Genomic DNA, 57,671 nt, shown 5'->3' with positions numbered 1-57,671 from the left:
TGTTCGCGTTCAACGAGCGCCTCCTGCATGCCAGGGCCGCCGGCGGACGCGAGGTGTCCGCCATCGTCCCGGCCCTGTGGACGCGCGTCGACTTCCACCAACTGCCGGACTCCATACGGCACATACACCTCGACCGCACGACCTTCGGCGACCGTTACGCGACCAACGGCTTCTACGGGCTCATCAAACTCAGCAGGCTGCGCGACGAGTACGAGGAGACCGTCCTCACCCTCGCACAGCGGATCGTCCAGGTGGCCGAGGAGTGGCCGCTACCGCCCGGCCGGCTGCGTGACTACGAGACGACACCGAGCGCGTTCCGGCCGCGCGGCGAGGAACCGCGGCACATCCATCTGACGGTGGCCGCGCCCAGCCGAGACAGCGTCCCCGAGGACCGGGATCCGCGCCCCTACGGCGAGGACGCGCTGGACTGGAACCCGTACCACTCCGAGTCGACGCGCCCGCTGCCCGCCCTCGCGGAGGAGCTGATCCGCTCGCTGGACTACCGGCCCACGGTCTCCTCCTTCGACGACGAGGACACCGACGGCCCCCTCTCGCCCGGCACCGGCGAGGAGAGCGGCAAGACCGGCCGGCCGCGCATCCTGCTCGTCGACCGGTGGACGCTGACCGACGAGGAACGGCGGCGCAGACTGAAGGCGTTCGACGCGCAGGCCCAGCCGTGGGTGAGCGCGGTCGTCCCCTGGAACCGGGCCGACCTGCAGTGTCACGGCGACGAGGGACAGCGCCTGACCACGGAGTTCGAGCGCACGCTTCCGCTGCTGCTGGAGCGCGGCAGACGCACCGACTGCCGTACCGCGGTCAACGGCGTCCCCACCCTCAAGGCGTTCACCGACGTGCTGCCCGCCGTCGTGGCGCACACCACCCGGCAGTACCTCAAACACGCGGAGGCCCATCCGCCGCCGGGTCCGCACGTGCCCAGGCCCCGTCTGCTGGGCCCCATCCAGCCGCCGTACCCGGAAGGCGGACCCGACCACGGAGGAGAAGCATGACGGGCCCGCGCGACGGACGTGTCATCACTTTCTACTCGTACAAGGGCGGTACGGGCCGCACCATGGCCCTGGCCAACACCGCGTGGATCCTCGCGGCCAACGGCAAACGCGTGCTCGCCGTGGACTGGGACCTCGAGGCCCCCGGCCTGCACCGCTTCTTCCACCCGTTCCTGGACCCCAAGGCGCTGTCGGCCACCCCGGGGGTCATCAACATCATCCAGGACTACGCCTGGGCCGCGACCACGGGCACCCAGCGCCCCGACGACTGGCACCTGGCCTACGCCCAGGTCGAGCAGCACGCCGTGTCCATCCGACCCGAGCGCTTCGACCTGCACTTCCCCGAGGGCGGCTCCCTCGACTTCCTCTCCGCGGGCCGCCAGGACCGGGCCTACTCGGCGGCGGTCACCTCGTTCGAGTGGGACAACTTCTACGAACGCCTCGGCGGCGGCACCTTCCTCAGGGCGCTCAGGGCCAGCATGAAGGGGACGTACGACTACGTCCTGATCGACAGCCGCACCGGTCTTTCGGACAACGCCGACATCTGCACCATGGAGATGCCCGACGTCCTGGTGGACTGCTTCACCCTCAGTGACCAGGCGCTGGAGGGGGCGGCGGTCGTCGCCCGCAGTGTCGAGGAGGGCTACCGGCCGCGCCGGATACGGGTCCTGCCGGTGCCGATGCGCATCGACGAGGGCGAGAAGGAGAAGGTCGACGCCGGCCGCGCGCTGGCCCGGATGCGGTTCGAGGGGCTGCCCAAGGGGGCGGACGGCCGGCCGCTGACCCAGGAGGAGCTCAGCGCCTACTGGGGCAACGTCGAGATCCCCTACCGCCCGTACTACGCCTACGAGGAGACCCTGGCCACCGTCGGCGACGAGAGCGGCATCGCCAACTCGCTGCTGTCCGCCTTCGAGCGGCTCACAGCCGTCATCTCCGACCGCGAGGTCACCTCGCTGCCGCAGATCCCCGAACCGGTCCGGCTGCGCTGCCGGGACGCCTACCTCAGGCGCCGGCCGCTGACCAGCGTGGCCGATGTCGTGGTCGCGTACGCGGCGGAGAAGCGGATGTGGGCCGACTGGGTCGAGTACCTCCTCAAGCGGGCCGGCTGCGAGGTCACGCTGCACGAGATCTCCACCGGTCCGGTCGAGCCGGCGGAGACGACCGCCCACACCGTGGTGCTGCTGTCGAAGACCTTCCAGGAGTCCCGGTACGCCGACTCCGTCTGGCGTGCCCTCGGCGAGCGGACCGCCCCGGACGGCGCCCGCAACTCGGTGGTGCCGCTGCGTGTCGAGGAGGTCCCGCTCCCGGAGCCGTGCACCGACCTGCACCGGCTCGACGAGACGGAGTGCGTGGCCGCGCTCCAACGCGCGCTGGACCTCCCGTTGCAGCAGGCGGAGAACAGCCCGTCGGCCCCCCGTTTCCCCGGCATCACCCCCGGCATCTGGAACGCGCCCCAGCGCAACACCACCTTCACCGGCCGGGCCCCGATCATGGAGCGGATCCGCACCCAGCTGGGCGACCTGTCCGGCCCCCCGCAGCCGCAGGCGCTGTTCGGGCTGGGCGGCGTGGGCAAGACCCAGCTCGCCATCGAGTACGTGCACCGCTTCATGGCCGACTACGACCTGGTCTGGTGGATATCCGCCGAACACATCGACGACGTGGTCGCCTCGCTGGCCGAACTCGCCCCGCTGATCGGCGCGACGGGCCCCGAGGAGGACATGACGAAGGCCAGCCAGGAAGCCGTGCAGCGGCTGTCCCGGGGGCTGCCGACCAAGCGCTGGATCCTGGTCTTCGACAACGCCGGCGACCCCGCGGAGCTGGCCCGCTACTTCCCCACCGGGGACGGCGGGCACATCCTCGTCACCTCCCGCAACCAGGCCTGGTCGCAGCACGGGGCGTCCCAGCAGATCGACGTCTTCGAGCGCAAGGAGAGCATCGAGCACCTGACCCGGCGCCGCGAGGACGGCCTGACGGCCCAGGACGCCGACCGGGTGGCGGAGGCCCTCGGAGATCTGCCGCTGGCGGTCGAACAGGCGGCGGCCTGGCTGGCCGAGACCGCCACCCCGATAGAGGACTATCTGCGACAGCTGGCCCGGCAGACCACCGAGGTGCTGGACCTCAACCAGCCGCCCGACTACCCGCGGACGGTCGCCGCCACCTGGAACGTGTCGATCGAGCAGTTGGAGAAGCGATCACCCGCGGCCGTACGGCTGCTGCAGCTGTGCGCCTTCCTCGCACCCGAGCCGATCTCCCAGCAGCTGCTCTACAGCAAGGAGATGATCACGGCGCTCAAGCCGTACGACCCCTCGCTCCAGGAGAGCCTGCTGCTCGGCCGGGTCATCCGCGAGATCGGCCGGTTCGCGCTCGCCAAGGTCGACCAGAAGACCAACAGCCTCCAGGTGCACCGGCTGGTGCAGGCGGTGATCCGCGCCCAGATGCCCGAGGAGAAGCAGCAGGAGGCCCGGCACGTCGTGCACACCGTCCTGGCGGGCGCCCGGCCCGACGGCGACGAACCCATCGACGACCCGGCCACGTGGCCCCGCTTCGCCGTCATCTGGCCGCACCTGGCCGCCTCCGACGCCCGCAACTGCCGTGAGGCAAACACCCGCCGGCTGCTCATCGACCGGGTCCGCTACCAGTGGAAACGCGGTGACTTCCTGGCCGCGCGGCGCCTCGCGGAGGACCTGCTCCAGCACTGGAGGCCGGTGCTCGGGGAGGACGACGTCTACTACCTCTACCTGCGCTTCCATCTCGCCAACGTGCTGCGCTCCCAAGGGCGTTACGTGGAGGCCCGGGACATCGGCGAGGACCTGCTGGAGCGCCAGCGCCGGGAACTGGGCGAGCAGCACCCGCACACGTACGCCACCATGTCCGGGCTCTCCAGCGACCTGGCGGCGCTCGGCGAGTACACGAAGGCGGTCGAGCTGGCCAAGGAGGCGCACACCGGCTTCAGCGAGATCTTCCACGAGTCGCACCGGCGCACCCTCAGCGCGGCCAACAACCTCGCCCTCGCCCTGCAGATGGTGGGCAACTACGGCCAGGCACGCGACATCAACCAGGCCACGCTCGACCGGCGCACGGCCGTCCTCGGCCCCGATCATCCCTACACGCTGGCCTCGGCCGAGCGCCTCGGCCGAGACCTCCGGGAGGTCGGGCGGTACGCGGAGTCGGTGTCCATCCTGTCGCGGGCGTACGCGGCCCACAAACGGATCCTGGGCAGGGAGTTCCCCGGCACCCTGCGCTGCGCCAAGTCCCTGGCGGTGTCGCTGCGCCGCAACGGCCAGCTGGAGGACGCCCGTCGGCTGACCGAGGCAACCCGCAAGCAGTACAAGGAGCAGTACGCGGCCCCGACCCCCGACTCGCTCGCCTGCGACCTGAACCTGGCGGCGGACCTGTTCGCGGCCGACGAACGGGACCGCGCCCGCGAGGTGGCCAGGGAGGTGCTCGCCGAGTACATGAAGGTGCCGGGCGAGGCACACCCGTACACCCAGGCGGCGTTGAACAACCTGGGGATCTTCCACTGGGGCTGCGGAGACCTGGACGAGGCGGAGGCGGTGTTCCTGAAAGTGCTGCCCCGCATGGCAGAGGTGCTGGGCGAGCACCATCCGCACGCCGTGTTCAGCAGCGTGAACTACGCCAATGTCCTCTCCGACCTGGGCCGTTTCGAGGAGGCCCGGGAACGGGACGAGGCGGCGCTGCCGGCGCTGCGCGAGGCCCTCGGCGGGCATCACCCCGAGACCCTCGCCGTGGTCACCAACCTGGGGCTCACCCTGCGGGCCCTGGGCCGGGAGAGCGAGGCCCGTGCCCTGCGCGAGGAGGCGATGGCGGAGCTGCGCCTGCTGCTCGGCGAGGACAACGGCATCACCCTGCTGGCGAGCCGTGGGCGGCGCATCTACCGGGACCTGGAGCCCCTGTCCGTGTGATCCGGGGCGCGGCGACGCCGCCGACTGGAGCGGCGCCGTCCGTCACACGTCTGCCCCGTCCGTCCGCCCATGCGCTCCTCTGCGAGCCCGGCCGCGCGCCCACCAGTCTGCCGGCCCATCCGCCCGCGCCTCGGCCGGCCCGCCCTTTCGTCCGCGCGTCCGCCAGTCCGCGCGGCTGCGTGCGTCAGTTCTTCCGCGCTTCGGCGAGCAGCCAGTCCAGTACGGCGGGTAGGGCGCGCAGGGCGGCGAAGTGCGCTGCCGTGGGTTCCAGGACGGCCGTGGCACGCGGGATGCGGTCGGCGAGCCAGGAGGCGTGCGAGGCCGGGGAGAAGGCGTCGTCCTTGCCGTGCCACAGCAGCACCGGCACCTTGATCCGCGCCGGGTCGAAGCCCCAGGACGCGGTGAGGGCCAGAGCGTCATCGATCCAGCCGTACGGTGAAGTCCGCAGCGCCTCGCGGTAGTTGCGCAGCAGCATCGAGCGGATGGTGTTGTCCGAGACGATCAGCCGGTCGTCGGCGGTGAGGTCCTCGCGCAGCTCCTCCAGCAGGCGCGCCGGATCACTGCGGATGGCGGCGGAGCGCGGAATGATCCCGGCGGCGAAACGCTCGGGGTCGGTGGCGGCCGCGCTCAGGGCGGCGACGTTGGACGGCGCCATCCCCGCGTACCAGTCCAGGCCCTCCGCGTCGCGCGGGGCCCAGCCCACCATCGCCGCCGCCCTGGTCACCCGGTCGGGCAGCAGCGCGGCGCAGGCCAGGGCGTGCGGGGCTCCGGCAGAGCGGCCCGCCACTGCGAACCGATCCAGTTCCAGGGCGTCGGCCACATCGGCGACGTCCTGGGCCACGTCCGCCACCCGGCGGCGCGGCATACGGTCCGAACCGCCGTACCCCGGGCGGTCGTAGCTGATGAGGCGGGCGCCGCGCTGGTGGAGGAACATCGAGCGGGGTTTCGGCCCCACCCGGCTGCCGGGCATGCCGTGCAGGAGGAACACGGGGCGTCCATGCGGATCCCCCGAGACCTCCACCCGTAACCGTCGTCCGTCCGCCGTACGCACATGGTCGGGCACCGCCGCGCTCCCCCCACCCGAGGCCTTGACCGGGCCACGCTGCCCGAACCCTGCCCACGCGGGGGTACGGCGAAACGAATACGCAGGTCAAACGGGGCCGGGGCCGCGTGGACCGGCGCAGTTCGGCCATCAGGGCGAGGACTCGCCTCAACCGGCGCCCGTGGCTCGCGGGTCACGCCCTCTCAGAGGGCGAACCAGCAGCGGACCGTGGAGCCCCCCGGCCCGGTGTGCACCCGCACGAGGTCGGCGACGAGGTTGACCATGAGCAGGCCACGGCCGCCGTGCTGGTCCCGCGAGGGCGGCCGGCGGCCCGCCAGCAGGTCGGTGAGGTGTCCCCGGTCGCGGACCTCGCACACCACGCGCCCGTCCTCGGTCCACATCCGCAGCAGGCCCGAACCGCCGCCGTGCACCACGCTGTTGGTGGTCAGTTCGGCGACGGCCAGCGCCAGGTCGTCGAGCCGGGGCCGCGCGAGCCCGAACCGCGCGGCCGCGTCGGTGGCGAAGTGCCGGATCTCGCCGAGCACATCGGCGACGAAGGCGTGGGCCGGCACGTCCGGGGCCGGCGGCAGCGGTGCGTTGTAGCGGGCGTGCACGGCCTCGAAGTCGTACCGTCCGCTCTGCTCCTCCCGGCCGGAGCCGGCGTCGAGGACCACGGGGTGGGTGGCGTAGGCGTCGGCGACGGCCTGCGGGGCGAGGCGCCGGGTGTCGTACGGGCACAGGATGGTGACCTCGCGGCCCTGGAAGGCGGCGTTGATCAGCGCCTCGTGCTGGACGCAGGCGGGGTATTCGGTGGCCGAGCGGCCGGCCCAGATCGGTTCGCCGACGATCCGCACCCGGGTACCCGGCGGCTGGGCGTCGGCGAAGGCGCGCAGCACCCCCGGGATGATCCGGCCGGGGTTGCGCCCGGCCTCCCGCATGTCGAGGAACCGTACGGGCTCCCCGGGGCCGATCTCCGCCTTCAGCAGCCGCAGGTTCTCGGTGGGCACGGCCACGGCCACCGGTTCCCCGGCGGCGAGCGCCTTGCGTACGAACGGCACCACACCGGCGAGGTACTCCCGCTCGTCGCGGTAGAAGAGCGCGGGATGCGCGAACGGCCCCGCGGTCCCGGCCACGGCGTTCACGGCGTCGTCACCGCGCTCCCGCTCACCGGAAGGCGGCGCCGGGGCGTCTCGGGCCATATGTCCACACCTGCTTTCCACTCTCCCGACCGGGCTGTCTTCCCTTCGATACGTCTCCCCGCCAGAAACGTCTCTCCGCCACTACCTGGACGAGACCGCGTTTACCCCGGGGAAGCGCCTGTCACTCCCCGATGCGCCGGGTGTACTCCCCGACGCGCCGGGCAGGCGCATTCCAGCACCGCCGGGTCCCGCGCGGCCACACCCTCGGACCGGGCCGGGAGCCGGTGGCGATCGGTGACTCAACGTCGTGACGACTGTGGGGAGCAGCGAGGCGGACATGAGCTCAGCGGCACACACATCGCTCGCAGGGCGACTGGACAACCTGACCATCGACGTCGGCGTGGAGGGGGGCAGGGCCGTGCTCGTCCTCCGCGGCGACCTGATCCACGGCTCTGCAGACACCCTGGCCGGGGCCCTGGCGCGGCTGCCGGACGGCACCGAACGCGTCGACCTGGACATGACCGGCGTCGCCTTCATGGACACGACTGGACTGCAGCTCCTGGAGGTCCTCGACACCTACGGCCGCCGCCGTCGGATACAGGTGACGGCAACCGGCTGGAACGACCAGCCGCGCCGCATTCTGGAGATGGCCGGTCTGGATCCCGACGATCCGCTGCACGGCCCCGGGACCCATCGCGAGCCCGTCCCCGCCGCGGTGGTCATGGAGCGCGCGGAACAACTGGACCTGCTGCGCACGGAGGTCGAGCAGCTTCGGCACGCGATCGTCACCCGCCCGGTCATCGACCAGGCGCGAGGGGTTCTGATGGCCGCCTGTTCCTGCTCCCCGGACCAGGCGTGGGACGTCCTGCGGGAGGCCTCCCAGCTCTCCAACACCAAGCTGCGCGAGGTCGCGGCCGTGGTCACGGCAGAGGCCGGGGGCGGGGGCGGTGGCCCGCTGCCGTCGCCGGAGCTGCGGCAGGCGCTGCGGACGGCGATCGAGCGGTGTCTGAACTGAGCGCCGAGGAGCGGGCCGACGAGCCGGGAGCGTGGGCGCACCGCTGCCGGGCGTGGAGCTGCGGCCGGTGGAGAAGGACGGGGCGCCGATCACGTCGTACGGCGTGATCGGCGCGACGGTCGGCGGGATCCAGGTCGGGAGTCGGCCGGACCGGTGTCAGTACGGCAGCAGGCGTCCCGACGGTGTCCTGCGGTCGCCGGTCGGCGGGATCCAGGTCGGGAGTCGGCCGGACCGGTGCCAATACGGCAGCAGCCGTCCCGACGGTGTCCTGCGGTCGCCGGTCGGCGGGATCCAGGTCGGGAGTCGGCCGGACCGGTGTCAGTACGGCAGCAGGCGTCCCGACGGTGTCCTGCGGTCGATCTCGGGCTGCCGGGTGTCACGGGAGGACGAGGGCCGACGGCTGACGCGAACGCGGATCTGGCGGTTCATGGCGCCCTCCTCGGGCATTGTTTCCTGTTCCCCGACACGAACCAGCCTCGTCCCCGAGACCCGCCCGCACATCGTGCCCACGGAGGCACCTGCCCTGCCTCCCCGGGACGACCGCACCGCCTTCCGCTACTCCCGGGGGAGGACAACTACCCCTGAGAACACCCGATCAAGCCTTGCCCGACGGGACGCACGGAGACACCCGGCCGCGCACAGGCGCACACTGGAGGGGCGCGACGGTCGGGGCCCGGTTCTCCGCGGCCGCGAGACCCTGCCGACGGGGCCCGTTCCGCGGTGGCGCAGGCCTCATCGGCCGCGCTGGGAACGTCGCGTTCACGGGACCCGCAGCCTGGGTCCCACGGTCGAGCAGGCCCCACCGACCGAGCCCGCAACCTCGCGGTCACGGGACCTGCCGCCCACGGCATACACCGGCGCCGGGACCACCACGGCGTCGCCAATTCCGCGGCCCGGGGCTGCCGCGGGCGACGGGCGGGGCCCGGTCTCCGCGCCCGCGAGAACCTGGCGACGGGCCCGGGCGGCGGTGACACAGACCCCACCGGCCAGGCGCGGAAGGTCGCGGTCGCAGGGCCCCGCCGCCCGCGGCACACCGGCGTCGGGACCACCCGGTCGCGACGGGCCGCGGCCCCAGCCGGGGGAGCCGCCACAGACGCCACGGACGCCAGGAGGGGCCATGCGCACAGGCACAACTACGGATGCGCCCGCGCCACGGCGGCTCGGTGCCCCACGGTGGCGCGCGGTCATAGGGCGGCTCGGGGGCCGACGGCGGCTCGGGGTCATGCGACGGAGCGCGGGCCGACGGTGGCTCGCTGCCGTACGGCGGCTCGGCGCCCCGGGTTGGCTCGCTCCCGTGCAACTGCTCGCTGCGGTACGACCACTCCCGCGCACGCGCCGCCGCCCGGCCCCCGTCCGCCCCTCGCGGTCGGACCAGTTGCGGGCGCTCGTCGCGGTTCTGGACGAGGCCGTGGCCGCACAGACTCCGGCCGACGAGGCGGTGGCCGCGTGCGGCGAACCCGGTCCGGTGTCACGCGGCACGGCACGGGACTGCGGGCAGCAGAGCATCGCCCTGCACCGGCTGCGCACCCGGCTTCAGGATCTGGGGTCCACCGACCCGGACCTGGTGGCGGCGCAGGCGCACGCGGCCCGGCTGCTCGCCTACGACCTGTGGATGCTGCGCGCCTCGATGAACCTGGCCTTCACCGTCCGCCCCGTCGACCGCACCGAGGCGGCCCGGCTGCGCCTCAACGGACTGGGCCGCCCCGCGGACGACCTGCGCCGGCTGCGCGACTTTCTGCGCGCGGAGCTCCGCGACACCTGAAGCGCACTCTCTTCACAGCCGACGTATTCCTGTCGTTTTCGGCAATACCCGGTCAAGAGTTCCCAATGAACGCTTGTGAGCATGTGCGGCGGCGTCGATCATTGGCCGAATTCCGCCTGTACCGCTCATCGGCAGGAGCCCCTGGTGACCGCTGGCCCCATAACCTCAGAGCCCGCGGACGCGCCGCCGGCAGCCCACTCGGAACGCCAGAAGCTGCGCAAGCACTTCGGCCGCTTCGACATCCTCTTCTTCCTGCTGTGCACCATCGTGGGCGTGGACACCATCGGCACGGTGGCCTCCTCCGGCGCTGAGGCGTTCACCTGGCTCATCGTGCTGGCCGCCGTGTTCTTCGTCCCCTCGGCCCTGCTGACGGCCGAGCTCGGCGCCGCGTTCCCCGAGGAGGGCGGCCCCTACATCTGGACCAGCCGCGCCTTCGGCCGCCTGGCCGGCGCGGTCAACAACTTCCTCTACTGGATCACCAATCCGGTCTGGCTCGGCGGCACCCTCTCCGTCTCCGCGGTCACCGCGTACACGACCTTCTTCAACGACGGCAAGGACCTGGGCACCGCGGCCTTCTACGTCTTCACCCTGGCCTTCGTCTGGATCGGGGTCCTCGCCGCGATCCTCTCCTTCGACGTCGGCAAGTGGATCCCCACCGTAGGCGCGTGGAGCCGCTTCCTCCTGCTCGGCCTGTTCACCGCCACGGTCGTCGTCTACGGCGTCCGGCACGGTCTGCACGGATTCGGACTCGGTGACTTCTCCCCCACGTACGCGGGCTTCGTCGGCCTGGTGCCCGTCCTGATGTTCAACTACGTGGGCTTCGAACTGCCCAGCACCGCGGGCGACGAGATGACCGACGCCCAGAAGGACGTGCCGTACGCCGTCTTCCGCAGCGCCGCCCTCTCCGTGCTCCTCTACGCCCTGCCGATCCTCGGCATCCTGCTCGTGCTGCCCGTCAACGCCATCAGCGGTCTCGGCGGGTTCATCGACGCCATCCGCCAGGTCTTCACGGTCTACGGCGGCCATGTCGCCGGCGACGGCACCGCCACCCTCAGCGGCGCCGGGAGCGTGCTCGGGGACCTGGCCGCGGTCCTGTTCATCCTCACCGTGCTGTCCTCGGGCGTGACCTGGGTGATGGGCTCCGACCGCGCCCTCGCCGTCTCCGGCTACGACGGCGCGGCCCCGCGCTTCCTCGGCGTGATCTCCAGCCGCTTCGGCACCCCGGTCCGCGTCAACGTCCTCAGCGGGGTGGTCTCCACGGCCGTCCTGGTCCTGGCCCACGAACTCACCAACGGCAGCGCGGCGAAACTCTTCGGCGCGGTCCTGGGTCTGGCCGTCTCCACCACCCTGGTCAGCTACCTGGGCATCTTCCCGGCGCTCGCGGTACTGCGCCGGAAGGCGCCGGGGGTGCCGCGCCCCTACAGGGCGCCCGCCCCGCTCGCCATCAGCATCGTCCTGACCGCGCTCGTCCTGTTCGCCTGCATCCAGTTGGTCGCCCCGGGCGCCGGTGACGGGTGGTTCGGCCCGGACTACGCACCGGACGGCTGGAGCCACCACGAACGCGTCAAGTACCTCCTGACGGAGGGGCTCCCGCTGCTCGGATTCATCCTCCTCGGCGTCCTGTTCTGGGCGCTGGGCGCACCGACGCGCAGGGCGGAGGCCGAGGCGGCCGCGGCGCGGACGTGACGAACGCCGGCGGATGACGCATGCCATGGACGACCGTGATCCGCCAAGTCGTCATGAACATCCGGCCCGCCAAGCGGGGATCAGGGCAGGCCGGACGTGAAGGTGGGCGATGAGGTGCCGGGGCTGGTCGGCGCGCCCTCGCCCTCCCCCACCCGGATCTGGTTGAGCGGCTACGCTCTGACGCGCCGCTGAACACCCCCGACCCGGCGACCTTCTACGGCGGCGGAGTGGCCGGCTACACCGACTACCCCACCCACACCGTCCGAGGAACCGCATCATGCCCGCCCCCACACACCGCACCCCCTCCACGGCCGGCGAGGGGCCGATGAGCTACGCGATCTTCCAGCTCGCCCGCGCACATCGAGCCCGCGCCGCCGCCATGCTCCGCGAGATGGACCTGCATCCCGGACAGGAACTGCTGCTGATGCAACTCCTCGACCGGGACGGCCAGACCCAGTCCGAGCTGCTCGAAAGCGTCGGCCTGGACCACTCCACCGTCTCCAAGTCCCTGCGCCGCATGCAGGACGCCGGCCTGCTGGTGCGCGAGCCGGCCGCACACGACCGGCGTGTCATGGTCGTCCACCTCACCGACAAGGGCCGTGCCCTGCGCGAGCCCATCGCGGCCATGTGGCAGGCCCTGGAGGAGACCTCGGCACAGAACCTGTCTGCGCAGGAGGCGGAGTCCTTCGTCCGCACCGCCTACGCCATCACCGACGCGATCAACAGCCGCGAGCTACCGCAGGAAGAGTCCGAGTAACTCCCCCGGTGCTGCCGTCCCGGTCAGGTGGTGAGGCCGGCGTCGCGGGCCACCAGTGCTGCCTGGACGCGGTTGGTGACCGCCAGCGCGGTCAGGATGCGGCTCACGTGAGCCTTGACGGTGCTCTCGCGCATGGTGAGGCGGGTGGCGATGTCGGCGTTGGTGTCGCCCTGGGCGAGCAGGGCGAGTACGTCCCGTTCGCGGGGGGTGAGCCGCTCCAACCGGGCCTGGGCCGCTGTGACTTGGGGCTGGTTCGTGGCGTGGTAGCGGTCGATGAGGCGGCGGGCCGCGGTGGGGTGGAGCATGGCGGACCCGGCGGCCACCAGGTGGACGGCACGCAGCATTTCGGCGGGGTCGGTGTCCTTGAGGAGGAACCCGTCGGCTCCGGCGGCAAGGGCGTCGTAGACGTATTCGTCGAGGTCGAACGTGGTGAGGGTGATCACCTTCGGGGGATGCGGCAGGGCCCGCAGCCGGGCCGTGGCGGTGATGCCGTCCATGCGTGGCATGCGAACGTCGACGAGGGCGACGTCGATGCGGTGAGCGGTGGCCTGCTCGACGGCCTGCAGACCGTCGGCCGCCTGGGCTACGACCTTGATGCCGGGGTCGCCTTCAAGGAGGTCCGTCAGGCCGAGGCGGACCAGGGCGTCATCGTCGACGATCATGGCGCGGATCATGTGGGGGTGCCGTTCTGTTCGATGACGAGGGGGTGGGGGATGCGGGCGGCCACGCGCCACGCGCCCGCGCCGGCCGGTCCGGCGTTCAGGCGGCCGCCGAGGGTGGTGACGCGTTCGCGCAGGCCGACAAGTCCGTAACCACTGCCGACGGTGTCCGTGCGGGGAGTGCCGGCAGGGTTGGTGACCTCGACGAGGGTGGCGGGCGGCCGGTAGTCGATGCGTACGGTCACCGGAGCACCGTCGGCGTGCTTGCGGGCGTTGGTCAGTGCCTCCTGGACGACGCGGTGCACGGCCAAGCGGTGGGTGGTGGGAGCCTGCTCGGGATGGCCGTCGGTGATCAGCTCGACGTGCTGGCCGGCGGCGCGGGCCTCGTCCGCCAGTTCCCCCACGTCCCTCATCACCGGCGTGGGCGCGGCGCCGGCCGGCGTGGCGTCGGAGTCGCGCAGCACACCGAGTACGTCGCGCAGATCGGTGAGGGCTTCGACGGACGCCGTGCGCAGCAGGCCGAGTCGTTCGACCACCGGTGCAGGCAGCGTGTCGCCCTTCGTGGCCAGCACGCCGGTGTGCAGGGCGATCAGGCTCAGGCGGTGGGCCAGGACGTCGTGCATCTCGGCGGCGATACGGGACCGTTCCGCGATGCGGGCCGCTTCCTCACGCAGCTGCGACTCGACACGCAGGTGCTCGACGTCCGCCGCCAGTGCCTGGACCAGACGGCGCCGGCCACCCCACCACAGCCCGACGAGCACGGCCAGCACCGGTAGCAGCAGCGTGGACGCGTAGGACTGCGCCGTCCACAGGGAGGTGGCCCGGTAACCGATCAGGTTGGCGCCCAGGGCGGCGACGGCACATCCCACCGCCACCCGCGCCCGGCGATCCACGGCCAGGTCGAACAGGGCGACCGCGAGCAGCGGCAGTAACGGCCATCCCCACCACGCCGTGGCCACGGTGACCAGCAGCGGCGCGACCGGCCATCGCAGCCGGGGCACGAGCAGGGCCGCTCCGCACACCAGCGCCGCCGTGATGACGGCAGCCGGGTGGCGCCCTTCGAACGACATGTCGTTCAGCGCAGCGGCCACTACGCACAGCGCCACGAGTGCGCCCCGTCCGTAGGCCGGCCACCTGCGGCCTCCTCTGCTGCTCACCGGGCCCATGCTAGGCAGACCGGTGTGCGGTTCCGTCCGGCGATCGACGACGCTCACCCCCTACTTTCGTAGGGGCACGCCGTCACAGAACGACGGATCCGATACTGAACGCGGCTTTCTAGCGTCGATTCCATGAACGACTGGACCACCTCCCACGACCGTGTCCTGGCGCAGCGCAACGCCGAAGGCTGGATGTTCCTGATCGAAGCGGCCCGTGATCTGCGCACCACGGGTGCCATAGCCCCCAGCGGCACGGCCCTGGCCCGCGCGCTCACCGAACCGGTACGGACTCAGGCGCCCCGCCCGCTGGCGGTCCTGGAAGCCGGGGCCGGCACCGGTCCCGTCACCCGGGCCCTGATCCCCCAGCTGTCCCGCGGCAGCCGCCTGGACATCGTCGAGGCCAACCCCCGTTTCGCCGCGCGACTGCGCCACCTCGTCACCACGCACCCACACCTGGCGGCCAGGCCTGCACAAGTGACCGTGCATCAGACCTACGTCGAGCAGCTCGACACCGACCAGCGCTACGACGTCATCGTCTCGGGGCTGCCGCTGACCAACTTCACGCCCGTGCAGGTCGAGCGCATCATGGACCGCTACCTGGAGCTCCTCCACCCCGGCGGCACGCTGACCTACTTCGCCTACCTCGGCACCCGCAGGGCCCGCGCCCTGGCGGCATCGCGAGCCGAGGCCCGCCGGCACGCCGCCGTCGACGAGATCATGGCCGCCTACCAGCGAACGTACGCCACGGGCCGCTGGACGGTATGGGCCAACCTGCCCCCAGCCTGCGTCTGGCACCTGCAACGTCCCCTCCTCTCCGCGGAGCACCCCCGCCCCGAGCCGCAGTTCGACGGGACGAGGCCGTGAACGCGCTGTCCGACATCCTCGGCCACCTCTCGCCGACCGCGGCGTACGCGGTGGTGGCCGCCGCCGTCCTGGCCGAGTCGATCCTTCTCGTCGGCGCTTTCATCCCCACGCTGACCCTGCTCCTGACCGCCGGCGCACTGGCCCGCACCGGCCCCCTTAGCCTTCTTCTCGTCATCGCCGCCGCGGCCGGAGCGGTGGTGGCGGGCGACTTCCTCGCCCACCGCACCGGCAGGTTCCTCGGTGACCGGCTGCGCCAAGGCCGGATGGGCCGTCGGATACCGGGCGCCGCCTGGCACCAGGCCGAGACGCTGATGACGCGCCACGGCGGCCGGGCGGTCTTCCTGGCCCGCTTCCTGCCCGTGGTGCGCACCCTCGCCCCGCACTCCGCGGGCGCCACCCGGCTGCCCTACCGCCGCATCGCCCCGTACAGCGCCGTCGCCGCCTGTGTATGGGCCACCGCGGAAGCAGGTGTCGGATATGCCGCCGCGACCTCTCTCCAGCGCGTCCTCACCCTGGGCGGCCCGGCCCTCGCCCTGGCCGCGCTGGTGGTGATCGGGGGCGCCCTGCTGTGGCGAGCATGGTCAGGCAGGTCGGACGAGGCCGGTGTCGAAGGCGAAGATCACCGCTTGGACCCGGTCCCGGACCCCGATCTTGGTGAGGATGCTGCTCACGTGTGACTTGACGGTGGACTCGGCGAGGGAGAGGCGTTCGGCGATCTCGGTGTTGCTCCAGCCGGTCGCCATGGCGGTGAGTACCTCGCGTTCGCGGTTGGTGAGGCGGGCCAGCTGACGTTGCTGTTCGGGCGTGTGGCCCGGCAGACGGCTGCCGAAGGCATCGATGAGCTTGCGGGTCAGACCGGGCGAGATGACGGCGTCCCCGGCGGCCACGGCGCGGATTCCGGCGACGAGCTCGTCGGGCATGGCGTCCTTCAGCAGGAACCCGGAGGCTCCGGCCCGCAGGGCGTCGTAGGCGTATTCGTCGAGGTCGAAGGTGGTCAGGACCAGGATGCGGGAGCGGCCGCCGGACTCGACGATGCGTCTGGTGGCCTCGATGCCGTCCATGCCGGGCATGCGGACGTCCATGAGGACGACATCGGGCTTGAGCTCGGCGGTCTTGCGGACGGCTTCGGCGCCATGGGTGGCCTCACCGATGAGGGTGAGATCGGGGTGCTGTTCCAGGAGCATGCTGAAGCCGAGGCGTTGCAGAGCCTGGTCGTCGACGATGAGCACGGTGGTCATGTGCGCGGGTTCTCCGTTGTGGTCGTTCTGACGGGCGGGGCGGTCAGGAGACGGGCGTGGACGCTCCAGCCGCCCTCGCGGTTGGGCCCGGCGGTGACCCGGCCCTGGTAGATGGCCGCACGCTCGCGCATACCGACCAGACCGCGGCCGCTTCCGATGCCCCGTCTGCGGGCCCGGGGTGTGCGCGGGGGGCCGGTGTCCTCGACATCGACCTGGACCGTGTCGGAACCGACGGACACCCGGACGCTGACCAAGGTGTCGGAGGCGGCGTACTTGAGGGTGTTGGTGAGGGCTTCCTGGACGATGCGGTAGACGGCGAGCTGGAGACCCGGGGCCGGTGCGGTGAGGTCGCCGTCGGTGCTGAGAGTGACGGCCGTGCCTGCCGCGCGGACCCGTTCGATCAGCGGATCGAGGTCGGCCAGGCCGGGCTGCGGGGCGAGCGGGGCATCGTGCGGCCGGTCGGTCTCGTCGCCGATGACGGCGAGGAGGCGGCGCAGTTCGGCGAGGGCGCTGCGGCCGCTGCCGGCGATGATCCGCAGGGTCTCGGCACCGCGGTGCGGCTTCGCCTCGGTCAGGCCCGCGGCGCCGTCGGCGAGGCCGACGATCACGGCGAGGGTGTGGCCGAGGATGTCGTGCATCTCCTGGGAGACGCGTGCGCGTTCCTGGGCGACGGCGAGGCGGGCCTGCTGGTCCTTCTCTTTCTGCAGGGCGGCGATGACGACGTTGACCAGGCGGGTGGCGAGGCCGAGGCCGGCGATGGCCGTCACCGTCACCACCCCCAGCAGTATGAGGATTTCGGGCCGTGTGGCGTACTGCAGCTGACCGTTGCTCCAGAGTGTGGCGGCCCAGGCGACCAGCTCCATGAGGGAGATGACGACGGCGATGAGCAGCTGGCCGGGGGTGGCGAAGCGGCCGACGTTGAACAGGGCCACGATGCGGGAGACGTCGGCACTGGCGTTGGCGCCGTGGAGGGACCCGGTGGACTCCATCAGCACGGCGGTGGCGGTGATGAGCGCGAAGACCAGCATGGGTCTGCGCTCCCGCCACAGAAGCGGAACGGCCACGGCGACGGTGAGGACCAGCTCGTCGGCGATCCCGGATCCGCCGACGGGATGGAGTACCGACGGCAGTCCCAGAGCGGCGCACAACAGCGGTACGCCCCACCTCCGGACCCGGGGGTGAGTCCGGTCCGCCCACCGCCAGGACGACAGCCGCGCGATGATCGACACGATCACGCGCTGCTCGGCGTCGTTCGTCAGTGCCTCGGGCAGCTCGGGCCGCGAATCGGGTGGCGGTGTGGGGGTCAAGGTCGTGCCCTTCGCGGTGCGGGCGGGCGGCGCCTGGGACAGAGCGCCGACCGGGACCGATCGCTCTTCCGTGATCGTAAGAGGTCTCGCGTGGACGGGCCTGCCGGGCCCGGACTTCAGTAGTGGGTTCATCATCCTCGCGACTGCTATGAGGCGATCGTGCGGAGCACGGCATCGGCCATGCCCTGCTCGCCGTGCGCGTTCGGGTGGACGGCGGCGGCCGGGCTGCTGGGCTGGAGGGGCTCTATCCAGCGGGTTTTCTGCGCGGAGCAGGCGTCGTGGCCGACGGACGGGGAGTAGGTGTCGACGTACGTCGCTCCGGCGGCCTCGGCCTGCTCGTGCAGCATGGTGTTGAGCTGCTCCCCCTTGTCGTGCAGGTAGCTCGCGTCGCCGGGTGCGAGGGGCAGCTCCCCGCCGCAGCCCTTCCCTTCGGCGGGCAGGATCGCCGGATAGCCGACGACGTAGACCCGGGCCTTCGGCGCGCGCCGTTCGATCTCGGTCAGCGTCGCGGAAATTTTCCGGACGGTTGCCTGGATCTTCTGTGTCACTTCGTCGGTGCCGCCGTCGACGTACTGCTTCTCGCAGGGCGCGTCGTCGGAGAAGAGGCGGCCGCTGCCGGTCGCGCGGTACATCGCACCCATCGTGACGCACTTGGTGACCGTCGAGCCGAAGCCGATGTCGTTGCCGCCGATGCCGAGGGTGACCAGGCGCGTCCGCTTCGAGAGGGCCGCGAGCTGGGCGGGGTTGGTGCCGTTGGACGTCTTCTGCGGCGCGGTGAGGGCGGTGATGGTGGCCCCGCTGCAACTGACGTCACGGAAGTCGGCAGTCGCTACGCCGAGCCGGCGTGCCACCAGTGCGGGGTAGTTGTGGTCGGAGCGGTCGCAGCCGGGTGGTGTCCCGGTCTGCCGGGGGATCTTCGGGCCAGAGGTGTAGGAGTCGCCGAGAGCGACGTAGGGCCCCGGCTGCGGTCGCTCGTCCCGGGAGCTGTCGTGGTTGCCGTCCGGTCGTCCGATGAGGACGGCGGTGAGCAGAACGCCGCAGCTCACGATCCCGGCCAGAGCTGCGCGTGCATACGGTCCCATGGGTTTTCTCCTGTCGTCGTGGCGGTGCTCGCCGTGCGCGGGGAGTTGGCCGGCGCGTCGGGGATGAGGACGGCGTGGACGGTCCAGCCGCCGTGCGGGTTGGGGCCGGCGGTGACCTCGCCCCGGTAGAGGGCGGCGCGCTCGCGCATGCCGACCAGGCCCAGGCCGCCGCCGGTCGGGCCACGGCGGGCACGTGGGGTGCGGGGCGGGCCGGTGTCCTCGACGGTGAGGCGCACGGTGTCGGGCTCGGCGGCGATGGAGACGTGGACCGAGGTGTCGTGGGCGGCGTACTTGACGGTGTTGGTCAGGGCCTCCTGGATGATGCGGTAGACGGACAGCTGGAGTCCGGGCGCCAGGCCGGTGAGGTCGCCGTGCGCGTGCAGGGCGACGGTGGGACCGGCGGCACGGACCCGGTCGAGCAGCGCGTCGAGGTCGGCGAGGCCGGGCTGCGGGGCGAGTGGGACGTGGGGCGCGCCGTGCCTGCCGTCGTGGTCGTCGCCGATGACGGCGAGCAGGCGGCGCAGTTCGGACAGGGCGTCGCGGCCGCTGGCGCTGATGATGCGGAGGGTCTGGGCGCCGCGTTCGGGCTTGGCCTCGGTGAGGGCGGCGGCGCCGTCGGCGAGGCCGACGATGACGGCGAGGGTGTGGCCGAGGATGTCGTGTATCTCGCGGGAGACGCGGGCGCGTTCCCGCGCGGTGGCGAGCCGGGCCTGCTGGTCACGCTGTTTCCTCAGTGCGTCGATGTAGGTGTAGGCCAGCCGCAGGAGCAGCCCGAGTGCCGCGAACGCCGCCACGGTGACCATCACCATCAATGTCATGGGTTCCGGACGCGTGACGTACTCCAGTTGCCGGCCGCGCCAGAAGAAGTAGGCCCATGCGACGAGTTGCACGAGAGTGACGCCGGTGGCGACCGCCAGCCGGCGCGGGGTGCAGTGGCGGCCGACGTTGAAGAGGGCGATCACCCGGGCGAACTCGGCGCCTGTCAGAACGCCGAGAGGAAGAGACACGATCGAGACGGCCGTGGTGAGGGCGAAGACCAGCATGGGGCGTCGTTCCCGCCACAGCAGCGGGATGCAGAAGGCGAGGACGATCGGCAACTGGGGGTCGCCGACGTTGTGGGGATTGGCGTAGGCGTCGCTGCCGACCGCGAGGCAGAACACCGGGACCCCCCACCGCCTCGCCCACGGGCGGGCCCGGTCGGCCCGCCGCCACGAGGCGAGCCGGGAGATGACCGAGACGACCACCCGCTGCTCGGGATCGCTCGTCAGGGCCTGGAGGAACTGGCGTTCGCCCGGGTGTGGGGCGGGCGCGGGGGCGCTGGGTGCGGGCACGGTGGTAGGCCCTTCGCAGGGTCGGGCCGCCCGCCGGCCCGGGGGGATCGGGCCGACGGGCGGGGCGGGGACGACGGCCGGTGAGAGTCGGCCGCCACGTCAGGAGCCGGTGCGGAAGCCGGTGCTGCGGCCGGCTCTCGTCAACTCCTGCGCAACGGGTTCCTCAGCGGCTTCCTGCGGGCCGACGCCTGCGACTTCTGCGAGTCGGCAGGGGCGGTGGCGTCGCCGCCCAGTGCGAGACGTTGCTTGAGCCTGGACAGCCCTCGTGTCTTCTCCGGGGCGGCCTGCCGGGCCGGTACCGGCGTGTCCGTGGCGCCAGACGAGTGGGGCTCGCCGAAGGTGTGGGGGATTCTGTGTCCGTCCGATCCTGCGGTGACACCGGCGAGCACGGGTTCGGGCGCGGAGTCCGGCTGCCCGGCCTCGAGCGCGTGGCGCAGTTTCTCACCCTCCACATCCACGTCGGGCAGGATGCGGTCCAGCCACTTCGGCAGGGTCCAGGAACGATGGCCGAGCAGGGCCATCACCGCCGGGACGATGGTCATCCGGACGACGAAGGCGTCGAAGAACACGGCGGCGGCGAGCCCCAGGCCGATCGACTTGATCAGCGCCTCGTCGTCGAGGAGGAATCCGGAGAAGACGGAGACCATGATGACCGCGGCCGCGGTGACCACCCTCCCGCTGTGCCGGAATCCCCCCACGATGGCCTGCGTGGGTTCAGCGCCGTGGACGTACTCCTCCCGCATCCGGGAGACGAGGAAGACCTCGTAGTCCATGGCGAGTCCGAACACCACGCCGATCAGCACGATGGGCAGCAGGCTGACGATGGGCCCGGTCTGGTCGACGCCGAAGACGTCCTTGAGCCAGCCCCACTGGAAGACCGCGACCAGGACCCCGAGGGTCGAGACGACGCTGAGCAGGAAGCCCAGGGCAGCCTTGAGCGGGATCACGATCGACCGGAAGACCAGCAGGAGCAGGATCAGGGCCAGGCCGACGACGATGGCCAGGTAGGGGATGAGAGCGTCGGAGAGTTTGGTGCTGACGTCGATGTTGACGGCGGTCAGGCCGGTGACCATCAGGTCGGCACCGGATTCCTGGTGCAGGGCGGTGCCGTGGTCGCGGATCTCGCCCACGAGGTCCTTGGTGGCCTCGCTGGTGGGGGCGCTCTTGGGGACGGCGCCGAGCAGGGCCACGTCGCCGGCCTGGTTGAAGGAGGGGGGACGGACGGCCGCGACGTCGTCCAGCTTGCTCAGCATGGTGTACGTGTCCTGGGCGGCCGCCTTGGGATCGTCGCTGCCGCGGGCGTCGACGACCACGGTGAGCGGTCCGTTGAAGCCCGGCCCGAAGCCCTTGCTGAGGGTGTCGTAGGCGATGCGCTGGGTGCTGCCGGGGGGCTTTCCGGAGTCGTCGTTCAGGGCCATCTTCAGGGACATCGTGGGGATGGCCAGCAGGGCGAGGCCGGCCACCGAAACCGCGAGCACCTTGACCGGGTTGCGGGTGACGAACCTCGCCCAGCGCACGCCCATCGACTCGCCCTCGCCGCGCTCCAGCGCCTTCATACGGCGGGTGTGCAGCGTGCCGTTCATGATCCGCGGGCCGGCGAAGCCGACGACGGCGGGCAACAGGGTCAGCGCGATGATCACGGCGACGGCGACGGCGAAGGCGGAGGCCAGCCCCATGGAGGTGAGCATGCCGATGCCGATGACGCTCAGGCCGCTCAGCGCGACGATCACGGTCAGGCCGGCGAAGACGACCGCCGACCCGGCGGTGCCCAGGGCACGTCCGCACGCTTCCTCGGGGTCGTGGCCGTCGCGGATCTCGTTGCGGTAGCGGGAGACGATGAACAGGGCGTAGTCGATGGCGACGGCCAGGCCCAGCATCAGCGCGAGGGTCGTGGAGGACGAGGCCAGGTCGAAGAAGTGCGTGGCGAGCGTGACGGACAGGACGGCCGCGGCCACCCCGAGGATCGCGGTGAGCAGGGGCAGTCCGGCCGCGATCATCGAGCCGAAGGTGATCACGAGGACGACGGCGGCGACCCCGACGCCGATCAGCTCGGCCGCCTTGCTGGTGGCCTTGTTCTCGACGGCGTTGCCGCCCAGGCTCACCTTCAGGCCCGCCTTCTCGCCCTGGGCGACGACCTCGGTCTGGACGGCGTGGGCCGCGCCGCTGACGTCGGCCTGGGCGACCTTGTAGGACACCTGGGTGTAGGCGATGGTGCCGGACCTGCTGACCAGGCCGCTGCTGAAGGGATCGGTGACGCCGGACACCTGCGGCGACTTCTCCAGCTTCGCCACCAGGGACTCGACCTCGGCCTTGTTGGCGGCGGAGGTGAGCTGCTGTCCGCTGGGCGCCTCGAATACCACCCGTGCGGTGGCGCCGTCGGCGGAGGCCTGCGGGAACTCCTTCTGGAGCAGGTCGATCGCCCGCTGCGACTGGGTGCCCGGAACGCTCAGGGCCCCGGAGGAGGTGCCGGGCGCAGTCATGGCGCCGATGCCGATGGCGGCCAGGACGGCGACCCACAGCATCACGACGACCCGTCGTCGCCGGAACGCCAGCCGGCCGAGCCGATAGAGGAAGGTGGCCACGGAGTACTCCCACCAGGAGAAGAGATCATTGGGTGAGCCGGTCCTGACTGACCCGCGATCTCAACCTAGGAGCGGTACCGGGCGACCACCCCGTACCGCGGAACCGAATCCGGTGGGGCCCGCTAGTACCCCGGGACTAGGGCCTGTCCGGCGGATCAGGCCGACTGCAAGCAACGGCGCCTGATCAGCGCAGGTGAGCGGGGTCAAGGGGGCCCTGCTTGAGCGAAGCCGAGAGTGACGGCAACGCCGCCGGCCCCTCTGGGGAGTGCGTGCCAGACCCCGCGACGTCGGCACGATCCACCGGAGAGGCCCTGAGGCCGTCCTCCACCCAGCACGCCGACCGTCCTTCGCTCAGCCCTTGACCGCGGAGCCGGCGACCCCCTGGACGAACCAGCGCTGGAAGAACGCGAAGATCACCAGGACGGGCAGGACGAGAAGGACGCCGAAGGCGAGGATCTGGCCCCAGTCCGGCGGCTGCTGGCCCTGGAAGACGCTCATCTCCAGCGGGAGCGGGCGGACGGAGGGGTCGGAGACCATCAGGACCGGCCACAGGAAGGAGCCCCACTGGGTGAGGAAGGTCAGGATCGCGACGGAGGCGAAGACCGGTTTGCTCATCGGGACGATGATCGCGAAGAAGGTGCGCCACGGACCCGCGCCGTCCAGCCGGGCCGCCTCCTCGATGCTCGGCGGGATCGAGCGGAAGAACGTGTGGAACTGGTAGACCGAGAAGGCGTTGGCCACGAACGGGATCGCCTGGATGTAGATCGTGTTGCGCTGCTCGTTGAACATGTAGAACAGCGGCACGGCCACCGACTCGAACGGGACCAGCATCAGCAGCAGGACGAGCGTGAAGACCGCCTCCCTGCCCCGCCACTTCAGCCGTGACATTCCGTACGCGGCCGTCGAGTTGACGAACAGGCCGCCCGTGACCACCACGAACGCGACCAGCAGCGAGACGCCCATGAAGCGCCAGAAGTAGCCGGTGCTGTCGGAGTTCAGGGCGTCGAGGACGTGTGCGTAGTTGTCGAAGGACAGGTGGGTGGGGAGGAAGCCGCTCAGGCCGTTCAGTACTTCGTCGGAGGGCTTGAGACTGCCGAGGAGCAGATACAGGACGGGCAGCACGAAGATGAACGCCAGGACGCCCAGGACGGTGTAGTCGGCGAAGCGGCGCAGGGGCACGCGGGTCGTGGCCATGGTGGGGTCAGTCCTCGTTGTCGGGCCGGACGACGCGGCGCTGGATGAGGGTCAGGGCGACGACGATCAGGAAGAACACGACGGTGATCGCGGACGCCTGGCCGATGTTGTTCTGGTCGAAGGCGGTGGTGACGGCCTGGTACATGACCGTCCGGGTGGCGTCCTCGTCGAGACCGCCGCCGTGGATGAGGACGTACACCTGGTCGAAGACCCGGAAGGACAGCACCGAGGTGAGCATGGCGACGAAGACGAGCGTGCCGCGGATGCCGGGCAGCGTGACATGCCGGAACTGCTGCCAGGCCGTGGCCCGGTCGAGTTCGGCGGCCTCGTAGAGCTCGCCGGGGATCTGCTGGAGGCCGGCCAGCAGGATGACCATCTGGAAGCCGACGCCCTGCCATACCGACAGCACGATCACCGAGGCCATGGCGGTGGCGGAGTCGCCGAGCCAGTCGAAGGCGCCCCAGTTGCCGAAACTCACCGCGTGCAGCGCGGAGTTGAGCAGGCCCTGGTCGCTGCGGGCGAGGATGAGCCGCCAGATCACGGCGACCAGCGTCATGGGGAAGACGACCGGCATGAAGAAGAGGGAACGGAAGAAGCCGATGGCCTTGAGCTTGCGGTTGAGCAGGATCGCCAGCGCCAGCGCCAGGCCCGTCTGAAGCGGTACGACGACGACGGCGAACGTCAGGTTGTTCAGCAGGGCCCGCAGGAACGGGCCCGACAGGTCAGGGTCGGTGAACAGCCGCCGGTACTGCTCCAGGCCGAAGAACGAGGGGGCCAGGGGCGACCCGAGGCGCACGTTGTAGAAGGAGAGGACGACGGCGTAGCCGAACGGGATGCCGACGAAGGCGACGAGCCCGGCGACGGCGGGCGCGGACATCAGCAGTCCGTGCAGCCAGTCGCGGTTCCTTGGCCTTTTCTGGGGCCCGGATCGTGTCGACCGGGTTGTCGACCGGGCGGTTTGCACGGAGGTCATGGGCGGGCTGTGCTCCCGGTCGGGGGCCGCGGCGGGCGCGGGGTCCAAGGGGTCCACTGGTTCCACTGTCTTCACGGGTGGGTCCTGTTCCCGGCGCGGCGGGCAGCGTCTGCGCGTGCCCGCCGCGGCCGACACGGTCCTACGGGATCTTGTATCCGGCGTTGTCGGAGAAGTCCTGGTCGATGGAGCGGGCCGCCTTGGCCAGCGCGCTCTTCGGGTCGGCGCCGCCGTAGATCGAGTTCAGGGCGTCGCTGAACTTGGCGGTGACCGTCGGGTATCCGGCCGTGACCGGGCGGGTGACGGCGACGCAGGACCGGGTGATGTCGCTGTCCCCGCAGGGCTTGGCGAGCTGGTCGGCGAAGAGCTGGAGCGGGCCGCCCGGCTTGTACAGGGGGCTGGCGGCGAGGGCGGTCTTCGTCGCGGGCGGGGCTCCGTTGGCCGTCGTCATGGCGGTGACGTTGGTGTCGTTCATGAGGTAGTCGAGGAAGGCGCCGGCCGCCTTGGCGTTCTTGGTGCCGGCCCCTATGCCCCAGGCCCACGAACCCTGGCCCGACTTGGGGCCGTTGCCGAAGTCCGGCAGGGGAAGGACGACGAGGTCGCTGCCGAGTGCCTTGCTGTAGGCGGGGTACATCCAGTGGCCGACCCAGCTGAGGGCGACGCGGCCCTTGGCGAAGGCGTTGCCGTCGGTGTTGGGGTCGGTGTACGTCTTCCAGGACTGGAAGGTCTTCATGGCCGAGACCACGGCCGGGGCGTCGAGGGCGCCCTCCGCCTTGCCGTCCTTGAGCAGGGAGCCGCCGGCCGACCAGACGATCGGGGAGAAGCCGTACGTACCCCACTCGGTGGCGAGGCCGTTGTTCTCCTGGAAGTCGACGACCTTGCCGTCGGAGTCCTTGGCCTTCAGCGCCTTGAGCGCGGCGGTGAACCGGTCCGCGGTCCAGTCGTCGGACAGGCCCGTCGGGTACTTCACGCCGGCCGCGTCCAGCAGCTTCTTGTTGCCGTAGACGCCGAGCCCGGAGTCGTACATGCCCAGGCCGTAGTGCTTGCCGTCGATCTCGCCCTGCGCCTTGCTCGCGTCGGTGGCGTTGCCCAGGGTCTTGGCGGAGACGTACGAGTCGATCGCGGCGAGCTTCTTGTTGTAGACGAAGTTCGCCATGGTCGGCCCGTCGAACTCCATCACGTCCGGCAGCTGGGAAGCGTCGGTGGCGGTGATGGTCTTGGTGTAGTCGTTGCCGGGGACGAGCTTCAGCTCGACCTTGATCCTGCTCTGTGAGGAGTTGAAGGACTTCACCGCGTTCTGCAGGGCGGTGTCCTCGCTCTTCTGGCCCTGGTGGGCCCAGACACTGATCGTGCCCGTGCCGCTGCCCGCGTCGGCGGAGGCGCCACCGCTGCCGCCGCCGCAGGCGGCCAGGGCGGCGAGGGGCAGGACGAGGGCGAGGCTCGTACAGGCCGTGCGGCGGTACCTTCTGCTGGTCGAGCTCATGGATGTGCCTCCGTGCGGTGCGAGGGTTTCGAAGTGCGCCGGCGCTTTCCGGCGTGGGGCGTGGGGGCCTCGGGGCCTGACGGCCGCGGAGGGGTCACTGAGGTCCGCGCGGGCGCGGCGGGGCGGTCGTCTCGCGCAGGACGAGACGGATGGGCATCTGCACGTGCCCGGGTGCGCCGGTGCCCGGCTCGTCGAGCTGCCGCAGCAGCAGCCGGGCGGCCTCGGCGCCCTGGCCGGCCACCGGCTGGGCGACGGTGGTCAGTCCGATCACGTCGGCGAGCTCGTGATCGTCGAAGCCGACGACGGACACGTCGTCCGGCACCTTCAGCCGGTGCCGCCGCAGGGCGCGCAGCGCGCCCATCGCCATCTCGTCGGACTGGGCGAACACCGCCGTCGGCGGCCGGGAGGCGGCCAGCAGTTCGGTCATGGCCCGCTCGCCGCCCTCGACGGTGTAGTCGCCGTCCGCCTCCAGGGCCGGATCGTGCTCGATCCCGGCCTCGGCCAGCACGTCCAGGTACGCCTGGCGTCGCGCGATGGGCGTGGTCCAGTGCTGCGGCCCGCTGGACCCGCTGATCATGCCGATCCGGCGGTGGCCGAGGTTCACCAGATGCCGTACGGCGCTCTCCGTACCGGCCCGGTCGTCGATGCCGACCACGGTGAAGCCGGGCCGGGCGCCGCCGACCGTGCTGGCCAGCGGCACCCCAAGGGAGCGCAGTGCGGCCGACTCCTCGTCGTCGGGAATGACCAGCGACAGCAGCGCGTCCACCCGCTTGCGGACCGGCATCCTGGTGAAGAAGCGCTTGCGTGTCTCGGGCGAGCCCAGGTTGTACAGCAGGACGTCGTACCCGGCGGCGCTGAACACGTGCTCGGCGGAGTCCAGCACGGTGCCGAAGAACCAGCGGCCCACATACGGGACCAGCACGCCGATGGTGAAGGTGCGCCCGCTGGCCAGGCTGGACGCCGAACGGGACGCCGTATATCCGAGCTGCGCGGCGACGGCCGTGATCTGGGCGCGCACCTCGTCGGACACCCCCTGTCGGCCGCGCAGTGCGCGGGACACGGTGGACGCCGAGACTCCGGCGGCGCGGGCGACATCGGTGATGCTGACGGTCACAGCGCATTTCTCCCGTCGGTTTCACGTCGGTGTGATCTGGAGGTGACGCGACCGTAAACCCGGCCTCCTTGTTGCGCAAGCGTTTGCGTTCAGTTTTACTGGGCCCGATTCTCAAGCGAGACCTTCTGGGTCAATGGTCAGCGCACGCGTTTGCGCGCTGCGAGCCGACAGGAACTGTGCATGCGATACGCCCCGCCCGGCCTCTGCGTGAACGACTTCGCCCTGCTCCGCGACGACGACGGCACCTACGCGGTGCTGCACCTGCAGGGCCCGTGGACGGCCGAGTTCGACCACCTGAGGATGGAGACGTCGTACGGCAGGGCCACGTCCACCGACCTGGTCCGCTGGAAGCCGGAGGGCACCGCCTTCGGCAACGGTCTGCCCGGCCGCTTCGACCAGCAGGCGGTGTGGACCATGCACCCCGTCCGCCACGGCAACGGCATGGCGATGTTCTACACGGGCGTCTCCGCTCTCACCCCCGGCGGCTGGCCACTGCAGTCGGTCGGGCTGGCGTACTCGGACCGCACGGACGGCACCGGCTGGCGGCGCCACGGCACCGGGCCGGTCGTCGAGGCGGACGCGCGGTGGTACCGCACCGGCGAACGCATGGGCTGGCGCGACCCGTTCGTCGTACGCGACGACGAGTCGGACGGCTGGGTCATGGTGGTCTGCGCCGCCGACGCCGCCCTGCCGGTCGAGTCCAGCGGCTGTGTGGCGTGGGCGACTTCGGACGACCTGGAGCACTGGAACGTGCGGCCCCCGCTCATCTCACCTGGCGACGTGGACGAGTTGGAGTGCCCGGTCCTGGAACGCCTCGACGACGGCAGCTGGTTGCTGATCGGTTCGATCGGCTCGACGCGCCGCTTCGAGGCATGGACGGCCCCCCGGCTCCGCGGTCCCTGGACCCGCCGCGGCCCGCTGAGCCCGACCGGTTCGTACGCCCCCCGGGTCATCGCCGGCCCCGACGGCTCCCGTGTCGTGCTGCACACCACCCCGCGCCGAGTCGGCCTCACCGACTCCGGTGAGCGCTGCCGGGGGATGCTCGCGCAGCCCAAGTCCCTTGTCATACCCGGGGATTCGGCGCCTCGTCTGGAGTGGTGGCCGGGCCTGGACGGCTGGCTGGGTGAGGAGACGGAGGAGCCGGTGCTGCATGCGGTGGGCGACGTGGGTGTCTCCGGGCGGATCCAGATCACCCTGCGGACCGGAGACGACGGCCGCCCCGCCCTGGCCGTCGGGTGCGACGGCAAGAACCTCTGGCTCACCGGCCCCGAGGGCACGCGGCTCGGCGAGTCCGACCTGCCCGAGCCGGCCGCCACGCTGCGCATCCTCACCATCGGTGAGTACGTCGAGGTGTACGCCGACGGCGTCTTCGCCCTGACCGGCCTGTGCTACTCGGGTCACCCCGCCGCCTGGACGGCGGTGGCGGAAGGACGTACGCGCACGCTCCCCGTCCGCCCGGTACGCCTGCCCGACCCGGGCCGCGACGACGCGTCGGCCGTCTGGCCCGGACCGATGCCGGGCTGAAAGGCCCAGCCGTGAACACCCCTGGGTGCGGATACTCGGCAGACGATCCCTTTTCCGAACCGGGCGGAGCTCCCCCTTGACAGACCGCGCCGTACGCCGACGTCGTCAGGCTTTGTTCCTGTTGTTCTTTCTTCCCGGCATCGCCCTGTCGTCCTGGGTCACGCGCACCCCGGACGTCCGCGACCGACTGGGCCTGTCCACCGGACAGATGGGCCTGGTCCTGTTCGGCCTGTCCGTCGGTTCCATGATCGGCATCCTGTGTTCCGGCCGTTTCGTATCCCGGTTCGGCACCCGGCCGGTCATCGCGCTCGGCACCCTCCTGATCGTCGTGGGCACGGCCGTCATCGGTGCGGGCAGCGCCGTGCCGTCGGCATCGCTGGTCACCGCGGGGCTGTGCCTGTTCGGGGCGGGCATGGGCGGGGGCGAGGTGGCGGTCAACGTGGACGGCGCCGACGTCGAGCGGATCACCGGGACCGCGGTGCTGCCCACGCTGCACGGCTGCTTCAGCCTGGGCACGGTCATCGGGGGTGCGGCCGGAATGGCGGCCACCGCGGCCGCGGTCCCCGTCTCCTGGCATCTGGCAGTGGTCACCCTGGTCGCCTTGGGGATGCTGGTCCACGCCATGCGTGCCGTTCCCGCCGATATCGGCATCAGCACCGCGCCGTCGACACCGGCCCCCGGTCCCGGTCCGGCGCGACGACCCGGGCCGCAGGTGTGGAGGGACCGGAAGCTGCTGCTCATCGGTGCCATCGTGCTGGCCATGGCGCTGGCCGAGGGCGCCGCCAACGACTGGCTGCCGCTGCTCATGGTCGACGGCCACGGCCTTGACGCCGCGATGGGCTCGCTCGTCTACGTGGGGTTCGCGGCGGCGATGACCCTGGGACGCTTCAGCGGCAGCTACTTCCTCGGCCGTTTCGGGCGGGCCGCCGTCGTGCGCGCGAGTGCCGTCTCCGGTGCCGTCGGACTCCTCTTGGTCATCTTCTCCGACAACGCCTTCGTCGCCGCAACAGCCGTACTTTTCTGGGGACTCGGCGCCTCCCTCGGTTTCCCGGTGGCACTGTCGGCGGCGGGCGACTCAGGCCCCGACCAGACCGCCCGCGTCTCGCTGGTCGCCATCATCGGCTACGTCGCCTTCCTCGTGGGGCCGCCCGCCCTCGGATTCCTCGGCGACCACTACGGGCTGCGCTCGGCCATGGTGGCGGTTCTGGTGTTCGTCGCCTCCGCCATCCTCATCGCTCCCGCCGCCGACACCCGCGGCCGCACCACCGCCGCGGTGGACGTACCTCACCAGTCGCCGCCCGGCGCGAATCCCGCGGGACAGCGCCGAGAAGACCGCGCATGAGCCTGCGGGAAGCGTCCGCGGTCCCGGGATCTCCCTCGGCGGGGCGAGTGGAGTGCGCTCTGGTCTATCGTGCGGCGACTGCCCTTGGAGCAAGCGGCGCGGCCCGCGCACGGCGAGCGACCGCCTGGGGTGCGGGAACCTGTGGCGGCTGCACCAGCCCGACGCCGTTTGAAGCGGCGGTTTCGGCCCCCGCGTCGGCAAACCCGGAGGATCGGCGTCGCACCGTTCCCGGGAGCCGCCCGGAGGCTGAGGGACTCGGCATGGCCGGGGATTGTGCAAACGTTTTGGATCCTTGACGTCCGGTTCGGACGGAAGGATCCGCACGATGCGCCGGCTGATCGTGACGTCCTGCTCGGTGCTTCTCGTGCCACGGGGCCGTCGGGCGCCGGCAGGGAGGGGCAGCCGGGCAGGTCAGGCCCGGGGTGTCCGCGAGGTCGGCCGCTGCTGACAAGGCGTGCACGGCCGACCGGGGAGCGGTCCGAGTGAGCCGGTCAGAACTGGCAGGTGTCCATCCACCGCGTGACCAGGGAGGTGTTGTTCTTGTCGGCGTCACGTACGGGACCGCACAGGAACGGGCTGAAGCGGGTGTCGCCGCGCAGCCAGAGGCTGAGGAACGAGACGATCCACTTGCCCTGCTTGGCCTTGTCGCCGTAGCCGGTCATCGGGCACAGATGGTCGCCCGGAACCTCGATGTAGAGCTTCTCCGCCTGGGACATGGAGTTGTACCAGGGCACCGCGTAAGTGTCGCCGTGGGCGACGGGGTCGCTCTGACAGGTCAGGAAGAACGTGGGCTCGGTGACTGCGGAGAAGTTCACGTTCGGGTAGTACGGGGCCGTGGGCACGCCCGCCCGGAAGCGCGGGTCGTCCCGGAGGGCCGCCATGACGCCGCCACCGCCCATCGAGTGACCGACCGCGCCGAGCGTGCCGTTGAGCTTCCCGGACAGCTGGTTGCCGGGAGCGTTGCCGAGCGCGAGCAACTGAGTACCGGCGGCGGTGATCTGACGGCCCCGCGCGGCGGGATCGTCGGTGAGCGTGTTGGTTCCGACGTTGATGACGACGAAGCCCCAGGAAGCGAGGCGCGGTGCGAGCCATCGCAGGTTCTCCTGCGTGCCCTGATAGCCCGGCATCAGTACGACGCCCGGGTACGAGCCACCGGTCGTCGGGTACGTCACCGTGCCGGAGCCGAACCCGCTCGGGCCGGGAACGGTGTAGGTCGCCGTGGTGAGCGGCCCGTCCGTGGCCTCCAGGGAAGCGGTCGTCGGGTCGGGGATCCCGTTGCCCGGAGAGGTCCCGCCGCCGGAGCCGTACACCTGGAACTCCCACAGCGAGTAGCCGTAGGCGGTGCCCCGCTGGGTGCCGTGGACGCGGACGTACCGGCCTTTGCCGTCCACGTCGAGGGTCTGCGCGCCGCCGGTGCCTTTCGTGGTCGAGTAGATGGTGGTCCAGGCGGTGCCGTTGTCCGAGGTCTGGATCTGGAACGCGCGGGCGTACGCGGCCTCCCAGCGCAGCCCCACTCGGCTGATGGTGGCGATGGAGCCCAGATCCACTGTCAGCCACTGCGGATCACTGAAGGTGCTCGACCAGCGCGTCCCGGTGTTCCCGTCCACCGCCGCCGACGCGGGGGTGGCCGCGTTCTCGGTGGACGAGGAGGTCGCGGGCCTGCCCTGGGACAGCAGGTCGGCGGCGGCCGCCGGCGGGGCGGCGGCGGTCAGCAGAGTCAGCGCCAGGCCGAGGGCGGTGGCCAGCGCGATCAGTGCCGTCATGGCACGCGGTCGGGTCCGTAACGGCACGGTCGTGTCGGTCGAGCGACGGGATGAACTCATGATCTACCTCCGGAATACGGGGAGAGCGCGGTGACCGGACAGCGAGGCCCGGGCTATCGGGACTGTTCGAAGAGCCAGTCGATGACCACGTCGTTCTCGTACGTCTGGGCCCATGCGAAATGTGGGTTCGGCGGTGTCGTTCCGGCCGTGTAGCTCGTGAACAGCACGTGGCTGCGCGTGGCCCGGGCCTGCCTCAGCAGCGCCCGGGACCGGGCCTCGAACTGGTCCTTCGGCAGATCGTTGGCCCACTCCCCCCGGCTGACCCGTGCGCCGGCGGTCTCCAGGTCGTTCATCAGGGTCCAGGTGCCGGGCTTGCCGAACCGGCCCTCCCGGTAGGGGACGACCGGGTCGTCGATGGAGTGGTCGGCCCACATCGGGATGTGCGTGATCCTCTCCATGACGGCCGGGTCGCCCCAGCCGGCCGTGGGCAGGGCGGCCGCGAACACGTCGGGTCGCTTCGACAGCAGGCTGTAGATACCGCGACCGCCTGAGGACAGTCCGACCAGATAGAGCCGGTCCGTGTCCACGACTCGGGAGTGCTCGCTCACGAAGGTGTCGATGAGCTCGATCAGCGCGGCCTGGACCTTGGCGTCGGTCCAGTCCGTGCCGTCGGGTCCGTCCATGGGGCGCGGCAGGGGGATCTGCGGAGAGAGGACGAACGCGGGGTCGCGGCGCTGTCGTTCGGGCTTGGCGAACGTGACCGCGATCCGGTTGGACGTCAGCTGGGTCATGTTGTTGTCCGCGACCTCGCCACCGCCGTGCAGGGTGATGACGAGCGGGTACCGCGTGCGCGTCCGAGGGTTCCGTACGAAGTCCGCGGGCTGGTGCAGCCGGAAGTCCAGTTCGAACCCCGCGGAGTCGGTGAAGGAACCGGCGGTGAAGTCGTCGACCACGGGAGTGATGACGCCGTCGTTCCGGTGCGCGAACGGACCGGCCCTGAGCACCGTTTCGCCTCCCGGGGTACGTACGTCCGCCACCTGTCTGACGGAGTACGCGCGGTCGAGCGGCAGGGGATCGGTGCCGGCGGCCCGCGCGTTGGAGTCGTTCGGGTCGAGCTCGACGATCAGGTGCTCCCCCGGTCGTCCGGGGTGAGGGCGCTCGTCCACTTCGGCGGCGGTGTTGGAGTAGACCCGGGTCACCGTGCGAGCCGCCGTCTGCCCGCCGACCGTGGCCGTCACCTGGAAGGCGGAGGGTGGGATCACCCCACCGCGGAGGTCGATGCGCTGCGCGTACTGGACGGCGACGGCTGTCACCAGCCAGTTGTTCCTCGGCGTCACCTGCGTGATGAGGTCCGCACGGAGGACCGGATGGGGTCCGGAGGCCGCTTGTCGCCCTTCGGATGTGGCTGTCGTGGGGGCGGCCGCCGCGGCGGTCGCCGTGCTCACCGCCGGCGCCGTGACCGCACCCGCGGTGGCGGCGAGCACCGTGCGTCTGGTGATCCGTCTCATGGGTCCTCGTCTCAGTCGGTGGGGGCACCCGGGGCCGGGTGCCTCTGTGCGTTACTCCGGTCGCCCGGCTCCGGCTCGGGAAGCGGGCGGCACGTCGCATGGCTGAGCGGCAGGCGCGGCGGCTGCCGGGAGCAGGCAGCCGGCGGGACACCTGTCATGGGGAGCAGGCAGCCGGCGGAGACACCGCTCACAGGGGGAAGGCGCCGGTCACCAGGGCGCCCGCGGTCATGACGAGGGTGGTGGCGAAGGCCCAGCGGAAGATGAAGCGCTGGTGTTCGCCGAGCGACACACCGCTCATGCCGACCAGGATGAACGTGGACGCGGTGAGCGGACTGAGCGGGAACCCCGTGGTCATCTGGCCGAGAATGGCGGCCCGGGCGACCTCGGCCGGGTCGGTGCCGAACCCGTTCGCGGTCTCGGCGAGCACGGGCAGTACCCCGAAGTAGTAGGCGTCCGGTGTGAAGACCAGACTCAGCGGCATGCCGGTGACGGCCACCGCGACGGGCAGGTGCGACCCGAACGAGTCGGGGACGACGGAGACGAACGCCTCGGCCATCTCGTCGATCATCTTGGTGCCGCTGAGGATCCCGGTGAGGACGCCGGCCGCGAAGATCATCGTGGTGACCAGGACCACGCTCTTGGCGTGCTTGTCGAGCAGCGCCTGCTGCTGCTCCCAGGTGGGGTGGTTGACCAGCACCGCGATCGCGAACCCGAGGACGAACAGCACCGGAAGCGGCAGCACTTCCTGGATCAGGCAGACCACGAGGGTGACGGTGAGCACGAGATTGAAGATGTTCAACCAGGTCCGGGGCAGCGGCGGAACCCGGACGGCGCCCGGCCCGTCCCCGGGGGACCGGGTGGCCCGCGGCTCCTGCCCGTCGACCGTCGTGGCCTGCAGGCTCGGATCGGCAGTCGCGAGGGTCGCGGCAGCCGTAGAAGCGAGGGGTTCACGGCCGTCCCTCTTGTCCTCGCCGATGCCCACGTCCGGGGCCGGACCCGGCGGGGTCAGCGCGCCGAGACGGTTGCGCTCCCGGCGGCCGAGCAGGTACGAGGCCACCAGCACCCAGGCGACGCCGAAGCCCATAGCGGGCAGCACGGGGTTGAAGACCTCGGAACTGTCCAGCTTCAGCGCCGCCATGGCGCGTACGGTCGGACCGCCCCAGGGGACCATGTTCATCACGCCCGCGCCCAGGCAGACCACTCCGGACAGCACCAGGGGGTTCATACCGAGCCGCTTGTAGACCGGCAGCAGCGCGGAGACGGTGATGAGGAAGGTGGAGGCGCCGTCGCCGTCCAGTGCCACGCACAGCGTGAGGACGGCCGTGGCGACGGTGATCCGCAACGGGTCGCCCCGCGCCGCGCGCAACAGAGCGCGGATCAGGGGGTCGAAGAGCCCGGCGTCCACCATCAGGCTGAAGTACAGGACCGCGAAGGCGATCATGATGCCGGTGGGGGCCACCTTGGACAGTCCACCGAGAGTCAACTCGCCCAGATCGCTCGCGAATCCGCCGATGAGCGCCGCCAGCACCGGAAGCAGGATCAGAGCGACCAGTACCGAGGCGCGTTTGCTCATGGTGACCAGCAGGAGGACGGCGATCGTGGCGAAGCCCAGGGCTGCCAGCATGGCGGCGCTCGCTTTCTCGGGGACGGCCCTCGGCGGCGGTGGGCGGAGTCGGGCGAGGCCGAGCCGAGGTGTTACGCGAGAGTTTCGGAGCACCACCGGATCGGTGTCCAGCATCAAACGGAGATCTGTCCATGCGATAAGCGCATCAATGGACGCGGTGGCGCCCTATGCTCGTCGGCCATGGAGGCCACCACCCTGCGACAACTGACGGCGTACACGGCCGTCGCACGGGCCGCGAGCTTCACCGCGGCTGCCGCGGAGATGCACGTGTCCCAGTCCTCGCTCAGCCGCGCCGTCGCGGACCTGGAACGGCAGCTCGGCGTCCAGCTCCTCGAACGGGACACGCGCAACGTGCAGTTGACCGCGGCGGGCGTCGAGGCCCTGCGGATCGCCGAGCAGATCGTCACCGCTCACCGTGCGGGCATGAAGGAGCTCAGACGATTCCTGCTCGGCGAGTCGGGAACGGTCGCCGTGGCCACCCTGCCCTCGGTCGCCGCGGTGCTCCTGCCGCAGGTGATCTCCGACTTCCGTGAGCGGCGGCCGCAGGTGGCGGTACGCCTCCTCGACGGGCTGGAGCGGCTGGTACTGGACCGGGTCCTGTCCGGTGACGCCGATTTCGCGATCACCACCGTCGGGGACCCGCCCGAGCAGTTGGAGCACCGCCCCCTGGTCAGGGACCGCTTCGTCGCGGTGCTGCCGGAAGGCCACCCGCTCGCCGACCGCGACGAAGTCACCTGGGACGACCTGGCTCGTCAGCCGTTCCTGGCCGTCGGGCGCGACTCGAGCGTGCGCCGGCTCACCGACGCGGCGTTCGCCCAGATCGACGCGCACGCGGCACCGGCGGCCGAGGCGGGCAGTGTCGCGACCGTGGGCGGACTGGTGACCGCCGGCCTCGGGGTGTCGGCGATGCCCGCCCTCGTGCTCCCGCTCATGGGCTCCGGTCGGATCGTCTGCCGCCCGTTGGTGGACCCCGTCGTGGACCGGCGCCTGGACATCGCGCTGCGTGCCCGTCGAACGCTCCCCGTCGTGACCCAGCGGTTCCTGGAGACGCTTGAAGAGTTCCGTCTCCAGCGCCGCCCCCTCCCGCCCGGCGTTTCCTGGGCGTGAACGCCGCGACCGTTCGGCGATTCATGCGTTCTTCGCATTGATTGATGGCCTTCTGTTGCTCGACAAGCATTTCTCCGCTCCTGCAGTCTGAAGACCCGAACAGCAGGGCGAGGGAGCACATCGGTGTCGGACGACGAGCGGAACACCAGCGGCCACGGGCAGTTGCGCGGGCTGAAAGTGGTCGAGTTCGCCCATGTGGTGGCCGGGCCGCTGGCGGGCTCGATGCTCGCCGACCAAGGGGCCGACGTCGTACACGTGGAGCCCCCCGGCGCCGGAGACGCGGCCCGCGCCATGGGGCCTCAACGAGACGGTGTCCCCCTGTGGTTCAAGGTCGCCGGCCGCAACAAGCGCTCGGTCACCCTCGATCTGCACCATGAGGCCGGCCGGGCCGTCGCCCGCCGACTCGTCGCCTGGGCGGACGTCGTCATCGTCACCCTGCGCGCCGGACGCCTACGCGCCTGGGGACTCGACTGGGACTCCGTGCACCGGATCAACCCCCGGGCCGTACTGCTTCAGATCTCCGGATTCGGCGCCACCTCGTCGCAGGCGGACGCCCCCGGCTTCGGCAAGATGGGCGAGGCACGCAGCGGAGTCGTCCACCTGACCGGGTTTCCCGACGGCCCGCCCGTCCACACCGGCTTCTCCCACGGCGACGCCGTGACCGGCCTGATGGGCGCCTACGCCGTCCTCGCCGCCCTGCACCGACGTGACAACGACCCCGATTTCGACGGCGAGTGGATCGACCTCGCCCTCTTCGAGTCCCTGTTCCGTCTCGTCGAGTGGCAGGTCATCGTCCACGACCAGTTGGGCCGCGTCCCCGAACGCTCCGGCAACCAGCTGGCGGTCGCCCCCGCGGCCGTGATCAACACCTACCGCTCCCGCGACGGCGAGTGGATCACGGTGACCTCCGCGACGTTGCGCTCGGTCCGCAACATCGCCCGCCTGCTGGGACTCCCCGAGAAGGACTTCGCCACGGCACGGCAACAGCACGCCCGGCGCGAGGAGTTGGACGAGGGCCTGCGGAACTGGGTCGCGGAGCGCGGCACCGGCCAGTGCCTGGAGGAGTTCGCCCGTGCCGAAGTCGTGGCCTCACGGGTGTTCGACGCCGCGGACATCGCCGCCGACCCCGTGTACGCCGAACGCGAGGACATCGTCACCGTCGACGACCCCGACCTCGGCCCGGTGCGTATGCAGGCGGTGATCCCGCACTTCCGGCAGCGGCCCGGCCGGGTCTGGCGCACGGGACCCGCCCTCGGACAGGACAACCACCTCGTCTACGGGCAGTGGCTCGGACTCAGCGCGGAGGAACTGGCCCACCTGGAGAAGAGCGATGTCATCTGAGAGGTCTTCGGAGAGGCTCGCCGAGGTGGACGTGGCAGCGGTCGACCGGCCCCCGCTGCGCTCCCTGCTCTTCGTCCCCGGCAGCAGGACCGACTGGCTGCCCAAGGCCCGGGCGGCCGGCGCCGACGCGGCGATCCTCGACCTGGAGGACGCGGTGCCCGCCGCCGACAAGCTCGCCGCCCGCGCCCAGGTGACCGACGCCCTCGCCCAGGCCGCCACCGAGCCGGCCGGTCAGGCGGGAGGGATGGCACTGTTCGTCCGTGTCAACCCGCTGGACGGCTGGGCGGGGGCCGAGGAACTGCGGGCGGTCGTACGGCCCGGGCTCGCCGGCATCGTGCTCCCCAAGGTCGGCTCAGCCCAGGACGTGAGGCTCGCCGACCGGCTGCTGGGCTGGTGCGAACAGGAACAGGGCCTGCCGCCGGGGCAGGTCGCCCTGGTGCCCCTGCTGGAGACAGCACGTGCCCTGCGCGAGGCCTACGACATCGCCCGAGCCGCCTCCCGCATCGCCTACTTGGGCGCACTCACCGCCCCCGGAGGCGACGTGGAACGCGCCGTCGGCTACCGCTGGAGCCCCGAGGGAACCGAAACGCTGCCCCTGCGTTCCCGCGTGCTGCTGGACGCCAGGGCAGCCGGAGTACCGCGCCCGGTCAGCGGATTGTGGACGCGCATCACCGACCTGCCGGGGCTGCGCGCCTTCGCCGAACAGAACCGCTCCCTCGGCTACGAAGGGATGATGGCGATCCACCCCTCCCATGTCCCGGTGATCAACGAGGTGTTCTCCCCCGGCCCCGACGAACTCGCCCGCTGCGCAGAGCTGATCGCGGCGGTCGAGGCGGCACAGCGGGCGGGGACGGGCGCGGTGGCGTTCCACGGTGAGATGGTCGACGAGGCCATGGCCGCCACGGCACGTCTTGTCCTCGAACGACACCGAAGCGCTGGTTCGCGCGGCTGAGGAAACTGCCGCCGTCCGCCCCGTGATGGCCCGCAACTGCCGGAGCTACAAGGGCCGTTGTCAGTGCCTCCCGATAAAATGAGGACATCATTCGGGGAGCCTCGGAGGGGGAACGCAAACGTGTCCGCAAACAGGATCCAGCACAAGGTGAATCACGTCGCGCTGGTAGTGGACTGTTCGGGTTCGATGCGTCCGCACCAGAGTCAGCTCATTCAGGTCGTGGACGAGTTCGTGGCGGGACTGAAGGCGGAGTCGGACAGCCTCGGCCACGAGACACGGATCAGCCTCTATTCCTTCGATCACAGGGTGGAGAACCTGGTCTGGGACATGGACGTGAAGCATCTGCCGTCCATGCGGGGGCTGTACCAGGTCAACAATGGCGCTACGGCCCTCATAGAGGCTTCTCTGAAGTCCCTGGACGACCTGGGCCATATCTGGGAGGAATACGGCGAGCACAGCTTCCTCCAGATCGTCGTCACGGACGGTGAGGAGAACGCCTCCGGCGGCGACAGGCGGCACGACGGGGACATGACCATCCTCGGCCCCTGGCTCGACAGGATCACGGCGAAGATGCGCGGGCTTCCGGGTCACTGGACCTCCGCGATCCTCGTCCCGAACTCCCTGGCCAAGCGCACCGCCCAGAACTACGGCTTCCCGGCGGGCAACATCGCCATCTGGGACGCGGACTCCCAGAAGGGCGTCGAGGAGGCGATCGGCACCGTGCGCGCCGCCGCCACCAGCTTCCTCCGCGGGCGGGAGCAGGGGGTGCGCGGCACGAAGAACCTGTTCGCCGTCGGCCAGGACATATCGGTCGACGACGTGCGGGCGAACCTCGAACCGATTCCGGCCGACAAATACCGGCTCCTGAAAGTCGACAAGGAGGTCGAGATTCGCTCCTTCGTCAACTCGCATCCGGGAGTGACGTACGAACGTGGCTCCTGTTACTACCAGCTGGGCGCCCGGGCTCAGGTTCAGCAGAACAAGGAAGTCATCGTGGTCGAAAAGGACACCGACCGCGCCTATACCGGCGACGCGGCACGCAGTCTTTTGTTCGGTACGAATGTCCATGGGACGGTCTCCGTGAAGGCGGGGAACAATCCCAAGTTGGAGGTCTACGTACAGAGTCGTTCGGTGAACAGGAAACTCAAGCCGAAGACGCGTCTGCTTATCATGCTGTGAATTCAATGAGCCGAGCGCGGCCCGTCCGGTCGTACACCGGATGGGCCGCCCACCGGGTTTCCGACGTGCGCCGGGCCGTCAGTCCGTCGAGTCGAGGTCGGCCTTCCGCCAGCGGGCGCGGAGGCTGAACGCCGCGCTCTTCGGGCGGCGTTCGCGGGTGAACACGCCCTTCTTGTTGCCGTCGACGCGGAAGACACCGGGCGCGGTGGCGAAGTCGGCGAAGTTCCAGACCTGCTCGCCTACGACCGCGTCGACACGGTCGAACACGCGGTGATACACGTCGAGCAGTTCGGTCTGGTACTCCTCGGTCCACGGGCTGGGTACGACGCCGCGCAGTCCGGGGTAGGCGTCCGATCCGTACTCGGTGATGACGATGGGCTTGTCGTTCTCGGCCCACTGCCGCAGTTCCGCCTCCAGCTCCGTCTCGGCCGCCGCCAGGTCGTCGGGGCCGAAGTACCAGCCGTAGTAACGGTTGAGGAGCACGACGTCGAACAGGTCGGTGACCACGCACTCGTCCGGTTTCCCCATGAGCGCGTTGACGTAGGCGACGGGCCGGGAGGGATCCAGCCGACGTGCCTCGGCCGCCAGCGGCGCGAAGTAGTCGCGCGCCTCGGGCTGGATGTTGTCCGGTTCGTTGGCGATGGACCACAGCACGACACTCGGGTGGTTCTTGTCGCGCTCCACGAGTTCCCGCACCGCCTGCAGGTGCGTGCGGAGGGTGTTCTCCCCCACGGTGTCGGGCGAGAACGTGGACACCTTCCGGCCGGAGCCGAAGACACCTCCCGCGATGTTCAGGTTCAGGCCGACGGCCGCCGTCTCGTCGATGACCACCACACCCTGTCGGTCCGCGTAGTCCAGCACCTCCTCGGCGTAGGGGTAGTGCGAGGTGCGGAACGAGTTCGCGCCGGTCCAGTCCAGCAGGGCGAAGTCATGCACCATCAGGGTGTCGTCGTGAGCCCTGCCGCGCACGGCGGCGTCCTCGTGTTTGCCGAAGCCCTTGAAGTAGAAGGGGATTCCGTTGATCAGGAACTCCTTGCCCCGTACCTCCACCGTGCGCACGCCCACGGACTGCCGGTAACTGTCGACGAGGTCGCCGGAGGCGCTCCACACCGTGGCCTCGAGTTCGTACAGGTAGCCGTCTCCGGGCGCCCAGGGGTGCACGTCGGCGATCCTGAGGGTGCCCACCGCTCCGGTGCCGGCCTGGACCTCGGTCCCGGAGGCGTCGCGCAGAGAGACACGTACGACGTGCTCTTCGGCTTGTGCGGTGCTGTCCACGCGGTAGGCGACGAGACCGGTCGTGTCCTTGAGGTCGGTGGTCACGGTGATGTCGGTGATGTGGACGAGGGGCGTGGTGTACAGCCACACGGGCCGGTGCAGTCCCGCGTAGTTGAAGAAGTCGTGGAAGTAGCGCTGCACCCGGCGGCCGTCCTCACGTTCCTCCACTCGGCCGGGCGGTATCGACTCCCAGGTCAGCTCGTTGTTGACGACGACGGTGACCCGGTTCTCGGCACCCGGCCGCAGGTGCGCCGTGACGTCGGCCTCGAAGGGGGTGTAGCCGCCTTCGTGCCGAACGACCTCGACATCGTTGACCCAGGCCGTGGCGCGGTGCGTCGCGGAGTCGAAGCGGAGTACCGTCCGTTGCCCCGCCCACCCGGCGGGAACCCATACCTGCGTCTGGTACCAGACGTCGCCGACGTGGTCACGGACGGTCGTGTCCGGGAAGATGTCGTTGTAGCTGGCCGGCACGGGCATGTCCACGGCGCCCGCGAGCTGCGAGCGCCACCATCCCTCGGCACGGCCGGCTCCCTCCGCGTCCAGGCGGAAGCTCCACAGGCCGCCGAGTGAGCGGCGTTCGCGAGTGGGGCCGTCCTGGGGACGAAGCATGGTTGGTTCTCCTGTTCGTTGTGCGTGTGTCGACTCGGTGGTCGAGAAGGCAGGTCCGCGGCGGTCGGAAGAGGGCTATTTGATGCCGGTGTTGGCGATGCCCTGGATGAAGTGCCGTTGCAGGGCGAGGAAGAGCAGGATGATCGGTGTGACGACCGTGACCGCCCCGGCCAGCAGCAGGCCGTAGTTGGTGCCGTTGGCTCCCGTGGAGAAGAGCGCGAGGGCGACGGGCAGCGTGTAGTGGTCCTCGGTCTGCGCGACGACGAGCGGCCACAGGAAGTTGTTCCACTGCGCGAGGAAGGTGAGGATCGCCAGTGTCGCCAGCGCCGGCCGTGTCAACGGCAGGATCACCCTGAGGAAGATCCGGGCTTCGCCCGCACCGTCGAGACGCGCAGCCTCGACGAGGGCGTCCGGGATGTCCCGGATGAACTGCCGCATGATGAACACGCCGAACGGTGTCACGAGGAAGGGCAGGATGAGCCCGAGGTAGGAGTTGCCCAGGCCCATGTTGCTGACGAGCACGAACAGCGGGACGAAGGTGGTGACACCGGGGATGATCAGCATGGTGAGGACGAGGCCGAAGAGCAGACGCTTCCCCGCGAACTCGATCTTCGCGAAGGCGTATCCGGCCATCGAGCAGAACAGCAGGTTTCCCAGCACACAAGCCACCGCGACGACTGTGCTGTTCAGGAAGTACAGTCCGAAGTTCTGCTTCGACAACAGGTCTTCGAAGTTGGCGAAGGTCGGGGACCGGGGCAGCCAGGAACTCGGATGGGCGACGATCTCACCCGTCGGTTTCACCGAGCCGAGGAACATCCAGGCGAAAGGTGCCAGCGTCGCGAGCAGTCCGAGCACGAGGGCGCCGTAGAGAACGAGACGAGCGGTGGGGACTCGCCGGGACGGGCGCCGGTCACGGACGGCTGGTCCCGTCGTTGTCGTGGTGGCGGTCATGTCAGGCCCTCGCTCGGAAGATGCGGAACTGGAGAAGGCTCAGCAGGGCGATCGCGGTGACCAGCACATAGGACGCGGCCGATGCCAGTCCGTAGTTTCCGAAGCCGAATTGCTGGTAGGCGTAGTAGCTGATCGACGTCGTGCTGTCCAAGGGGCCGCCGCTCGTCATGACGAACGGTTCCTCGAAGAACTGGAGGTAGCTGATGCTGAGCAGGACGGCGACCACCAGCGTGGTGGGCCGCAGCAGCGGCAGGGTCACGCTGCGGAAGGCCCGCCAGCGGGACGCGCCGTCCACGACGGCCGCCTCGTGCAGTTCGGGCGGTATCGACTGCAGCCCCGCCAGGAAGATCACCATGGGGATGCCGAAGTGCCGCCAGACGGCCATCAGTATCAGGGCGGGCATGGACCAGTTCGGGTCGTTCAGCCAGTCCGGCCCGGAGATGCCCACTGCGGACAGCAGCGAGTTGATCATCCCGTCCGGCTTGTAGAGGTACCTCCATACGACCGCCACCGCCACGATGCTCGTCACGACCGGGGCGAAGTAGGCGACCCGGAAGAAGCCCTTCGCACGCTGGATCCCGGAGTTGAGCGCGACGGCGACGGCGAGGGAGAGCACCATCGTCAGGGGGATGCCCACCGCGACGAAGTAGAGCGTGTTCAAGGCGGCGCGGACGAAGGTGGGATCGTCGAAGAGCGCGGTGTAGTTCTCCAGGCCGACGAAGTTGACGCTGAAGGGCGTCCGCACGTCCCTGCTGGTGATGTCGGTGACGCTCATCGACAGTGACGAGAAGACCGGCCAGATGCCGAACGTGCCGAACAGCAGGACGAATGGCGAGCAGAAGGCCCAGGCGACCACGGTGCGCCGCAGGTGTCCGGAACCGCGCCTCGACCGCTGAGCCGGCTGCCTGGTGGAAGACACCTCGCGTGCGGGTTTCAGGGGGGTGGCCGTGGTCATCGGGGCTGCCCCGTTCCGATCGCGGACGCTTTCGCCTGGATCCGTTCCAGGGCCGCCTTCGGTGACGAGACTCCCTTGGCCACCTTCTCGATCTCGGCGTCGAGAACCGCTGCGACCTGCTTCCACGTGGTGACGGTCGGGCCGGGCAGCGCGGTCCGGAGCTGGGACCGGAAGACGGCCAGCGTCGGGTCCGACTTGAGCTTCCCCTCGTTCCAGGCCGCCTGCACGGCGGGAAGGTCTCCGGACTGCTCGTACCAGTCCTGCTGGACGTCGGGCCGGGCGAGCCACCGGATGAACTTCCAGGCACCGTCGCGGTTCTTCGCGTTCTTGAACACCGCCCAGTGCCCTCCCCCGATGAAGCTGGCGTTGGACGCCGACCCCTTCGGGAGCGTGGCGACCCCCACCTTGTCCTTGACGAAGTCCGCTCCGCCCGCCCCCTTCAGCAGTGCCGTTTCCCAGGGGCCCGAGATGAGTGCGGCGGTGGAACCGGCGACGAACTGCGGCTCGATCTCCCCCAGACTCACCGCCCCGTTGCGGGTCGAGGTCTTCGACGTGAAGAACGACTGGTAGTACTCCAGCCCCTTGAGCGCCTCGGGTGTGTCGAAGGTGAACTCGGTGTTGTCCTCGTTCATGAGACGCGCGCCGGCCTCCCACATGAGGGGCAGCACGCCCTGCCAGCTCGCCGCCACGCCGGTGGGCAGAGCCAGGCCCCACTTCGCTCCCTGCTTCTGGAGGGCCTTGAGGAACGGGCCGTACTCCTTCCAGGTCTTCGGCGCGGAGACTCCGGCGGCCTGTGCCAGGTCCTTGCGGTAGAAGAGGACGCGGGTGTCCACGTACCAGGGGACGCCGTACGTGCCCCCGTCGTAGGTGGTGCTCTGAGCGGCGCCTCGGTAGAAGGACGAGGTGTCGACGAGATCGGCCGGCACCTGCTCGAGTCCGCCCGTCGAGGCGAAGTTCGTCAGGTCGGCGGATCCCACGAGCGTGGCGTCCGGCGTGTCCTGGGAGGCGATCGCCGTTTCGACCTTCTTGGCGTAGTCCTGCCACGGGATGGCCGTGACCTTCACCTTCGCGTCCGGATTGGCCTTCCGGAAGCGCGCGGCCAACTCGGGCAGGCGCTCGCCCTCGGTGCCCATGGCCCAAACGTTGATCCCGCCCTTGGCGGGTGAGTCGCTGACGGGAGCGCCCTTGGCGCCCCCGCTGCCCTGTGTCTCGGACCGGCCGCAACCGGCCAGAACCAGTGTGGCGGCCAGACCGCCGATGATCGCTTTCGACAAATGCGAGGTGGACATCCTTGTCCGTCTCCTCTCCACCCGGTGGATGCGTGAGCGGCTCTACCGCACGTCGTGGTGTGGGTCAGCGAGACCGTACAGCGAAAACCGAACAGGTGCCATACTTTCGGCGAGGGTGATGTTGGCGGATTATCGGCCGGACACTCCCCCGCACCGCCCGCTTAGGGTTGGGGGTATGACCGAGAAGACGGCGGCCCGTCCGGCCACTCGCCGAGGCCCGTATGCGAAGAGCGCACAGCGCAGGGCCGAGATCGTCGCCTCGGCGACCGCCGTGTTCGCGGCTCGCGGTTACCGCGGAGGGTCCCTGAGGGAGATCGCCAAGCAGCTCGACCTCAGCCTGACCAGCGTCGTGCACCACTTTCCGAGCAAGAGCGCGCTCCTCGTGGCCGTCCTCGAGAACGCCGATCACGCAAGCATCGACTCCTTCGAGGCGGACAGCCGGGGAAAGGGTGTCGCCTACGCGGTCCTGCGGTACGTCCGCCGCAACCTGGAAAGGCAGGAGATGCTGCGGCTCCTGGCCCTGATGGCCGCGGAGGCCTCGGCTCCCGACCACCCGGCGCACGAGTGGTTCCGTGACAGGTACGAGCGGGTCGTCACCGCTTTCACGACCGCGGTGCGCAGGGACCAGGAGCTGGGTCGTATCTCGAACCGGAGGAATCCCGAGCTGATCGCGGCGGCCCTTGTCGCGATGTGGGACGGCCTCCAACTCCAGTGGCTCATCGACCCGCGGCGTGATCTGCTGGCCGGGATGTCGGCCGGCCTGGAGGATCTGCTGGGCGATCCCGCCGTCGGTGACCAGCGCCCGTAGCAACGCCTCGCGCTCCTCCCGAACAACTGGCCGCGCCGCCCGTCTCGGTGCGTTGTCGAGGTCCTGTTTCGGGCGTCAGGAGCCTCGGGCGAGACTGTGGCGCCGCCGTTCAGCATCGTGGCCGGTCGCGGTGGGACACCGTCCGGCGCGATCTCCCGCTGGGGTTCGAAGAGGCAGCCGAGTCGACTCCCCCCTCGCGCGGTCTTCCCGGTCGCGTTCACGGCCTCCGGGTGGCCCGGTTCGCGGTCCTCGCTCACACCGACCCGCCCACGGCCACGACCTCCGCATGACCCGGATCGCCGTCCCCGCTCACGCCGGCCCGTCCGCGGCCACGGCCTCCGCATAGCGCGGATCGCCGTCCCCGCTCACGCCAATCCGCTCGCCGTCACGACCTTTGGATGGCCCGGTGCGCGATCCCCGCTCACACCGCTCCGCCCGCCGTCACGTCCTCCGCATGGCCCGGCCCGGGGCCCCCGCTCACACCGCTCCGCTCACCGTCACGGCCTCCGGGTCGCCCGGTGCACGAAAGCCGGCGGGAGGTTCGACCACACCGTCCTCGAACGCTCCAACCGGTCGAAACGGCAGGCCAGTTCGGCGGCGAAACGACGGGCGGGCGGGGTCCAGGCCGCGTGCAGGTAGGCGAAGGTGGTGAAACGGCCGCCGGGCGCGAGGACTTCGGTCACGGCGTCCAGGATGTACCCGCGCCGGCTCTGCGGCATGACCGTCCACGGCAGCCCGGAGACCACCGCGTCGACCGGTTCGCCCACCGCGGCGGCGAGCCCGGCGGCCGTGCCCTGGACGACGGTCAGCCGGGGGTCGCGCCGGGTGGCCGACAGGCGGGAGGCGAGCACCGGGTTGAGCTCGACGGCGACGAGTCGTGCGTCGGGTGCCAGCCGGGCGAGGATCGCGTCGGTGAACACCCCGGTCCCCGGGCCCAGTTCGGCAACGACCCGGGCGCTCTCCAGGCCTGTGCCCTCGGTCATCGCGTGCCCCAGCCGTCGTGAACTGGCGGCCACGGCCCCGGTCATGAGGGGCCGCCTGAGGAACTCGGTGGTGATCGACATGCCGCCATGCTGGAAGCGCGCCGCGTAGCCGGACGTCGTATCCCCGGCCGGTGCGGGTACGACCGGGGGAGGACCCCGCGACGCCCGACAGGACGATGTGGGGGAGCCGGGCCCGGCCGTAGCGTGAGGCGGTGCATCGGCTGATGGAGACCCTGCCTCGCTTACGGCGCGGACATCCGTGGTTGACGGACGTCCTGCTGGTCGTGCTGGTGGCCGTGCCCCCGGTGATCCGCCCGCAGCCGGGCTGGCGGCCGGTCTGGGTGCAGTCGGTCGTGTACGCCGCCCTGGTGCTGCCCCTGCTGTGGCGGCGTCGCCGGCCGGTCCTCGTCGCGGCCCTGGTGACGGGCGGGTTCTGGGCGCAGTATCTCTGGCAGGTGTGGGGCCAGGAGCCGGGGCGCGGCGCCGTCGCCCTGGCCGCGGTCCTGGCCACCCTCACGGTGCGCGGTCTGCGCCGCGCCGCCGCGGCGACGGCGCTCTGTGCCGCCGGCTGCGTACTGCTGTGGATTCCGAACTGGCAGCGGGACTACGGGGGTTCGGGCGCCCGCGGTGCCTGGCTCACCCCGCTCGCGGTGGGACTGCTGCTGACCGGGGCGTGGGTGTTCGGCGAGTACGTCCGTGCCCGGCGCGCCTATGTCGCCGAGTTCGAGCGGCGGGCCGCGCTCGCCGAGTCGGAGCGCCTCGCCCTGGCCCGGGTCGCCGTCGCCCAGGAGCGGGCCCGCATCGCCCGCGAGATCCACGACGTCCTCGCGCACAGCGTGAGCGTGATGGTGCTGAACGCCGAGGGCGGCAGGCTGATGCGGCACGCCGACCCCACGGTCGTCGACCGTACTTTCGGTGTCATCAGCGCGACCGGCCGCGACGCCCTGGACGAGCTGCGCCGGCTGCTGGAGGTGCTGCGCACTCCCGAGGCGGACGCCTCATCCGGCGACCCCTGGCGCGGACCCGGCGACGGTGGGGTCGGCGAGTCCCTCTCGGCCGATCTGCGGCGCCTGGTCGGGCGCCTCAACACGAACGGCGCGCGCGCCCGGCTGGACCTTCGCGGAGAGCCGGGCGGCCTTCCGGCGGACCTCACCGTGCAGACGTACCGCATCGTGCAGGAGGCACTCACCAACGTCGTCAAGCACGCGCCGCCGGACGCCACCATCCACGTAGGGGTGGACACCGGTACCAAGGGGCCCGGGCGGCTGGTCCGCGTCCAGGTGCGGAACTCGGCCGGAGCCGAAGCCGCCCCGGAGCACCCCACCGCGCTGCTCTCCTCCGGTCACGGGCTCACCGGCATGCGCGAACGCACCGCCCTGTACGGCGGCAGCGTCGACGCCGGACCCACCCCCGACGGGGGCTACCAGGTCGCCGCCACCCTGCGCCCCACCGAGCCCGAGCCCAGCACGGCGACCCCATGACCGGCCCGACGCCCACCCCGGCTGCCACCCCGACGTCGTCCCGGGTGCTGATCTGCGACGACCAGGAACTGATCCGGATGGGGCTGCGCATGGTCATCGACAGCCAGCCCGACCTCACCGTGGTGGGCGAGGCCGCCGACGGCGACGCGGCGATCGCGGGCGTGGCCGCCCTGGAGCCGGACCTCGTCCTGATGGACGTACGCATGCCCGGCCGGGACGGGCTCGCCGCGACCGAACACCTCTGCGCGCAGCCCGGTGGGCCCCGGATCCTCGTCGTCACCACCTTCGACCTCGACGAGTACGCCTACGCGGCCCTGCGCGCCGGCGCGAACGGCTTCCTCGTCAAGGACGCCCCCGCCGAGGAGATCCTGGTGACCGTGCGGGCGGTACTGCGGGGCGAGGTCATGGTGGCGCCCTCGCTGACCCGGCGTCTCGTCGAACGCTTCGTCCTGAACGCCCCCGCCTCCGCGGCCGCCGAGCGCAGCCGACTGGCCGCGCTCACCGACCGGGAACGGGAAGTCCTCGCCCTGGTCGCCCGGGGACTGGCCAACGGCGAGATCGCCGACCGCCTCTTCGTCGGGGAGACGACCGTCAAGACCCACCTCGGCCGGATCCTGACCAAGCTCGGCCTCCGCGACCGTATCCACGCAGTGATCTTCGCCTACGAGAGCGGGCTGATACGGGCCGGCGGCTGAACAGCGACCGGCACGGCGCCAGGCTGGACGCATCGCCGTGGTTCCACGACTACCTGCGTCGAGCCCCACGGTCCTGCCCTGCGCCGGGGTCCAGCAGCCGCCGGATGCGCTCGTACTCGGCCGCCATCTGCGGTGTGGCAAGGAAGTCGTCGAGATCCGCGGACACCTCGTGGTCGATGTCCTCGATGGAACGGATGGCGAGTTCGTAGAGCTCGCCGCGCCGGTTCTGCTCCAGGTAGCTCTTCCAGTGCGCCAACGCGCTGATGGCGGTGAGGAGTCCGGGGTCCAGATCGTCGTCGACCAGGATGCCGTCGTAGATCGTCGCAAGCCGGTCGTGCAGCTCGGCGGCGCTGATCGTCAGGACGTTCGCGCACGCGGTGGTCAGTGCCGACCGGGCCTCCTCCGTGAGTTCGTCCTCGGCCGCACCGCTCAGCAACTCCGGCCGCACCAGACGGGTGACCGTCTCCTCACCGAAGGCACGAACGCTGCCCTCGGTCGCCCCGACGATCAACCGGAGGACGTCCGCCTCGAGTTCGCTGTAATCCACGATCCGCAGCTTAAGCGGGGTGGGACCGAGATCCTCGCCAACACCCCAGCCGGAAAAGGCCGGTTAGTCTGCCGGGATGGAGATCGTCGAGCGGTCGGCCGCCGTCGGCGTGGGGCAGTGAACGGCTTCGTGGGGCACGTCTGGGTCCTCTCCCTCGTCGCGGCGGTCTGCGCGCTGATCACGGTCCATGTGTTGGCCGTACGCAGGACCGCCGGTTCCTCCCTCACGGGAGCCGTCGTGCTGACGCTGACCGTCGCCGCGATCCCCGCCGTACGCGGTGAACCGCCGCACTACGTAGCGGGGGTCGCGCTGACGGCCGGTGGGGTGGTGGCGGTCGTCTGGGCGACGGGCCGCTCCCGCCGTCACCGGTCGGCCCGCCGGTCGGCGCTGGCGGACTACGAGGCCGGCACGGCGGCGGTCCCGCTGTTCGCGGCGTTGGCGGAACGGGACCGGCTGGCGGCGGAGTTGCACGACGTGGCCGCGCATCGGCTGACCGGGATCGTGGTGGCCGCGGGCGCCGCGCTCAGACTCGCCGACCGGGTACGGACCGGTGACGCGCTGCGTCACGCCGACGAGGCGGGCCGGGAGGCCGTCCGCGAACTGGAACGCCTCACCGAACTGGACGCGACCGCGGCCGGCTTCAGCGAGGTCGACGCGCTGGCCGGCGCGCACGCGGTGGACTACCGGCGCACGGTCGACAAGGCCCCGGCGAGCAGTACCGAAGCGGCGTACCGGGTCGTCCGGGAGGCCTTGACCAACGCGGCCCGGTACGCCGAGGGCGCGACAGTGCGCGTCCGGATCGAGCCGACACACGACCAGGACGGGGCCGTACGGGCCGGTGGCGATCACCTGTTCACCGTCACCGTCACGGACGACGGCGGTACGGTCGTCGAGCCGGGCCTCGGGACCGGGCGCGGTCTCGCGGGGCTGGCGGCCACGGTCACCGCGACGGGCGGGACGTTCCGCGCGGGGCCCGTGAGGCAGGGCCGTCGGGAGGGCTGGCGCGTGAGGGCCTCGCTGCCTGCGGCGACGGCTCTTCCCCTCCGCCGGTGGCCCCGGTGGCGTGGGACGGCCGCGCTCGACTACGCGCTGGTGGCCCTGGCGATCGCGCTGTCGCTCGGGGCGAGCCTGCTGTCGGCCGACGTACCGGCTCCGTTCGGCGGTCTGCTGCCCGCCCTGGTGACCGTCGTGCTGTCGGGCCTGCACGCCGTGCCGCTGGCCTGGCGCTCACGGGCGCCCGGCTGCGCGCTCGCGGCGGTGCTGTCGGCGCTGCTGCTGTGGTGGGCCTGCGACCGGGCGGGCTTGACCCAGCCGCCGGTGAGCGACATCTTCCTGGTGTACGGGTGGGTCGAACTGACGCTCGTCCACAGCGTCGGGGTGCGTCTGCCGTGGCGCCGAGGCCTGGTCGCGCCGCTCGCCGTGGCCGCCGTGGGCGGGCTCGCGCTGGCGAGCGGCAGCGGCATCACCGGCAGCCGTACGGCTGCCTGGGCCGTACTGGCGGGCGGGCTGGCCCTGCCCGCCCTCGCCGTCTGGTCGTGGGGGCGCCGGACCGCCCACCGGCATGAGCGGCTGCGGGCCGCGGACGCACGGCGGCGGTTCCTGCTCGACGGGGACGCCGACGCGGCGGTGTCCGCGCAGCGTCTGCTGTTCGCCACCGGACTGCGGGACACGGCGCTCCGGCACGCGCGGGCGGTCGTCGCCGCGGCGCAGGAGGGGGACCTGCGGGCCGTGCGGGAAGAGGCCCGCGCCGGACTGACCGCTCTGCGGGACCTGCTGTCCGGCCTGCGCGCGGGGGACGACGCCGACGACGCCCCTCCGCCCACCGTCTCCGGGATCACCGCGCAGGCCGCGCGCTACGGCGCCGTCGTCCGGTACGTCGGAGCACGCCGTCCGCTGCCCGCCGCCGTGGAGGTGTTCGCGTACCGGACCGCCTCCGCGCTCCTGGCCGTGGGCGTCACCCTCACCGTGCGCACGCTCCCCGACGGCGTGGAGGTCTCCGGTCCGGCACCCGCAGTTCCCGCGGTGGAGCGGCGGCTGCGCGCCCTCGCGGACGCCGCCGGCGGTACCCTCTCGACGACCGACCGCGGCGCGGTACGCGTGTGGCTCCCGGAGGCCTTCCCATGGCGATCAGAGTGACCGTCGCGGACGATCAGGCCGTCGTACGGGCCGGGATCGCGGCGATCCTCGACGCGGAACCCGACCTGTGCGTCGTCGGGCAGGCGGCGGACGGCGACACGGCGGTCGAACTCGCGCTGTCGGCGCGGCCGGACGTCGCGCTGATGGATGTCCGCATGCCGGGGATCGGCGGGCTCGCGGCGACCGCCGCGATCACCGAACGCAGCCCCGCGACCCGAGTTCTGGTGCTGACCACCTTCGGTCTCGACGAGTACCTGTTCGCCGCGCTGCGCGCCGGGGCCGCCGGTTTCCTGCTCAAGGACACCGAGCCGGAGCGGGTGATCGACGCGGTACGGGTGGTCCACGGGGGCGCCGCGCTGCTCGATCCGGCGGTGACCCGCAGGCTGATCGACCGGTTCGCGGCCGGGCCCGGTCCGCTCGACAGGGCCCGGCTCGACCTGCTCACCCCGCGCGAGACGGACGTGCTGCTGCAGGTCGCGCGGGGGCTGTCCAACGCTGAGATCGCGGCGGTCCTGGGGGTGAGTCCGCCCACCGTGAAGGACCACGTCTCCGTCCTCCTCGGCAAGCTCGGCGTACGCGACCGGGTGCAGGCGACGATCGCCGCGTACGAGACGGGGCTGGTCCGGCCCGGCGGCGGGCCGTGAGGTGAAGCGGCCCCCCGCCGTGAGGTGGGGGTGACACCCCGCCGCAGGGCGGCCCTCGGACGCTGCGGGACCGTCCCTGAGCTGGACGAATCGTCCGCGTCGGCTTCCTAGCCTCGAAGGCATGTCACGCATACTTCTCCACCGTGTCGCCGGCGGTCTCCTGCTGTTCCTGGCGCTCTTGCTGACCCCTGCCGTGGCGGTGGCCGGTTTTCTCGCCGCGGCGTTCGTCACCGCGAGCGTGCCGGTCCTGGTCGTCGTCGGTCTCGTCTGCGGCGCCCTGGTCGGCGGGCTGCCGGGCAGGGCTGCGTTCGCCCTGTTCGGCCTCGACCGCCGCCCGGCCCTGCGGGCCTCCGCGTTCCTCTCGGTCGGCCTGACCGCGGCCGTCGCCGTCCTCGCCGCCGTCACCGTCCTCCGTCCGATGCCCACCACGACGGCCGCCTCCGCCCCGCCCGGCGTGCGGTTCTGGGATCTGCCGACCGGTTCACGCATCGCCTATGTCCACGCCCCCGCCACTGGCAAGGCCCGACCGACTCCGGTGATCTTCCTGCACGGCGGTCCGGGCACCCCCGGCGAGGGCGTCCCCACCGGGGGCCGTGAACTCGCGGCGGACGGCTTCGACGTCTACTCCTACGACCAGCTCGGCGCCGGCCGCTCCACCCGGCTGCGGGACGTCACCGGATACACCGTCGCCCGCCAGGTCGCCGACCTGGAAGCGATCCGGCGCGCTCTCGGCGCCGACCGGATCATTCTGGTCGGCCAGTCCTGGGGCGGATCACTCACCGCGCAGTACCTGGCCGCCCATGGCGAGCACGTCGCCAAAGCGGTCTTCACCTCGCCGGGCGCGCTGTGGGGCCGTCAATACCCCGGCTCCAAGGCCGGAGAACCCTGGAACCGCCTCTCCCCCGCGCAGAAGGCCCGGCTCGACCGGCTGAACAGCGCTCCCCGCATCATCGCGGCGAGCCTGCTCCTCCAGATCAACCCCGGCGCCGCGCACGCGCTGGTGGGCGACCGCGAGGTCGACCACTGGATGCACGAAGTCGCCCTCCAGGGAAAGGACAGCACCTCGTGCGAGGACGCTCCGCCCACCACGGCACACGACAACCCTCAGGGCTTCTACAGCAACCAGATGACGGTCAAGGACTTCGAGCAGCTGCCCGACCCCCGGCCCCGTCTGCGCACCCTGCGCGTCCCCTCCCTGATCATGCGAGGGGAGTGCGACTTCATCAGGCCCGCCGTGACCGCCGAGTACCAACACACCCTCGAAGGCTCCGAGTTGGTGACCGTCAAGGGAGCCGGACACTCCATCTCAGGCGAACAGCCCGGCCGCTACAAGGCACTGCTGCGGGCCTTCCTCCTGGACGAACTGGACGAACCGCTGCCGACGGGCACCGGCTGAGCCCGAAGCGGTCGACCGGTGTTCAGCCGGGGAGGCAGGGAAAGCGGCCGAGAGCGCGGGCAGGGCGGTGAGCGCCTCGGCGCGGGTGAGGGCGCCGAGGAACTGGCACGGGCGTGGAGTTTTCAGCCGTGCCGGGTCCCACGTGCCGGCTGATCTTGTCGGCGCCACCGGGCTGACCAACGCCCTCACCGACGCACTGCGCCTGCTGCGGATCTGGCTCAGCCGCGTGGTCCCGCGCCGTGCAGGAGTGTCTCGATGACGAGTGCGGCCTGTGCGTCCGGGTCCTGCGCGGCTGGATCCTGGTCCGCGCCGGGCCTGTTGAGGGCCTCGCCGAGGAGGGCGTAGTACACCTGCCGCGTCCACTCCAGGTCCGCGTCCGGGGCGAGGAGCCCCTCCTGCTGCGCGCGCTCCAGGAGTTGGACGGTGTGGGCGTCGATCTCCTCCCAGAGTTCGGCCGCGGCGGCGGTGTGGGCCGTGGCGTGGCTGAGGGTGTACCGCCAACTGTTCTTGACCCGCATCACGTTCACGGTCACCCGGTACAGCGCCACGAGCGCGGGAGCGGAGTCGGGCCGGGCTTCCTCGATGGCGTCGATGAGCTGCTGCTTCGCGGAGACGGCGAGCGCCTCCAACAGAGCCTGCCGGTTCGCGAACCGGCGGTGCACCGTGATCCTTGTCAGCCCCGCCGCCTCGGCGATCTGCTCCATGGAAGCGCCGGCGTCCTGGGCGAGGACCCGCTCGGCCGCCTCCAGAATCGCGCGCACACTGCGCTCGGCATCTGCCCGCAGTGCTCGGCCCATGTCTGTCTCCTGTCCGGTCGTTCGCTGTCTGGCCCCATGTAGAGGATACGTGAACGCTACGGGTATCCCATTAATTGATGCTCTCATGTTGCCCCTACGAGAGGAACTGATACATTGGTGAAACTGATACAGGGTCGCCGGAAGCGACCCCTCCACGGCATCGCACACGCGATTCCCTGAGCCAGGAGTACGAAATGGCGACGACAACACGACCGGTGGCCCTTGTGACGGGCGCGTCCTCCGGCATCGGAAAGGCGGCCGCGCTCGCGCTGGTCGCAGCGGGCCACGACGTGGTCGGCACCAGCCGCAACACCGCGCACGTCACCCCCGTGAAGGGCGTGACCTTCCTCGAGCTCGACGTGACCAGCGACGATTCGGTGACCGAGGTGGTCGGAGAGGTGATCGACCGGTTCGGGCGGATCGACGTCCTGGTCAACAACGCGGGTATCGGCTCGGCGGGCGCCGCCGAAGAGAGCTCCGCCGCGCAGGCCCAGGGCCTCTTCGACATCAACGTCTTCGGCGTCATCCGCATGACCAACGCCGTCCTGCCGCACATGCGCGCCCGGCGCAGCGGACGGATCATCAACATCTCGTCCATCGTCGGGTTCATGCCGCAGCCCTACATGGCGGTCTACGCCGCCTCCAAGCACGCCGTCGAGGGCTACTCGGAGTCCGTCGACCACGAGGTACGCGAGTACGGCGTACGGTCACTGCTCGTCGAACCCGCCTGGACGAACACCGCGTTCGACGCGGCCAGCGTGCGGCCGGACCGGCCCCTGGACGTCTACGCCAAGCAGCGGCACGTCTTCGAGGAGTACATGGCCGGTGCGGTCAAGGCCGGCGACGACCCGGCCGTCGTCGCCAAGGAGATCATCGCGGCGGCGACCGACGCCAAGCCCAAGGTGCGCTACACCGCGGGTGCCATGACCGGGCGCGTCCGCACCATGCGCCGCATCGTCCCCACCCGCGTGTTCGACCAGCAGCTGCGCAAGCTCAACCAGCTGCCCGCCTGACCACCCCCGGAAGACGCCCACGAGACACATCGACAGGAAAGCGAAGCCCGCCATGAGCACCTATCTGGCAGACGCGGCCGAGGACCTCACCGTGGAAGGTCCGTCCGCGACGTTCACCTACCGGCGCTTCGGCCCGCGGGGCGGGATCCCGCTGGTCCTGCTGAACCGGGTCCGGGGAACCCTCGACTGGTGGGACCCGGAGCTCCTGGACCACCTCGCCGCCGGACATGACGTGATCGTGTTCGACAACGTCGGGACCGGCTACACCAACGGCACCCCGCGCGACTCGGTCGAGGGGCTGGCCGACGGCACCGTCGAGTTCATCGAGGCCCTCGGCCTGCCGCAGGTGGACCTGCTCGGCTGGACGCTGGGCGGCACCGTCGCCCAGCAAATCACCCACACCCGACCCGACCTGGTGCGCAGGCTGGTCGTGGCGGCCGCCAACCCCGGCGGCACGGTGCCCGGCGCTCCGGCCCCGGACCCGAAGGTGCGGGCCACCATGACCAAGCCCGAGATCACCGGGGACGACCTGGTGTTCCTGTTCTTCCCCGAGACGGACACCGGACGGGCCGCCGGGTACGAGCATCTCGCCAGGGTGGCCACCCGGCTGGCCACCGGGCTCCCCGACGTGTCCGAGGCGGCGGCCATGGGCCAGATCGCCGCGATCGCGAAGGACGCGTCGATCCCCTTCGAGCAGGTGCGAGCGGACCTGGCGAGCATCAAGCAGCCCGTCCTGTACGCGACCGGCATGCGGGACGCGATGATCCCGGCCCTGGCCTCGTACACCGCCGTCCAGCACGTCACCGACGCCACCCTCGTCGCCTACAGCGACGCCGGCCACGCCTTCCTCTTCCAACACGCCAAGGAGTTCGCCGCCCAGGTGACGGCCTTCCTCGCCGACCGAGCAACGCCGTGAAACCGTCCGACCAGGAGTTATGTCGTGGAGTTGACCACTGCTCCGGCGCGCCGTGAGGTCACCCCGCTGGAGTTGTTCTTCGATCTGGTCTACGTCTTCGCCATCGGTCAGCTGTCGCATCAGCTGCTGGCCCACCCGACGTGGACCGGCGCCGCCCAGACGCTCGTGCTCTACCTGGCCGTCTACGCGGCGTGGGCTTACACCACCTGGGCGGTCACCCTCGTACCGGCCGAGGATCCGCGGACCCGGCGCATGCTGCTGGCGGTCATGCTCGCGGGGCTGTTCATGAACGCCGCGATCCCGCGGGCCTTCGGCGACGCCGGGTGGGTCTTCATCGCCACGTTCCTGCTGATTCACATCGGCCGGACGGTATGGCTGCTCACGGTCGGCCTCGATCCTGTCAACCAGGAGCATTTCCGCCGCGTCCTGGTCTGGTTCGTCGGCCCCACCCCCCTGTGGGTGACCGGGGCCGCGGTCGGCGGCAGCGCGCGGCTGGCGTGGTGGGCCGCGGCGATCCTGGTCGAGCTGGTGGGCACCTGGGCGGCGCATCCACTGCCCGGCCGCCGACTGGACTCCCGCGAGGTCACCTTCGCCGGGGGCCACCTGCTGGAGCGCGGACGCCTGTTCGTGATCGTCGCGTTCGGCGAGACGGTCATGACCACCGGCACCGCACTCACCACCGCGCCGTACCAGCCGATGACCCTGCTGACCAGCGGTGTCGCGCTCACCGGCACGGTCGCGCTGTTCTGGCTGTTCTTCAGTCACTCCGAGCGTGTCGTACGGCACTACCTGAGGACCGAGGATCCGATGCGGGCCGGACGCAGCGGAGTCATCAGCCTCATGGCCTCTGTCGCCGGGTTGATCGCCGTGGCCGTGGCCGACGAACGCGTCATCGCACATCCGGCGGAACATGCCGGCATCACCACCGACCTGCTGTTGTTCGGCGGCCCTGCCCTCTACATCGGCGCGCAGACCTGGCACAGGGCAACCCTGTTCGACGACCTGCTCCGGTCACGGCTGCTCGCGCTGTCCGCTCTGGTCATCGGCTGCGCCGTCACCACGACGGCCCCGGCGTACCTGGCGGCCGTCATCGCCGCCGCGATCGTCGTCGCCCTGGTCATGTTCGAAGAGCGCCGTCCGGCGGGCGACACGCGTACGAGGCCGAGCTCATCAGGCCCTCGGCTCGCAGACGGGAACACCTGACCCACGGCGCCCGCGGCGGGCCTGCCCGTCGGCAGGGAACGGCGGCAGGCCGTTCGGTGAGGCCGGCGCGCCTTTCTCATTCACCCTGTTCCACTCCATTCGCCGGAAGGATTTTCATGGGCATGCACGCCAGTTCCGTCATCGTCACCGGAGCCGACCCGGGCGTTCGCCGGGCGCTCACCACTGAGCCGCCAAGCCGTGGCGTGCGGGAGTGGGTGGCCCGGCCCTGGGACGGAACGCCATGACGGAAGCCGGCGTATTGGTCTGTGAGGCCCAGGAGTTGATGCGGGCCGGACTGCGCACGGTGGTCGACGGCCAGCCGGA

The 57,671-nt window shown here is 71.0% G+C and carries 47 protein-coding genes and 1 pseudogene (2 of these 48 only partly in view); 25 read left to right on the top strand and 23 right to left on the bottom strand.

Going from position 1 to position 57,671, the window contains the following annotated elements; translation table 11 throughout:
• Both BFN33_RS07850 and fxsT read left to right on the top strand, forming a co-directional pair.
• Window positions 1–1,007 carry the 3' portion of a TIR-like protein FxsC gene (locus tag BFN33_RS07850; protein WP_176742336.1) on the top strand. It extends 322 nt beyond the left edge of the window, so the window shows 1,007 of its 1,329 coding nt (coding positions 323–1,329); its start codon lies beyond the left edge, outside the window; the stop codon is at window positions 1,005–1,007.
• Complete coding sequence (gene fxsT, locus BFN33_RS07845) at window positions 1,004–4,927, top strand: FxSxx-COOH system tetratricopeptide repeat protein (RefSeq protein ID WP_079140717.1); 3,924 nt, start codon at window positions 1,004–1,006, stop codon at window positions 4,925–4,927. Before BFN33_RS07850 ends, fxsT begins: the two co-directional genes overlap by 4 nt.
• A gap of 184 nt (window positions 4,928–5,111) precedes the next feature.
• On the opposite strand, the gene BFN33_RS07840 is transcribed toward fxsT, so the two are convergent.
• Window positions 5,112–5,990: an alpha/beta fold hydrolase gene (locus tag BFN33_RS07840; protein WP_069759176.1), complete on the bottom strand. Its 879-nt coding sequence runs from the start codon at window positions 5,988–5,990 to the stop codon at window positions 5,112–5,114.
• Window positions 5,991–6,172: 182 nt separating this feature from the next.
• Window positions 6,173–7,168, bottom strand: a complete 996-nt coding sequence (locus BFN33_RS07835) for an anti-sigma factor RsbA family regulatory protein (protein WP_370743259.1) — start codon at window positions 7,166–7,168, stop codon at window positions 6,173–6,175.
• 277 nt (window positions 7,169–7,445) lie between these two features.
• On the opposite strand from BFN33_RS07835, the gene BFN33_RS07830 reads away from it, so the two are divergent.
• From BFN33_RS07830 to BFN33_RS07815, 5 genes and pseudogenes are all read left to right on the top strand, one after another.
• Entirely contained in the window at window positions 7,446–8,123 is a 678-nt protein-coding gene (locus BFN33_RS07830) for an ANTAR domain-containing protein (RefSeq protein ID WP_069759175.1), read from the top strand.
• 1,294 nt (window positions 8,124–9,417) lie between these two features.
• Complete coding sequence (locus tag BFN33_RS07825; RefSeq protein ID WP_256122684.1) at window positions 9,418–9,885, top strand: hypothetical protein; 468 nt, start codon at window positions 9,418–9,420, stop codon at window positions 9,883–9,885.
• 144 nt (window positions 9,886–10,029) lie between these two features.
• Window positions 10,030–11,571: an APC family permease gene (locus BFN33_RS07820; RefSeq protein WP_069759174.1), complete on the top strand. Its 1,542-nt coding sequence runs from the start codon at window positions 10,030–10,032 to the stop codon at window positions 11,569–11,571.
• A gap of 134 nt (window positions 11,572–11,705) precedes the next feature.
• Window positions 11,706–11,900, top strand: a pseudogene (locus tag BFN33_RS54200) (hypothetical protein); the annotation flags it as partial.
• Window positions 11,849–12,328 carry a MarR family winged helix-turn-helix transcriptional regulator gene (locus BFN33_RS07815; protein ID WP_069759173.1) on the top strand — a complete coding sequence of 160 codons (480 nt, stop codon included), beginning with the start codon at window positions 11,849–11,851 and terminating at the stop codon, window positions 12,326–12,328. The pseudogene BFN33_RS54200 and the gene BFN33_RS07815, both read left to right, overlap by 52 nt.
• 23 nt (window positions 12,329–12,351) lie before the next feature.
• Here the strand turns inward: BFN33_RS07815 and BFN33_RS07810 are convergent, their stop codons facing one another.
• Together BFN33_RS07810 and BFN33_RS07805 are read right to left on the bottom strand one after the other, a co-directional pair.
• The gene (locus tag BFN33_RS07810; RefSeq protein WP_069759172.1) at window positions 12,352–13,002 is read right to left on the bottom strand and encodes a response regulator transcription factor; all 651 of its coding nucleotides are present in this window, start codon (window positions 13,000–13,002) and stop codon (window positions 12,352–12,354) included.
• Entirely contained in the window at window positions 12,999–14,153 is a 1,155-nt protein-coding gene (locus BFN33_RS07805) for a histidine kinase (RefSeq protein ID WP_176742350.1), read from the bottom strand. The genes BFN33_RS07810 and BFN33_RS07805 overlap by 4 nt, the downstream gene beginning before the upstream one ends.
• Window positions 14,154–14,276: 123 nt before the next feature.
• Between BFN33_RS07805 and BFN33_RS07800 the strand changes: the two genes are divergently transcribed.
• Together BFN33_RS07800 and BFN33_RS07795 are read left to right on the top strand one after the other, a co-directional pair.
• Window positions 14,277–15,008 (top strand): class I SAM-dependent methyltransferase, encoded by a 732-nt coding sequence (locus BFN33_RS07800; protein WP_069759171.1) that lies wholly within the window; start codon window positions 14,277–14,279, stop codon window positions 15,006–15,008.
• Window positions 15,005–15,685: a DedA family protein gene (locus BFN33_RS07795; RefSeq protein ID WP_079140716.1), complete on the top strand. Its 681-nt coding sequence runs from the start codon at window positions 15,005–15,007 to the stop codon at window positions 15,683–15,685. Before BFN33_RS07800 ends, BFN33_RS07795 begins: the two co-directional genes overlap by 4 nt.
• Here BFN33_RS07795 and BFN33_RS07790 read toward each other — a convergent pair.
• The 9 genes from BFN33_RS07790 to BFN33_RS07750 all read right to left on the bottom strand — a co-directional run bounded on the left by BFN33_RS07790 (window position 15,590) and on the right by BFN33_RS07750 (window position 27,309).
• A complete protein-coding gene (locus BFN33_RS07790) occupies window positions 15,590–16,246 on the bottom strand; it encodes a response regulator transcription factor (RefSeq protein ID WP_069759170.1) in 657 nt (218 codons plus the stop codon). The two genes, BFN33_RS07795 and BFN33_RS07790, sit on opposite strands and share 96 nt — an antisense overlap.
• Complete coding sequence (locus tag BFN33_RS07785; RefSeq protein ID WP_069759637.1) at window positions 16,243–17,553, bottom strand: sensor histidine kinase; 1,311 nt, start codon at window positions 17,551–17,553, stop codon at window positions 16,243–16,245. The genes BFN33_RS07790 and BFN33_RS07785 overlap by 4 nt, the downstream gene beginning before the upstream one ends.
• A gap of 146 nt (window positions 17,554–17,699) precedes the next feature.
• Window positions 17,700–18,635: an SGNH/GDSL hydrolase family protein gene (locus tag BFN33_RS07780; RefSeq protein ID WP_069759169.1), complete on the bottom strand. Its 936-nt coding sequence runs from the start codon at window positions 18,633–18,635 to the stop codon at window positions 17,700–17,702.
• On the bottom strand, window positions 18,596–19,966 hold the full coding sequence (locus tag BFN33_RS07775; RefSeq protein ID WP_079140714.1) for a sensor histidine kinase: 1,371 nt from the start codon (window positions 19,964–19,966) through the stop codon (window positions 18,596–18,598). Before BFN33_RS07775 ends, BFN33_RS07780 begins: the two co-directional genes overlap by 40 nt.
• A 140-nt stretch (window positions 19,967–20,106) precedes the next feature.
• Complete coding sequence (locus tag BFN33_RS07770; protein WP_069759168.1) at window positions 20,107–22,548, bottom strand: MMPL family transporter; 2,442 nt, start codon at window positions 22,546–22,548, stop codon at window positions 20,107–20,109.
• Between the two features lie 351 nt (window positions 22,549–22,899).
• Window positions 22,900–23,742: a carbohydrate ABC transporter permease gene (locus BFN33_RS07765; protein WP_069759167.1), complete on the bottom strand. Its 843-nt coding sequence runs from the start codon at window positions 23,740–23,742 to the stop codon at window positions 22,900–22,902.
• A 7-nt stretch (window positions 23,743–23,749) separates the two neighbouring features.
• The gene (locus BFN33_RS07760; RefSeq protein ID WP_256122683.1) at window positions 23,750–24,619 is read right to left on the bottom strand and encodes a carbohydrate ABC transporter permease; all 870 of its coding nucleotides are present in this window, start codon (window positions 24,617–24,619) and stop codon (window positions 23,750–23,752) included.
• A 235-nt stretch (window positions 24,620–24,854) separates the two neighbouring features.
• The gene (locus BFN33_RS07755; RefSeq protein WP_069759165.1) at window positions 24,855–26,195 is read right to left on the bottom strand and encodes a sugar ABC transporter substrate-binding protein; all 1,341 of its coding nucleotides are present in this window, start codon (window positions 26,193–26,195) and stop codon (window positions 24,855–24,857) included.
• 94 nt (window positions 26,196–26,289) lie between these two features.
• A complete protein-coding gene (locus BFN33_RS07750; RefSeq protein WP_069759164.1) occupies window positions 26,290–27,309 on the bottom strand; it encodes a LacI family DNA-binding transcriptional regulator in 1,020 nt (339 codons plus the stop codon).
• Window positions 27,310–27,489: 180 nt separating this feature from the next.
• Here BFN33_RS07750 and BFN33_RS07745 point away from each other — a divergent pair, with 180 nt between their 5' ends.
• Together BFN33_RS07745 and BFN33_RS07740 are read left to right on the top strand one after the other, a co-directional pair.
• On the top strand, window positions 27,490–28,833 hold the full coding sequence (locus BFN33_RS07745) for a mucin-1 (protein WP_069759163.1): 1,344 nt from the start codon (window positions 27,490–27,492) through the stop codon (window positions 28,831–28,833).
• 76 nt (window positions 28,834–28,909) lie between these two features.
• Window positions 28,910–30,175 carry an MFS transporter gene (locus BFN33_RS07740; protein WP_069759162.1) on the top strand — a complete coding sequence of 422 codons (1,266 nt, stop codon included), beginning with the start codon at window positions 28,910–28,912 and terminating at the stop codon, window positions 30,173–30,175.
• A gap of 491 nt (window positions 30,176–30,666) precedes the next feature.
• Here the strand turns inward: BFN33_RS07740 and BFN33_RS07735 are convergent, their stop codons facing one another.
• The 3 genes from BFN33_RS07735 to BFN33_RS07725 form a co-directional block, all read right to left on the bottom strand.
• The gene (locus tag BFN33_RS07735) at window positions 30,667–31,938 is read right to left on the bottom strand and encodes a discoidin domain-containing protein (protein WP_069759161.1); all 1,272 of its coding nucleotides are present in this window, start codon (window positions 31,936–31,938) and stop codon (window positions 30,667–30,669) included.
• 113 nt (window positions 31,939–32,051) lie between these two features.
• Window positions 32,052–33,446: a prolyl oligopeptidase family serine peptidase gene (locus BFN33_RS07730; protein WP_069759160.1), complete on the bottom strand. Its 1,395-nt coding sequence runs from the start codon at window positions 33,444–33,446 to the stop codon at window positions 32,052–32,054.
• Between the two features lie 187 nt (window positions 33,447–33,633).
• The gene (locus BFN33_RS07725; protein ID WP_069759159.1) at window positions 33,634–35,070 is read right to left on the bottom strand and encodes a CitMHS family transporter; all 1,437 of its coding nucleotides are present in this window, start codon (window positions 35,068–35,070) and stop codon (window positions 33,634–33,636) included.
• 180 nt (window positions 35,071–35,250) lie between these two features.
• On the opposite strand from BFN33_RS07725, the gene BFN33_RS07720 reads away from it, so the two are divergent.
• From BFN33_RS07720 to BFN33_RS07705, 4 genes are all read left to right on the top strand, one after another.
• Window positions 35,251–36,177: a LysR family transcriptional regulator gene (locus BFN33_RS07720; RefSeq protein ID WP_069759158.1), complete on the top strand. Its 927-nt coding sequence runs from the start codon at window positions 35,251–35,253 to the stop codon at window positions 36,175–36,177.
• Between the two features lie 123 nt (window positions 36,178–36,300).
• Window positions 36,301–37,518 (top strand): CaiB/BaiF CoA-transferase family protein, encoded by a 1,218-nt coding sequence (locus BFN33_RS07715; RefSeq protein ID WP_069759157.1) that lies wholly within the window; start codon window positions 36,301–36,303, stop codon window positions 37,516–37,518.
• The gene (locus BFN33_RS07710) at window positions 37,508–38,470 is read left to right on the top strand and encodes a CoA ester lyase (RefSeq protein ID WP_069759156.1); all 963 of its coding nucleotides are present in this window, start codon (window positions 37,508–37,510) and stop codon (window positions 38,468–38,470) included. The genes BFN33_RS07715 and BFN33_RS07710 overlap by 11 nt, the downstream gene beginning before the upstream one ends.
• 120 nt (window positions 38,471–38,590) lie before the next feature.
• A complete protein-coding gene (locus BFN33_RS07705) occupies window positions 38,591–39,649 on the top strand; it encodes a vWA domain-containing protein (protein WP_069759155.1) in 1,059 nt (352 codons plus the stop codon).
• A 78-nt stretch (window positions 39,650–39,727) separates the two neighbouring features.
• On the opposite strand, the gene uidA is transcribed toward BFN33_RS07705, so the two are convergent.
• The 4 genes from uidA to BFN33_RS07685 all read right to left on the bottom strand — a co-directional run bounded on the left by uidA (window position 39,728) and on the right by BFN33_RS07685 (window position 44,728).
• On the bottom strand, window positions 39,728–41,533 hold the full coding sequence (gene uidA / locus BFN33_RS07700; RefSeq protein ID WP_069759154.1) for a beta-glucuronidase: 1,806 nt from the start codon (window positions 41,531–41,533) through the stop codon (window positions 39,728–39,730).
• Between the two features lie 75 nt (window positions 41,534–41,608).
• Window positions 41,609–42,484, bottom strand: coding sequence for a carbohydrate ABC transporter permease (locus BFN33_RS07695; protein ID WP_069759153.1), 876 nt, complete (start codon window positions 42,482–42,484; stop codon window positions 41,609–41,611).
• A 1-nt stretch (window position 42,485) separates the two neighbouring features.
• Window positions 42,486–43,439: a carbohydrate ABC transporter permease gene (locus BFN33_RS07690; RefSeq protein WP_069759152.1), complete on the bottom strand. Its 954-nt coding sequence runs from the start codon at window positions 43,437–43,439 to the stop codon at window positions 42,486–42,488.
• Window positions 43,436–44,728, bottom strand: a complete 1,293-nt coding sequence (locus tag BFN33_RS07685) for a sugar ABC transporter substrate-binding protein (RefSeq protein WP_069759151.1) — start codon at window positions 44,726–44,728, stop codon at window positions 43,436–43,438. Before BFN33_RS07685 ends, BFN33_RS07690 begins: the two co-directional genes overlap by 4 nt.
• A 175-nt stretch (window positions 44,729–44,903) precedes the next feature.
• Here BFN33_RS07685 and BFN33_RS07680 point away from each other — a divergent pair, with 175 nt between their 5' ends.
• Window positions 44,904–45,536 carry a TetR/AcrR family transcriptional regulator gene (locus BFN33_RS07680; RefSeq protein WP_069759150.1) on the top strand — a complete coding sequence of 211 codons (633 nt, stop codon included), beginning with the start codon at window positions 44,904–44,906 and terminating at the stop codon, window positions 45,534–45,536.
• 497 nt (window positions 45,537–46,033) lie between these two features.
• Here BFN33_RS07680 and BFN33_RS07675 read toward each other — a convergent pair whose 3' ends face one another.
• Window positions 46,034–46,600, bottom strand: coding sequence for a class I SAM-dependent methyltransferase (locus BFN33_RS07675; RefSeq protein ID WP_069759149.1), 567 nt, complete (start codon window positions 46,598–46,600; stop codon window positions 46,034–46,036).
• A 182-nt stretch (window positions 46,601–46,782) separates the two neighbouring features.
• On the opposite strand from BFN33_RS07675, the gene BFN33_RS07670 reads away from it, so the two are divergent.
• Both BFN33_RS07670 and BFN33_RS07665 read left to right on the top strand, forming a co-directional pair.
• Window positions 46,783–48,000 carry a sensor histidine kinase gene (locus BFN33_RS07670; RefSeq protein WP_218108968.1) on the top strand — a complete coding sequence of 406 codons (1,218 nt, stop codon included), beginning with the start codon at window positions 46,783–46,785 and terminating at the stop codon, window positions 47,998–48,000.
• Complete coding sequence (locus BFN33_RS07665) at window positions 47,997–48,695, top strand: response regulator transcription factor (RefSeq protein ID WP_069759147.1); 699 nt, start codon at window positions 47,997–47,999, stop codon at window positions 48,693–48,695. Before BFN33_RS07670 ends, BFN33_RS07665 begins: the two co-directional genes overlap by 4 nt.
• A gap of 49 nt (window positions 48,696–48,744) precedes the next feature.
• Here the strand turns inward: BFN33_RS07665 and BFN33_RS51850 are convergent, their stop codons facing one another.
• Entirely contained in the window at window positions 48,745–49,242 is a 498-nt protein-coding gene (locus BFN33_RS51850; RefSeq protein WP_069759146.1) for a hypothetical protein, read from the bottom strand.
• Window positions 49,243–49,359: 117 nt separating this feature from the next.
• Between BFN33_RS51850 and BFN33_RS07655 the strand changes: the two genes are divergently transcribed.
• The 3 genes from BFN33_RS07655 (at window position 49,360) to BFN33_RS07645 (ending at window position 53,418) form a co-directional block, all read left to right on the top strand.
• The gene (locus BFN33_RS07655; protein ID WP_069759145.1) at window positions 49,360–51,378 is read left to right on the top strand and encodes a histidine kinase; all 2,019 of its coding nucleotides are present in this window, start codon (window positions 49,360–49,362) and stop codon (window positions 51,376–51,378) included.
• On the top strand, window positions 51,363–52,022 hold the full coding sequence (locus BFN33_RS07650) for a response regulator transcription factor (protein ID WP_069759144.1): 660 nt from the start codon (window positions 51,363–51,365) through the stop codon (window positions 52,020–52,022). The genes BFN33_RS07655 and BFN33_RS07650 overlap by 16 nt, the downstream gene beginning before the upstream one ends.
• Window positions 52,023–52,143: 121 nt before the next feature.
• Window positions 52,144–53,418, top strand: coding sequence for an alpha/beta fold hydrolase (locus BFN33_RS07645; protein WP_069759143.1), 1,275 nt, complete (start codon window positions 52,144–52,146; stop codon window positions 53,416–53,418).
• Window positions 53,419–53,636: 218 nt separating this feature from the next.
• On the opposite strand, the gene BFN33_RS07640 is transcribed toward BFN33_RS07645, so the two are convergent.
• A complete protein-coding gene (locus BFN33_RS07640; protein WP_069759142.1) occupies window positions 53,637–54,215 on the bottom strand; it encodes a TetR/AcrR family transcriptional regulator in 579 nt (192 codons plus the stop codon).
• A 194-nt stretch (window positions 54,216–54,409) separates the two neighbouring features.
• Between BFN33_RS07640 and BFN33_RS07635 the strand changes: the two genes are divergently transcribed.
• The 4 genes from BFN33_RS07635 to BFN33_RS07620 all read left to right on the top strand — a co-directional run.
• Window positions 54,410–55,228 (top strand): oxidoreductase, encoded by an 819-nt coding sequence (locus tag BFN33_RS07635; protein ID WP_069759141.1) that lies wholly within the window; start codon window positions 54,410–54,412, stop codon window positions 55,226–55,228.
• 52 nt (window positions 55,229–55,280) lie between these two features.
• Entirely contained in the window at window positions 55,281–56,144 is an 864-nt protein-coding gene (locus tag BFN33_RS07630; protein WP_069759140.1) for an alpha/beta fold hydrolase, read from the top strand.
• 24 nt (window positions 56,145–56,168) lie between these two features.
• Complete coding sequence (locus BFN33_RS07625; protein ID WP_069759139.1) at window positions 56,169–57,347, top strand: low temperature requirement protein A; 1,179 nt, start codon at window positions 56,169–56,171, stop codon at window positions 57,345–57,347.
• Between the two features lie 241 nt (window positions 57,348–57,588).
• A protein-coding gene (locus BFN33_RS07620; RefSeq protein ID WP_069759138.1) for a response regulator transcription factor crosses the window boundary here: on the top strand, window positions 57,589–57,671 show its 5' portion. Its footprint extends 577 nt past the window's final position; the window shows 83 of its 660 coding nt (coding positions 1–83); the start codon lies at window positions 57,589–57,591; the stop codon falls past the right edge of the window.

The sequence above is a fragment of the Streptomyces sp. LUP47B genome, assembly GCF_001746295.1.
Classification (GTDB): Bacteria; Actinomycetota; Actinomycetes; order Streptomycetales; family Streptomycetaceae; genus Streptomyces.
Note: the sequence above shows the minus strand (reverse complement) of the source record. Positions and strands in the feature narration are given on the sequence as shown.

Excerpts from the sequence above, each read along its gene's own strand:
- BFN33_RS07830 (WP_069759175.1), top strand. The coding sequence starts at position 7,446 with ATGAGCTCAGCGGCACACACATCGCTCGCAGGGCGACTGGACAACCTG.
- BFN33_RS07680 (WP_069759150.1), top strand. The coding sequence starts at position 44,904 with ATGACCGAGAAGACGGCGGCCCGTCCGGCCACTCGCCGAGGCCCGTAT.
- fxsT (WP_079140717.1), top strand. The coding sequence starts at position 1,004 with ATGACGGGCCCGCGCGACGGACGTGTCATCACTTTCTACTCGTACAAG.
- BFN33_RS07650 (WP_069759144.1), top strand. The coding sequence starts at position 51,363 with ATGGCGATCAGAGTGACCGTCGCGGACGATCAGGCCGTCGTACGGGCC.
- BFN33_RS07800 (WP_069759171.1), top strand. The coding sequence starts at position 14,277 with ATGAACGACTGGACCACCTCCCACGACCGTGTCCTGGCGCAGCGCAAC.
- BFN33_RS07675 (WP_069759149.1), bottom strand. The coding sequence starts at position 46,600 with ATGTCGATCACCACCGAGTTCCTCAGGCGGCCCCTCATGACCGGGGCC.
- BFN33_RS07630 (WP_069759140.1), top strand. The coding sequence starts at position 55,281 with ATGAGCACCTATCTGGCAGACGCGGCCGAGGACCTCACCGTGGAAGGT.
- BFN33_RS07635 (WP_069759141.1), top strand. The coding sequence starts at position 54,410 with ATGGCGACGACAACACGACCGGTGGCCCTTGTGACGGGCGCGTCCTCC.
- BFN33_RS07780 (WP_069759169.1), bottom strand. The coding sequence starts at position 18,635 with ATGGGACCGTATGCACGCGCAGCTCTGGCCGGGATCGTGAGCTGCGGC.
- BFN33_RS07710 (WP_069759156.1), top strand. The coding sequence starts at position 37,508 with ATGTCATCTGAGAGGTCTTCGGAGAGGCTCGCCGAGGTGGACGTGGCA.
- BFN33_RS07805 (WP_176742350.1), bottom strand. The coding sequence starts at position 14,153 with ATGGGCCCGGTGAGCAGCAGAGGAGGCCGCAGGTGGCCGGCCTACGGA.
- BFN33_RS07745 (WP_069759163.1), top strand. The coding sequence starts at position 27,490 with ATGCGATACGCCCCGCCCGGCCTCTGCGTGAACGACTTCGCCCTGCTC.
- BFN33_RS07640 (WP_069759142.1), bottom strand. The coding sequence starts at position 54,215 with ATGGGCCGAGCACTGCGGGCAGATGCCGAGCGCAGTGTGCGCGCGATT.
- BFN33_RS07790 (WP_069759170.1), bottom strand. The coding sequence starts at position 16,246 with ATGACCACCGTGCTCATCGTCGACGACCAGGCTCTGCAACGCCTCGGC.
- BFN33_RS07815 (WP_069759173.1), top strand. The coding sequence starts at position 11,849 with ATGCCCGCCCCCACACACCGCACCCCCTCCACGGCCGGCGAGGGGCCG.
- BFN33_RS07760 (WP_256122683.1), bottom strand. The coding sequence starts at position 24,619 with ATGTCCGCGCCCGCCGTCGCCGGGCTCGTCGCCTTCGTCGGCATCCCG.
- BFN33_RS07720 (WP_069759158.1), top strand. The coding sequence starts at position 35,251 with ATGGAGGCCACCACCCTGCGACAACTGACGGCGTACACGGCCGTCGCA.
- BFN33_RS07665 (WP_069759147.1), top strand. The coding sequence starts at position 47,997 with ATGACCGGCCCGACGCCCACCCCGGCTGCCACCCCGACGTCGTCCCGG.
- BFN33_RS07755 (WP_069759165.1), bottom strand. The coding sequence starts at position 26,195 with ATGAGCTCGACCAGCAGAAGGTACCGCCGCACGGCCTGTACGAGCCTC.
- BFN33_RS07725 (WP_069759159.1), bottom strand. The coding sequence starts at position 35,070 with ATGCTGGCAGCCCTGGGCTTCGCCACGATCGCCGTCCTCCTGCTGGTC.
- BFN33_RS07645 (WP_069759143.1), top strand. The coding sequence starts at position 52,144 with ATGTCACGCATACTTCTCCACCGTGTCGCCGGCGGTCTCCTGCTGTTC.
- BFN33_RS07685 (WP_069759151.1), bottom strand. The coding sequence starts at position 44,728 with ATGTCCACCTCGCATTTGTCGAAAGCGATCATCGGCGGTCTGGCCGCC.
- BFN33_RS07730 (WP_069759160.1), bottom strand. The coding sequence starts at position 33,446 with ATGAGACGGATCACCAGACGCACGGTGCTCGCCGCCACCGCGGGTGCG.
- BFN33_RS07810 (WP_069759172.1), bottom strand. The coding sequence starts at position 13,002 with ATGATCCGCGCCATGATCGTCGACGATGACGCCCTGGTCCGCCTCGGC.
- BFN33_RS07765 (WP_069759167.1), bottom strand. The coding sequence starts at position 23,742 with ATGGCCACGACCCGCGTGCCCCTGCGCCGCTTCGCCGACTACACCGTC.
- BFN33_RS07735 (WP_069759161.1), bottom strand. The coding sequence starts at position 31,938 with ATGACGGCACTGATCGCGCTGGCCACCGCCCTCGGCCTGGCGCTGACT.
- uidA (WP_069759154.1), bottom strand. The coding sequence starts at position 41,533 with ATGCTTCGTCCCCAGGACGGCCCCACTCGCGAACGCCGCTCACTCGGC.
- BFN33_RS07690 (WP_069759152.1), bottom strand. The coding sequence starts at position 43,439 with ATGACCACGGCCACCCCCCTGAAACCCGCACGCGAGGTGTCTTCCACC.
- BFN33_RS07695 (WP_069759153.1), bottom strand. The coding sequence starts at position 42,484 with ATGACCGCCACCACGACAACGACGGGACCAGCCGTCCGTGACCGGCGC.
- BFN33_RS07835 (WP_370743259.1), bottom strand. The coding sequence starts at position 7,168 with ATGGCCCGAGACGCCCCGGCGCCGCCTTCCGGTGAGCGGGAGCGCGGT.